This is a genomic window from Devosia psychrophila (assembly GCF_000971275.1).
GTDB lineage: Bacteria > Pseudomonadota > Alphaproteobacteria > Rhizobiales > Devosiaceae > Devosia > Devosia psychrophila.
Genome location: NZ_LAPV01000166.1, coordinates 1 through 56341 on the forward strand (window position 1 = coordinate 1; position 56341 = coordinate 56341).

58 protein-coding genes and 1 tRNA gene (1 of these 59 cut by a window edge) are annotated in these 56341 nt (G+C 61.5%); 34 read left to right on the forward strand and 25 right to left on the reverse strand.

The window, feature by feature from the left end; translation table 11 throughout:
• Nucleotides 1–144 precede the first annotated feature (144 nt).
• Nucleotides 145–1182 (forward strand): aldo/keto reductase, encoded by a 1038-nt coding sequence (locus WH91_RS18660; protein WP_046172528.1) that lies wholly within the window; start codon nt 145–147, stop codon nt 1180–1182.
• A gap of 60 nt (nt 1183–1242) precedes the next feature.
• Here WH91_RS18660 and WH91_RS18665 read toward each other — a convergent pair whose 3' ends face one another.
• The 3 genes from WH91_RS18665 to WH91_RS18675 form a co-directional block, all read right to left on the reverse strand.
• On the reverse strand, nt 1243–1734 hold the full coding sequence (locus WH91_RS18665; protein ID WP_052952968.1) for an SRPBCC family protein: 492 nt from the start codon (nt 1732–1734) through the stop codon (nt 1243–1245).
• Nucleotides 1734–2093: an ArsR/SmtB family transcription factor gene (locus WH91_RS18670; RefSeq protein WP_046172529.1), complete on the reverse strand. Its 360-nt coding sequence runs from the start codon at nt 2091–2093 to the stop codon at nt 1734–1736. Before WH91_RS18670 ends, WH91_RS18665 begins: the two co-directional genes overlap by 1 nt.
• Nucleotides 2094–2177: 84 nt before the next feature.
• Nucleotides 2178–3089: a LysR substrate-binding domain-containing protein gene (locus WH91_RS18675; RefSeq protein ID WP_046172530.1), complete on the reverse strand. Its 912-nt coding sequence runs from the start codon at nt 3087–3089 to the stop codon at nt 2178–2180.
• A 104-nt stretch (nt 3090–3193) separates the two neighbouring features.
• On the opposite strand from WH91_RS18675, the gene WH91_RS24765 reads away from it, so the two are divergent.
• Both WH91_RS24765 and WH91_RS18680 read left to right on the forward strand, forming a co-directional pair.
• The gene (locus tag WH91_RS24765) at nt 3194–3340 is read left to right on the forward strand and encodes a hypothetical protein (protein ID WP_158409606.1); all 147 of its coding nucleotides are present in this window, start codon (nt 3194–3196) and stop codon (nt 3338–3340) included.
• 61 nt (nt 3341–3401) lie between these two features.
• Nucleotides 3402–3902: a hypothetical protein gene (locus WH91_RS18680; RefSeq protein WP_046172531.1), complete on the forward strand. Its 501-nt coding sequence runs from the start codon at nt 3402–3404 to the stop codon at nt 3900–3902.
• Nucleotides 3903–4023: 121 nt separating this feature from the next.
• Here WH91_RS18680 and WH91_RS18685 read toward each other — a convergent pair whose 3' ends face one another.
• Nucleotides 4024–4944, reverse strand: coding sequence for an extensin-like domain-containing protein (locus tag WH91_RS18685; RefSeq protein ID WP_052952969.1), 921 nt, complete (start codon nt 4942–4944; stop codon nt 4024–4026).
• Between the two features lie 101 nt (nt 4945–5045).
• On the opposite strand from WH91_RS18685, the gene lepA reads away from it, so the two are divergent.
• Together lepA and WH91_RS18695 are read left to right on the forward strand one after the other, a co-directional pair.
• Nucleotides 5046–6851 carry a translation elongation factor 4 gene (lepA, locus tag WH91_RS18690; RefSeq protein ID WP_046172532.1) on the forward strand — a complete coding sequence of 602 codons (1806 nt, stop codon included), beginning with the start codon at nt 5046–5048 and terminating at the stop codon, nt 6849–6851.
• Nucleotides 6852–6874: 23 nt separating this feature from the next.
• Nucleotides 6875–7567, forward strand: a complete 693-nt coding sequence (locus WH91_RS18695) for a hypothetical protein (RefSeq protein ID WP_046172533.1) — start codon at nt 6875–6877, stop codon at nt 7565–7567.
• A gap of 2 nt (nt 7568–7569) precedes the next feature.
• Here the strand turns inward: WH91_RS18695 and WH91_RS18700 are convergent, their stop codons facing one another.
• The 3 genes from WH91_RS18700 to WH91_RS18710 form a co-directional block, all read right to left on the reverse strand.
• Nucleotides 7570–8481, reverse strand: coding sequence for an HNH endonuclease (locus WH91_RS18700; protein ID WP_046172534.1), 912 nt, complete (start codon nt 8479–8481; stop codon nt 7570–7572).
• Between the two features lie 62 nt (nt 8482–8543).
• Entirely contained in the window at nt 8544–9671 is a 1128-nt protein-coding gene (locus WH91_RS18705) for a DUF2235 domain-containing protein (protein ID WP_074797201.1), read from the reverse strand.
• A gap of 126 nt (nt 9672–9797) precedes the next feature.
• Nucleotides 9798–9986, reverse strand: coding sequence for a hypothetical protein (locus tag WH91_RS18710; RefSeq protein ID WP_046172606.1), 189 nt, complete (start codon nt 9984–9986; stop codon nt 9798–9800).
• 552 nt (nt 9987–10538) lie between these two features.
• Here WH91_RS18710 and WH91_RS23725 point away from each other — a divergent pair.
• The 13 genes from WH91_RS23725 to WH91_RS18770 all read left to right on the forward strand — a co-directional run bounded on the left by WH91_RS23725 (nt 10539) and on the right by WH91_RS18770 (nt 24368).
• Nucleotides 10539–11033, forward strand: a complete 495-nt coding sequence (locus tag WH91_RS23725; protein WP_158409607.1) for an ImmA/IrrE family metallo-endopeptidase — start codon at nt 10539–10541, stop codon at nt 11031–11033.
• A 93-nt stretch (nt 11034–11126) separates the two neighbouring features.
• Nucleotides 11127–11384, forward strand: coding sequence for a hypothetical protein (locus WH91_RS18715; RefSeq protein ID WP_046172535.1), 258 nt, complete (start codon nt 11127–11129; stop codon nt 11382–11384).
• A gap of 101 nt (nt 11385–11485) precedes the next feature.
• Nucleotides 11486–11959, forward strand: a complete 474-nt coding sequence (locus WH91_RS18720) for a hypothetical protein (protein WP_046172536.1) — start codon at nt 11486–11488, stop codon at nt 11957–11959.
• Between the two features lie 444 nt (nt 11960–12403).
• On the forward strand, nt 12404–12628 hold the full coding sequence (locus WH91_RS18725; protein WP_046172537.1) for a hypothetical protein: 225 nt from the start codon (nt 12404–12406) through the stop codon (nt 12626–12628).
• A 31-nt stretch (nt 12629–12659) separates the two neighbouring features.
• Nucleotides 12660–13124, forward strand: a complete 465-nt coding sequence (locus WH91_RS18730) for a glutathione peroxidase (protein ID WP_046172538.1) — start codon at nt 12660–12662, stop codon at nt 13122–13124.
• Nucleotides 13125–13234: 110 nt separating this feature from the next.
• Nucleotides 13235–13882, forward strand: coding sequence for a DUF1236 domain-containing protein (locus WH91_RS22800; protein ID WP_052952971.1), 648 nt, complete (start codon nt 13235–13237; stop codon nt 13880–13882).
• An 83-nt stretch (nt 13883–13965) separates the two neighbouring features.
• The gene (locus WH91_RS18740; protein WP_046172539.1) at nt 13966–14430 is read left to right on the forward strand and encodes a Crp/Fnr family transcriptional regulator; all 465 of its coding nucleotides are present in this window, start codon (nt 13966–13968) and stop codon (nt 14428–14430) included.
• 3 nt (nt 14431–14433) lie between these two features.
• The gene (locus WH91_RS18745) at nt 14434–14724 is read left to right on the forward strand and encodes an Rdx family protein (RefSeq protein WP_046172540.1); all 291 of its coding nucleotides are present in this window, start codon (nt 14434–14436) and stop codon (nt 14722–14724) included.
• Nucleotides 14725–14778: 54 nt separating this feature from the next.
• Complete coding sequence (locus WH91_RS22805) at nt 14779–15438, forward strand: glycosyltransferase family protein (RefSeq protein ID WP_052952972.1); 660 nt, start codon at nt 14779–14781, stop codon at nt 15436–15438.
• Nucleotides 15435–18446: a double-strand break repair protein AddB gene (addB, locus tag WH91_RS18755; protein WP_046172541.1), complete on the forward strand. Its 3012-nt coding sequence runs from the start codon at nt 15435–15437 to the stop codon at nt 18444–18446. The genes WH91_RS22805 and addB overlap by 4 nt, the downstream gene beginning before the upstream one ends.
• Nucleotides 18443–21877: a double-strand break repair helicase AddA gene (gene addA / locus WH91_RS18760; protein WP_046172542.1), complete on the forward strand. Its 3435-nt coding sequence runs from the start codon at nt 18443–18445 to the stop codon at nt 21875–21877. The genes addB and addA overlap by 4 nt, the downstream gene beginning before the upstream one ends.
• A 78-nt stretch (nt 21878–21955) precedes the next feature.
• A complete protein-coding gene (gene trxA, locus WH91_RS18765) occupies nt 21956–22279 on the forward strand; it encodes a thioredoxin (protein ID WP_046172543.1) in 324 nt (107 codons plus the stop codon).
• Nucleotides 22280–22697: 418 nt separating this feature from the next.
• Entirely contained in the window at nt 22698–24368 is a 1671-nt protein-coding gene (locus WH91_RS18770) for a glycoside hydrolase family 3 protein (RefSeq protein WP_046172544.1), read from the forward strand.
• Here the strand turns inward: WH91_RS18770 and WH91_RS18775 are convergent.
• The 13 genes from WH91_RS18775 to aroA all read right to left on the reverse strand — a co-directional run bounded on the left by WH91_RS18775 (nt 24365) and on the right by aroA (nt 38484).
• The gene (locus WH91_RS18775; protein WP_046172545.1) at nt 24365–25657 is read right to left on the reverse strand and encodes a bifunctional folylpolyglutamate synthase/dihydrofolate synthase; all 1293 of its coding nucleotides are present in this window, start codon (nt 25655–25657) and stop codon (nt 24365–24367) included. The genes WH91_RS18770 and WH91_RS18775 overlap by 4 nt on opposite strands.
• 123 nt (nt 25658–25780) lie before the next feature.
• The gene (locus tag WH91_RS25590; protein WP_052952973.1) at nt 25781–28291 is read right to left on the reverse strand and encodes a methyl-accepting chemotaxis protein; all 2511 of its coding nucleotides are present in this window, start codon (nt 28289–28291) and stop codon (nt 25781–25783) included.
• Between the two features lie 98 nt (nt 28292–28389).
• Complete coding sequence (gene accD / locus WH91_RS18785; RefSeq protein ID WP_046172546.1) at nt 28390–29370, reverse strand: acetyl-CoA carboxylase, carboxyltransferase subunit beta; 981 nt, start codon at nt 29368–29370, stop codon at nt 28390–28392.
• A 136-nt stretch (nt 29371–29506) separates the two neighbouring features.
• Complete coding sequence (gene trpA / locus WH91_RS18790; RefSeq protein WP_046172547.1) at nt 29507–30328, reverse strand: tryptophan synthase subunit alpha; 822 nt, start codon at nt 30326–30328, stop codon at nt 29507–29509.
• A 2-nt stretch (nt 30329–30330) separates the two neighbouring features.
• On the reverse strand, nt 30331–31548 hold the full coding sequence (gene trpB, locus WH91_RS18795) for a tryptophan synthase subunit beta (RefSeq protein WP_171910543.1): 1218 nt from the start codon (nt 31546–31548) through the stop codon (nt 30331–30333).
• Between the two features lie 55 nt (nt 31549–31603).
• Nucleotides 31604–32251, reverse strand: coding sequence for a phosphoribosylanthranilate isomerase (locus WH91_RS18800; RefSeq protein WP_046172549.1), 648 nt, complete (start codon nt 32249–32251; stop codon nt 31604–31606).
• Between the two features lie 8 nt (nt 32252–32259).
• Entirely contained in the window at nt 32260–32622 is a 363-nt protein-coding gene (locus WH91_RS18805) for a lipopolysaccharide assembly protein LapA domain-containing protein (protein WP_046172550.1), read from the reverse strand.
• 30 nt (nt 32623–32652) lie between these two features.
• On the reverse strand, nt 32653–32934 hold the full coding sequence (locus WH91_RS18810; protein WP_035099264.1) for an integration host factor subunit beta: 282 nt from the start codon (nt 32932–32934) through the stop codon (nt 32653–32655).
• Nucleotides 32935–32970: 36 nt separating this feature from the next.
• Nucleotides 32971–33909 carry a signal peptide peptidase SppA gene (gene sppA, locus WH91_RS18815; RefSeq protein ID WP_082102272.1) on the reverse strand — a complete coding sequence of 313 codons (939 nt, stop codon included), beginning with the start codon at nt 33907–33909 and terminating at the stop codon, nt 32971–32973.
• Between the two features lie 57 nt (nt 33910–33966).
• Complete coding sequence (locus WH91_RS18820) at nt 33967–34440, reverse strand: GNAT family N-acetyltransferase (protein WP_244542289.1); 474 nt, start codon at nt 34438–34440, stop codon at nt 33967–33969.
• 103 nt (nt 34441–34543) lie between these two features.
• Complete coding sequence (gene rpsA, locus WH91_RS18825; RefSeq protein WP_046172551.1) at nt 34544–36259, reverse strand: 30S ribosomal protein S1; 1716 nt, start codon at nt 36257–36259, stop codon at nt 34544–34546.
• A gap of 198 nt (nt 36260–36457) precedes the next feature.
• Nucleotides 36458–37120, reverse strand: coding sequence for a (d)CMP kinase (locus WH91_RS18830; RefSeq protein ID WP_046172552.1), 663 nt, complete (start codon nt 37118–37120; stop codon nt 36458–36460).
• Nucleotides 37117–38484 (reverse strand): 3-phosphoshikimate 1-carboxyvinyltransferase, encoded by a 1368-nt coding sequence (aroA, locus tag WH91_RS18835; protein ID WP_046172612.1) that lies wholly within the window; start codon nt 38482–38484, stop codon nt 37117–37119. Before aroA ends, WH91_RS18830 begins: the two co-directional genes overlap by 4 nt.
• Before the next feature lie 166 nt (nt 38485–38650).
• On the opposite strand from aroA, the gene WH91_RS18840 reads away from it, so the two are divergent.
• The 5 genes from WH91_RS18840 to WH91_RS18860 all read left to right on the forward strand — a co-directional run bounded on the left by WH91_RS18840 (nt 38651) and on the right by WH91_RS18860 (nt 42440).
• Entirely contained in the window at nt 38651–39055 is a 405-nt protein-coding gene (locus tag WH91_RS18840; RefSeq protein WP_046172553.1) for a TIGR02300 family protein, read from the forward strand.
• Between the two features lie 141 nt (nt 39056–39196).
• A tRNA-Ala gene (locus tag WH91_RS18845) sits at nt 39197–39272 on the forward strand.
• 227 nt (nt 39273–39499) lie between these two features.
• On the forward strand, nt 39500–40639 hold the full coding sequence (locus WH91_RS18850; RefSeq protein ID WP_046172554.1) for a winged helix-turn-helix domain-containing protein: 1140 nt from the start codon (nt 39500–39502) through the stop codon (nt 40637–40639).
• A gap of 87 nt (nt 40640–40726) precedes the next feature.
• Nucleotides 40727–42037, forward strand: coding sequence for a nicotinate phosphoribosyltransferase (pncB, locus tag WH91_RS18855; RefSeq protein ID WP_046172555.1), 1311 nt, complete (start codon nt 40727–40729; stop codon nt 42035–42037).
• Nucleotides 42038–42179: 142 nt separating this feature from the next.
• The gene (locus WH91_RS18860; RefSeq protein WP_046172556.1) at nt 42180–42440 is read left to right on the forward strand and encodes a hypothetical protein; all 261 of its coding nucleotides are present in this window, start codon (nt 42180–42182) and stop codon (nt 42438–42440) included.
• Here WH91_RS18860 and WH91_RS18865 read toward each other — a convergent pair.
• From WH91_RS18865 to tsaB, 4 genes are all read right to left on the reverse strand, one after another.
• Nucleotides 42437–42679 carry a hypothetical protein gene (locus tag WH91_RS18865; protein ID WP_046172557.1) on the reverse strand — a complete coding sequence of 81 codons (243 nt, stop codon included), beginning with the start codon at nt 42677–42679 and terminating at the stop codon, nt 42437–42439. The genes WH91_RS18860 and WH91_RS18865 overlap by 4 nt on opposite strands.
• A 126-nt stretch (nt 42680–42805) precedes the next feature.
• Nucleotides 42806–43195, reverse strand: a complete 390-nt coding sequence (locus tag WH91_RS18870; RefSeq protein WP_046172613.1) for a Fur family transcriptional regulator — start codon at nt 43193–43195, stop codon at nt 42806–42808.
• Nucleotides 43196–43285: 90 nt separating this feature from the next.
• Nucleotides 43286–43765, reverse strand: a complete 480-nt coding sequence (gene rimI / locus WH91_RS18875) for a ribosomal protein S18-alanine N-acetyltransferase (protein ID WP_046172558.1) — start codon at nt 43763–43765, stop codon at nt 43286–43288.
• Nucleotides 43762–44364, reverse strand: a complete 603-nt coding sequence (gene tsaB, locus WH91_RS18880; RefSeq protein WP_052952974.1) for a tRNA (adenosine(37)-N6)-threonylcarbamoyltransferase complex dimerization subunit type 1 TsaB — start codon at nt 44362–44364, stop codon at nt 43762–43764. The genes rimI and tsaB overlap by 4 nt, the downstream gene beginning before the upstream one ends.
• 112 nt (nt 44365–44476) lie before the next feature.
• On the opposite strand from tsaB, the gene lnt reads away from it, so the two are divergent.
• The 5 genes from lnt (at nt 44477) to WH91_RS18900 (ending at nt 48965) form a co-directional block, all read left to right on the forward strand.
• Nucleotides 44477–46093, forward strand: coding sequence for an apolipoprotein N-acyltransferase (lnt, locus tag WH91_RS18885; RefSeq protein WP_046172559.1), 1617 nt, complete (start codon nt 44477–44479; stop codon nt 46091–46093).
• Between the two features lie 153 nt (nt 46094–46246).
• Nucleotides 46247–47503 carry a methionine adenosyltransferase gene (metK, locus tag WH91_RS18890; RefSeq protein WP_046172615.1) on the forward strand — a complete coding sequence of 419 codons (1257 nt, stop codon included), beginning with the start codon at nt 46247–46249 and terminating at the stop codon, nt 47501–47503.
• Nucleotides 47504–47587: 84 nt separating this feature from the next.
• On the forward strand, nt 47588–47749 hold the full coding sequence (locus tag WH91_RS24770; RefSeq protein WP_158409608.1) for a hypothetical protein: 162 nt from the start codon (nt 47588–47590) through the stop codon (nt 47747–47749).
• 6 nt (nt 47750–47755) lie between these two features.
• On the forward strand, nt 47756–48460 hold the full coding sequence (gene trmB / locus WH91_RS18895) for a tRNA (guanosine(46)-N7)-methyltransferase TrmB (RefSeq protein WP_046172560.1): 705 nt from the start codon (nt 47756–47758) through the stop codon (nt 48458–48460).
• 121 nt (nt 48461–48581) lie between these two features.
• A complete protein-coding gene (locus WH91_RS18900) occupies nt 48582–48965 on the forward strand; it encodes a winged helix-turn-helix transcriptional regulator (RefSeq protein WP_046172561.1) in 384 nt (127 codons plus the stop codon).
• A 49-nt stretch (nt 48966–49014) separates the two neighbouring features.
• Here the strand turns inward: WH91_RS18900 and WH91_RS18905 are convergent, their stop codons facing one another.
• The gene (locus WH91_RS18905) at nt 49015–49290 is read right to left on the reverse strand and encodes a hypothetical protein (protein ID WP_046172562.1); all 276 of its coding nucleotides are present in this window, start codon (nt 49288–49290) and stop codon (nt 49015–49017) included.
• A gap of 288 nt (nt 49291–49578) precedes the next feature.
• Between WH91_RS18905 and WH91_RS24775 the strand changes: the two genes are divergently transcribed.
• The 6 genes from WH91_RS24775 to WH91_RS18930 form a co-directional block, all read left to right on the forward strand.
• Entirely contained in the window at nt 49579–49737 is a 159-nt protein-coding gene (locus tag WH91_RS24775; RefSeq protein WP_158409609.1) for a hypothetical protein, read from the forward strand.
• A 120-nt stretch (nt 49738–49857) separates the two neighbouring features.
• Entirely contained in the window at nt 49858–50541 is a 684-nt protein-coding gene (gene rimP / locus WH91_RS18910) for a ribosome maturation factor RimP (protein ID WP_046172563.1), read from the forward strand.
• Entirely contained in the window at nt 50542–52143 is a 1602-nt protein-coding gene (nusA, locus tag WH91_RS18915) for a transcription termination factor NusA (RefSeq protein ID WP_046172564.1), read from the forward strand. It begins immediately after the preceding gene.
• A 23-nt stretch (nt 52144–52166) separates the two neighbouring features.
• Nucleotides 52167–52868, forward strand: a complete 702-nt coding sequence (locus WH91_RS18920) for an RNA-binding protein (RefSeq protein ID WP_074797186.1) — start codon at nt 52167–52169, stop codon at nt 52866–52868.
• Nucleotides 52861–55749, forward strand: a complete 2889-nt coding sequence (gene infB / locus WH91_RS18925; RefSeq protein WP_046172565.1) for a translation initiation factor IF-2 — start codon at nt 52861–52863, stop codon at nt 55747–55749. Before WH91_RS18920 ends, infB begins: the two co-directional genes overlap by 8 nt.
• An 84-nt stretch (nt 55750–55833) precedes the next feature.
• On the forward strand, nt 55834–56341 hold the beginning of the coding sequence (locus WH91_RS18930) for a cryptochrome/photolyase family protein (protein ID WP_046172566.1). Its footprint extends 1043 nt past the window's final position; the window shows 508 of its 1551 coding nt (coding positions 1–508); its start codon is at nt 55834–55836; its stop codon lies beyond the right edge, outside the window.

The window sequence follows — 56341 nt, forward strand, 5'->3', positions numbered from 1 at the left end:
GGCAAATTTATAGATCGCCATCACCTTGTATGGCAGCGGGGTCTGGGGCAGATTGGCGTTCATAGGAGCCGATTTCTCATTCATCGGCCCGCTCATACCATTGCCCGGTCACCGGGACCAATCGAGAAATTGCTGGAGAATACCATGACCTATCGGGCCGATACGGCACGCTATGATACGATGCAATACCGCCGTTCGGGCAAATCGGGGCTGAAGCTGCCGGTGATCAGCCTCGGGCTGTGGCAGAATTTCGGCGGCACCCGGGACTATCCCTCCGCCATGGAAATCCTCGGCCATGCCTTCGACCAGGGCATTACCCATTTCGATCTCGCCAACAATTACGGCCCGCCCGCCGGCTCGTCCGAAGAGCTGTTCGGCCAGATCATGGCCCGCGACTTCCGCCCCTATCGCGATGAGCTGATCATCTCGACCAAGGCTGGCTATACCATGTGGCCCGGCCCCTATGGCGATTTCGGCTCTCGCAAATACCTGCTCGCCAGCCTCGACCAATCGCTGGCCCGCATGGGCCTCGACTATGTCGATATCTTCTATTCGCACCGCTACGATGCCGAGACCCCGCTCGAGGAAACCATGGGCGCGCTGGCCCATGCCGTGCGAAGCGGCAAGGCGATCTATGTAGGCATTTCCAGCTATCCCGAACAAGAGACCCGCGAGGCCTATCGCATCCTGAAAGAAATGGGCGTTGCCACCACCATCCACCAGCCCAGCTATTCGATGATCAATCGCTGGGTCGAAAACGACCATACCATCGACGCCTGTGGCGAACTCGGCATCGGCATGATTGCCTTCTCGCCACTCGCCCAGGGCGTGCTCTCGGGCAAATATAATTCCGGTGGCGTCGGCGGTACACGTGGCGACAATCCCAATGGCACGCTGCGCGCCAGCCACATCGAACCCCGCGTGCTCGCCGCGGTCGACAAGCTCGGCGAAATCGCCCGCAGTCGCGGCCAGACCATGGTGCAACTCGCCCTCAGCTGGGCGCTGCGCCGGCCGGAAATGACCTCGGCACTGATCGGAGTGCGCAATCTCGAACAGCTCAAGGACAATCTGGGCGTGCTCAACAATCTCGATCTGACGCCAGAAGAAATCGCCGCGATCGACGAGGCGACCAAGGACGGCCAGATGGAGCTGCATCCCCGTCCAAGTGGCTGGTTGCGTTAGACACTCCTGTGGGCGGCGAATTAGCGTCGCCCACCTTTTCTCGACTTGACGCTGTGCGGACTAGCCCTGCGCCGCTACCTGATATCTCTGAACCAGCCTTGCAACTGTCTCGGCCCAGCCCTTGTCTATGCCTTTGGACATCCATTCCTTGGCCTCGGCATCGCTCAGCTGATCGGGTAGTTGCACCGTGAAATCCATCCGCGTCCGGCTGCCCGCGGGGATCAGTTCCACCGTGACCAGGGGTCCGACCCCCTCGTCTAGATTGGGCCAGCCACCGCTGGCTCCCCAGGTGAAAACCAGCTTTCTGTTGGCTACGATTTCCCGATAGACGCCGCCGGTCATGTACTGCGTCTTCTCATCGATCACCATGCGTTGTCGCCAGGCGCCACCAACGCGTAGGTCCACCTGCGTCCCGGCATCCGGCGCGGTATCCGGATTGAAGAACCAGTCCAGATGAGCGGGGTCGGTCCATGCCTGAAATACCACTTCAGGCGGGGCGTCGAGCACACGGGTCAGGGTGAAGCCACGTTCGAGTTGATAGGCCGGCGCCATCATTGATCTCCTTCTGTGGTGCTGGTCTTGCGGTCCCGATCCGCCATCATGACCTTGAGCTGCGCCTCCAGCCGGTCAAAGCGTTCGCTGAAGAACTGACGATACTCAGCCAGCCAGCCATCGGCCGCCTCAAGCGGCAGCGCCTCCAGTCGGCAGGAGCGAAACTGTGCCTCGCGCGACTTGCTGACCAGACCGGCTTGTTCCAGCACTTTGACGTGCCGAGATACAGAAGGCAGGGTCATGTGGAACGGGGCCGCCAGCTCATTGATGGTCGCCGGCCCATGGATCAGTCGGGCCAAAATAGCTCGCCTCGTTGGGTCGGCGAGGGCCGCGAATGTTGCGCTGAGTACATCGGTCATGTTTACGTACTTTGATAATTACATGATCAGCTAAATACTTCGTAAACCCATACCCCGTCAACAGCATGAGCTCAAATACGCGACTTACCCCCGGCTTTGGTTCACATAGCCCCGAGCGCTGGCGGGCACTTCCACTTTCAGCCATTCGCGGAATGCCCGTAATTTTCGGCTCTCGCGGCGCCCCTTTGCCACCACCAGCCAATAGCCCTGCGGGCCTTCGACGGGATGCTCGAATGGGCGCACCAGCCGTCCATCGCTGACTGCATCGGCGCTCATCATGTCGGCGGCCATCAGCACCCCTTGCTCGGAAATCGCCGCATCTACCGCCAGGGAAGCGTCCGAATAGGTCGGGCCGGTCAGTTTGATCGTCGGGTCAAGTCCCACCTCGGCGCGCCAGGCGTCCCAGCTGAGCATGGTGGTTTCGTCCTGAATGACCGGCACGTCGGCAAGATTAGCCGGGCTTTTCAGCCGCTTGGCGACTGGCGGGGCACAGACCGGCTGATAGGCGGTGCCGCCGATCAATTCAGAATTGTTGCCAGTCCATGTGCCGTGTCCAAAGCGAATGCCGCAATCCAGGTCAGGCCGGCTCAGGTCGAGCATGGCGGAGGTTACGTTAAGCCGCACCTCGACATCGGGGTGCAGCACGGTGAATTTGTTGATGCGCCAGATCAGCCAGCGCGATGCAAACACACTGCCCACCGTCAGGTTCAGCACGCCCTCGTCGGTGCCTTTCAAGCCGGCCAAACCATCCTGCAGCGAAGCGAAGCCCGATGTCAGTTGTGGCAGCACCGCCTTGAGCGCCGGCAGCGCCCGCAAGCCGGCCGGCGTCCGCTCGAATAGCTCCATGCCCAGCCGCTCTTCGGCGCGTCGCAGATGCTGGCTCACCGCGCCAATGGTGACGCCCAGTTCTTCGGCGGCCGGGGCCAGAGCACCACGGCGCGCCACGATTTCGATGGCACGCAAGGCATTGAGCGGAATGGGAAAGGCTGAAGTCATATACTTTTTCTATAGTGACCGCGCCACCTTGTCCATTGCGACGTCAGCAATAGCGGCGCATATCGGGTATCCAACCTTAACAATGCCGAAAGGAGACCAACAAAATGTCTAATCTTATCCGGATTCTCAACCGTCTCGTTGCGGCCCTGTTTTCCAGTGAGCGCATCCAGCCCGATCCGGAGAACATGTGCCTGCGCGACTGGGCGGATCTGCCGGCGCATCACCCGGTTCGCGACGGCGCGCCGTGCTGAGGCCACAATCGGGCCTTTGAAGGTTGTGGGACAGAAATTCCCGCCCCTCAAGGAGCTCCCGATGATCCGATCCATCGCCGCATTGGCCGTCTTCGCCGTTCTTACCGGGGCCGCCGTCGCCCAGGAAGCCGCGCCAGCAGTACCCGCCGCCACCGATATCGTCGTGGACCCGGCCGCCCAGTTCAATACATCGCCCAAGCAGGCCAATATGCTGACTGGCTTCTATGCTACCCAAGCGGTCATCGAGCTGTGCTCGCTCACTGTCGAGCCGGCGGTGGCTGAGGGCATGGCGGCCGACCGGGCCCGGCTCGAAGCCGCATTGAGCCTCGATATTCCATCCGCCGAGAAGGCCTATACCCAGGTCAAGGCCGACGTTGAAAAGACCACGCCCGATTGCGCCGATGGCAGCACCGACCGCATCAGCGTCGATGCCGTAACCGCGATTTACAAGGCCCAGGCTGCCGCAGTTGGTCCCGCCGCCGCGACACCAGTTGAAGCCGCCACGCCGACAACACCAGCCGAGACTTCGACTCCGGCAGCTCCTGCCACTCCGGCGCAGTAACGCCCCCGATCGTCACCCTCGGGCTTGACCCGAGGGCTCTCCACTTAGCTCTCGATGCAGCAATTACACTCCCCTCGGGTCAAGCCCGAAGGTTACGGCCTGTTCTTGTAACAGCCGATGTCTACTCGCAGATTCGCGTCGTGCAGCTCTTACCATGGCAGGCGAGGTCGAGATGCAGATGGTCGTGATGTTCGGCATTGGCTTCCGGGCCGAGCACGGTCATGAAGCTACCGCAGGCGGCATCATGGGCCAGTCTGAGCAGCCGTCCTTCGGGCGCCGTGGCTTTGGCCCAATCCGCTTGGACGCCGATGCCGCGTCCATCTTCCAGCGTGAACCCGGTGACATCCACCGCATTGGCGAAGCCGTGCTCGGAGGTAAAACCGGCGTCGGCGCTATTGCGGTTGCGACACATGTAGCTGGTGCCGGTATCGACCGAGGCCAGCCGGCTTTCGAGCATGGCTTCGGCGTAGCCATCGACGCTTTCTACCCATTTCGGCAAGGCGCTGGCCATCTGGCAATTGGTGGTCACCGGGCTCGATAGAGGCACCATGCGGCCGCGGCTCATCACAGCCGTCACCGTCAGCGGCGAATGTTCGCCACAAATCCCCTCGCTCAGCGGCGGCGTCATCTCGGCCTCGACCAAGCCCATGATTACCGCCGGGCACGCCACCTGATAGACTCGGTCCGGCTCGGCTTCGACGACCGGCTCAGGTTCAACCACGGGCTCCGGCTCAGGTTCAGGCTTCGCCACCACTTCGGGCGCGACCTCTTCTTGTTCCTCAACCACAGCCGGCTTAGCCTCCGGCGCGGGCGATACCGGGGACGCTACGACCGGCACGTCGGGCAAATCGGGTGGCCGCGGCCGTGGGATCGGCGCGGTTTCCACCGGCTTGGGCGCCGTCCTGGGCGAACTGCGTGGCCGTTCCGCCGGCTTGGTGAACTGGTCCACCATGTCTTGCAGCGGCGCCAGGAAATCCTGCGCCAGGACCGGCGTCGTCAGCAGGAGCGGGGCGATGGCGAGGAGCTTGAAAACTGTGCGCATGCAGCCACAACGCGCCAGCATCACAAAAGGCACGACACACCTGCGGTTAACTTGGCGGAAACCATCTTTGCGACCCCTCATGCTTCTGCTATCAGCCCCCTATGACAACGCCGCTATCCCACATCCGCAATTTCTCCATCGTCGCCCATATCGACCATGGCAAGTCCACTCTGGCCGATCGCCTGATCCAGTCCACTGGAGGGCTCGATCTGCGCGAGATGAAGGAGCAGGTGCTCGACTCGATGGATATCGAGCGCGAGCGCGGCATTACCATCAAGGCACAAACCGTCCGGCTGACCTATAAGGCCAACAACGGCGAGACCTATATTCTCAACCTGATCGACACGCCCGGCCACGTCGACTTCGCCTATGAAGTCTCACGCTCGATGGCCGCCGTCGAGGGCTCATTGCTGGTCGTCGATGCCTCCCAGGGCGTCGAGGCGCAGACCCTCGCCAATGTCTATCACGCGCTCGACGCCAATCACGAGATCGTCCCGGTCCTCAACAAGGTCGACCTGCCCGCCGCCGATATTCCGCGCGTCAAACAGCAGATCGAGGACGTCATCGGCATCGACGCGTCCGAAGCGCTCGAAATCTCCGCCAAGACCGGCATCGGCATCGACACCGTGCTCGAGGCCATCGTGCACCGCCTGCCCGCCCCCAAGGGCGATATCGACCTGCCGCTCAAGGCGCTGCTGGTCGATAGCTGGTACGATACTTATCTGGGCGTCGTCGTCCTCGTCCGCGTCATCGATGGCGTGATGAAGAAGGGCCAGCGCATCCGCATGATGGCCTCGGGCGCCGTCTATGAGCTGGATCGCGTCGCCGTCAACACGCCCAAGCTGGTCGAAGTCAAGGAGCTGGGCCCCGGCGAGCTTGGCGTTTTCACCGCCTCGATCAAGGAAGTGGCCGATACCAATGTCGGCGACACCATCACCGAGGACAAGAAGCCGACGGCCCAGGCGCTGCCCGATTTCCGCCCGGCCCAGCCCGTGGTGTTCTGTGGCTTGTTCCCGGTCGATGCCTCCGATTTCGACGAGCTGCGCGCCGCCATGGGCAAGCTGCGGCTCAACGACGCCAGCTTCAGCTTCGAAATGGAAACTTCGGCTGCCCTGGGTTTTGGTTTCCGCTGCGGGTTCCTGGGCCTGCTGCATCTCGAAATCATCCAGGAACGCCTCAGCCGCGAGTTCGATCTCGACCTGATCGCCACCGCGCCATCGGTGGTCTACGAGATCTCGATGCGCGATGGCTCCACCATGATGCTGCACAATCCGGCCGACCTGCCGGATGTGATGCAGATCGAGGAAATTCGCGAGCCGTGGATCAAGGCGACCATTCTCACCCCCGACGAATATCTCGGCAGCATTCTGAAACTGTGCCAGGATCGCCGCGGCATGCAGACCAATCTTTCCTATGTCGGCAATCGCGCCATGGTGGAATATGACCTGCCGCTCAACGAGGTGGTGTTCGATTTCTACGATCGCCTGAAGTCCATTTCCAAGGGGTATGCGAGCTTTGACTACAAGCTCGACACCCATCGCGTCGGCGACCTGGTCAAGCTGACCATCCTGGTCAATGCCGAACCGGTCGATGCGCTTTCCATGCTGGTGCACCGCACCGTCGCCGAAACGCGCGGCCGCATCATGTGCGAAAAGCTCAAGGAACTGATTCCGCCGCATCTGTTCGTGATCCCGATCCAGGCCGCCATCGGCGGCAAGATCATCGCCCGCGAAACCGTCCGCGCCATGCGCAAGGACGTGACGGCAAAATGCTACGGCGGCGACGCCACCCGCAAGCGCAAGCTGCTCGACAAGCAGAAAAAGGGCAAAGCCAAGATGCGCCAGTATGGCAATGTGAACATCCCGCAAGAGGCGTTCATCAAGGCGCTAAAGATGGGTGATGAGTAGGGCTTTAGCTCAAGGGGTATTTCTTGGATCAGCCGTTAGCCGACGCGTTTGATCTGGAAGCTCATCTCGGCAAAATCGAGCGGATGTCAGCAGAGCTGCGGAAAATCCCGCATACCTATTTTGGTCCGAATGGCTCAAAGGTTCCTGACATTGCTTGGTACGCGCTCGCGGCCATCAATAAAACCGCCTCGTTGACCCATGCATTTTGCACTCTGACACGTGCAAAAAACACACTTGCCGCCTCGTCGCTAATCCGGCTGCAGTTAGATACCGGCCTGCGCATGTTTGGTCTGTCGCTTGTCGATAATGTCGAAGCCGCTGGCGAACGACTGATGAATGACGAGAAATATAGCAAACTAAAGTCACGGCAGGGTGAACCGCTCTCCGACGCGGTTTTGCATCGAAGGCTAAATCAGCATTACCCCGGTCTGACCAAGGCTTATGAGGCCACTTCCGCCTATGTGCATCTATCATCAGCGCACATCAAAACTGGACTATCTGAGCGGCCAGGTACGCCCGTACTGTTCTTCCATCTCAACGGCACAGACGATGCGCGGCCCGACGAGTGGTTCGCTGAGATTGTGGATTCGTTCGATCAAGCGACGAGCCTAACAGCCGAACTGATTGAAGATTTTATGCGGTATCGCTACGCGCCCGCCTTTGGAACCCACCGGCCTGCAGCAGGTGCTGCTCGAGCAGACCCAGACCCATCCTAAGCTCACGCCTTAAAACAATTTTCGCGGTGCCAATTCAAAAACGCGGGATGCGGACGGTCTCGCGCCGCCAGCGGACCAATCATCTTGCCAGTCTTGTTGATCAGGCTTTCAACGCCGTCGCGGTCATTCACCTGCCGCGAGATGATGATGTCGAGATCGTCGTTGAACCCAATCAGCCCACGGTCAAACATCCAATGCGCCGTGCCCGATAGCGCTACGCCATTGTTGATGATGTCCGGCCCATTATGCTCAACCGGACGAATATGCGCCGCCGCCACTTCGGCGCGCCCACCGCCATTGATCAGCTTGAGCCCGGTCACTGCGCAGCGCTCGCCATAGGCGCGCAGCACTACGCGCCGAAACACGCGGTCCCGCACTACCCGCGTCGTCATCGCTGCAACGCGCTCGCGTTCCTGCTCAAAGGCAAAAGGCGCCTGCCCCTCATCAAGCTGGAACGGCATTTCTACTGGCAGGTCCACCGCACCGATACGCGGCAACAGCGGCTGATCATCCGCCAGTCCACGCGTCAGAATGCGATCAAAGTCCTTCGGCGAAATCGGCCGCACCGCCGCCTGCGCCCGCCCCGATACGCGGCCTTGCTCATTCAGCAAGCCAGCCTCGACCAGACCATTGCCATCATCGAACGGCACGGGATTGGGAAATTCGAGATAACTGCCTGGCTCGATTAGCGCTAAATACATATTAGCCACCGTCGGGTCTGGCACGATCTTGGCCACCCGTGCTATCGCGTAATAACCCTTCGACCCCCGAACCTTGACCGGCTCGTAATAGACGATCCAGTCACCGACGGTCGCTAAAGCACGTTGAAGATAGGGCTTGGGGAACTGATACTGGCTGGCAGGACTGTCGTCGTAGACGGAGTCGGCACGATGAATAAAAACGCCGAAGGTCATTTGCCGCGCCTCTGCTGCTTACAGCACCGACAAGGTCTGCAAGCAGCAAGGCTACCGTTGAACTAGTTCTTTGGCCACAGCGCCTTCAAGGTGCCTGGACGATATGGCTTCCAATCTTTTGCTTTGACTTCGTAGGCTAACCGGGTTGCCGCACTGCCCGAGATAAGACTTTTCTGCTGCGGTCCATCACGATCAGCGCGTTGGTAGATTCGTTCTGACCAGCCCGGCTTTTTGCTCTGATTTGACAGAGGGGCTAAGGGGTCGATGTTTGCTTTGTAGGTTTCCATCGCTGACTGATTTAGCGCTAAACCTTCAGCTTTTGCGCCTTCCATGATCCAGATTAGCGCATCGTTTGACAGCCCGCGAATATCGCCACCGCCACCAACAGACCCATGATCGCCCGGAAACCAGATTTGTTGGTACTTGTCGCCGCTAGCGGTGGTCGCGTTCAGCGTTTCTAAATTGCTCCACTTTGTCGGGGCGAAGCTCAATCGATTTTCATCAATCGCCATTGCGTGGCGCGCGGCCCTAACGGTGCTGCTAAGTTCGGTGTCGTGGAACTGATATTTTTTGCCCAGCTGAAAAAATGCGCTTCCCGGCAAGTGCTGGGGTATGCCCAAGGCACCCACTGAATCCCAAACGCCAATGTATCTAACAGTTAGCGGTTGCGCTTTTGAGACCTCAACTGGGTCTGCGCCGTGGTCTATCCTCCACTTTCGATCAGCTTCTTTGATGACTGTCGCAGGCGAATAGGCCATCCGACGCCGTTGCGCTTCGTCGCTGTCGGGGAGTGTGTCTGCATCCTTGTAGAAATCAAAGATTTCTCGGATTTTTCCGGCTTGTGATCGCGGTACGATTGCACATTTGCGAATTAGGCCAGCCAGAGATCGCGCCGTGTATGCGCCGCGTGAAAAACCAAATATGAATACCTCGTCGCCGGGTTCATAATTGAAGATCAAAAACCGGTAGGCGGCTTCGATTTTATCCAGCAATCCCCTACCAAACATGCCTGCGAGCATCGTGCTTACTCGCCCGCCTGTCGTGCCCACGCCTTCATCGTAGTATGTTATCTGGGACACGCCTGATGCGTCGACCGGCAGAACGAATTGTGCACCGATGAGGACGTTTGTGGGATGCTCCGCGGACATACGATTCCACGTTCCGTCGCAAAAAATGACCAAGCGCTTCATCAGTGTGTCCTCGAGATAAAAGGTTTGTCGGGATACTTATTAGCCTGCCGCAACACGGCCCGCATGTACTCTTGGTAGTCGTCATCATCGCACGCCCTTGGGCGGATCTTAGTGATATTCAGGTGTCTAGGAGTTTTTGCTGTCTCGGCCATCAGGTTCCTTTGCCACGCCCTTGAAAGGGCCGGTCGACTGTTTGACTTCCATGAATTGCCCGCTGCGCTCGTCGCGTTTCTGAAACATCCCATTGGAATGCTGAAACTGAGTGCGCGCTGTTACGGCGCCACGACGGTGATCGTTTCCAGTGTTCTTTGCCATTTGTAACTCCTGCTTGCGGTTGTTGATGCCAATTGCTAGATTGCAATTGCCCAACATCAATCACACGACAAGGGAGTAATTGCAAGAGTGAAATTGGAGGTCACATGTCAAATGACCGATTTGATGCTGAGGGCTTCTATGCCGCGCTCGACAGCGAGCGTCAGGCGAGACGCCTTACATGGAAACAGGTCGCAGCACAGGCCGAAGTTGCCGCATCGACCTTGACACGAATGGGACAAGGCCGACGGCCAGATATCGACGGACTTGCCGCACTTGCCTCGTGGGCCGGAATCGATGTCAAAGTATTTTATAGAACTGCGTATTCAGATCAAAGGACAGCAGAACCCCTTACGAAGATAACAGCCCTTCTTCGCGCAGATAAAAACCTTAGTGGGGAAAGCGCTAAGGCATTGGAATCAATGTTAAAATCCGCATACGAACACATGCGAAAGACTAGAGATGTCGAGTAGATTTAGGCGCGGTTTCATAAAGGAAGCAGAAGAATATGCAGTCGAGTTCCGTGAGGAGCTTGGACTTCCCGAGATCGCGCCTATGACTTCACTAGAATTAGCAAGGCACTTGGACATTCCTCTGACCAAATTATCAGAATTATCTGATTTGGATGCTGGAGCCGTAAGCTTACTTTCAAACGCAGGCTCGGCTGCCTTTTCTGCAACGGCACTTTGTGATGGCAGCTATCGTCATATCGTTTTCAACGATTTGGTTCATTCAAATCGTGTCAACTCAAGCATAATGCACGAAATCGCACATGTGGTTCTCGGCCACCCACCCATGCCTCCGCTCACGGAACATGGACACCGCAATGTAGATAAGACACTTGAGCAAGAAGCCGACCACCTAGCCTTCACGCTGCTTGTACCAAAGCGTGCAGCGTTACACGCGTTTGAGAATTTTGGTTCTTTATCTGACGCGGCGCGTCACTACGGTGTCAGCAACTCTTTGCTGACACTACGTTACCGTCTGTGCGACGTGGCGCGGTGGTCAACAAATAGACGCAGGAAGCTTTCCCAGCCGATACAGCAGTAGCTGATTATGTCCCTTCATTATCAATACCCCTTATCGTGATGGAACCCCCGCCCCCGTAATCCTTTCTTCACCATGATCTCCGGGGCGAAGGCTATGAGCACCAGCGAATTGAAGCGTCTGCATCCGCATCAGCGACATCCGCATGATGCGGTTATTGTTACTGTGCGGCGGGCGCTGGGGCGGACTGTGGCCGATGTGGCGGCTGTGGAAGTGATTGCCGATTTTCCGCTGCCGGTGCCGGCGGCGCTGCGGGCAGCCGAGACGATGCGGCAGGAAAACGGGCTCAATCGGATTGCGGTCATTGTCGATGATGGCGACTGGAAGCCGGAATGGGGCCTGCTGGTCGACTGACCGGCTTGCTGGTGACCGGCTCTCTTTTGAGACTATTTCCGGCGAACTAATCCCCGGCTGCTGGCCAAGACTTATTATCTCCTGTGAGACAGGAGACGCCGATGCCGCGCAAATTCCCCGCCGTGACCCATGCCCTCGCCGCGCGCCACGAGGCGTTGTGGCTGAGGCTAAACGCCCTGCATGCCCAGATCGCGCCGATTGCCGCGCGGCGCCCGCTGAGCCTGGTGTCGGCCTATAGCATCACAATCGCCGAGGGCCTGCTGCGCGAGGCCATGCCTTTTCTCGGCACTGACGAGCGCCTGCCGGTCGCGGCGGAGGATCATGGCGGGCTGGTGACGCAGCTCGGTCAGGCGCTGGCGCAGCTGGAGCATTGGGAAAGCCGCAATGCGGGCTGGCGCCATGACCTCAACGCCTATGTCTGGCTGGTGGCGGGAGACGCGATCTTGCCGGTGCGCCGGCTGCGGCCCAAGCTGGTCACTCCCGTTGCAGAGCGGCTCGATCCCAAGCGGGAGGCCTATGTGGCCGATCTGCGCGCCAAGGTAGCCAAGCGGATCGAACAGTTCCGCAACCGCTAGCCCGCGATTCAAGCAACGCGTTTACCCCGTCACAAAAACTTATCCCCGCCGCCTGAACCGGCGGCATAATTGGCCCATCTTTCCGGGATGCGGGCGGTACTGCAGCGACCAGTAGCCGGAAGATCGCCGGGAGGGAGAGGGTCGCGCCTCGCCCTGGGCTGCGCGGAGGTGACAATCGGGCGGGCGCTACGGCAAACGCTGGGGTCACGATCCGCCTTCCGACAAAGTCCCGGCACTCCGAGACGGCTATCGTCGCACTTCCTATCCCTTACAGCGGCGCAGCCGTCTCGGGGTCCACCTGACCAATCGCACCGGAAGCCTACGTGGCCAGCCGGGGCTTTGGCGCGTCGGAACGGCCAAATAATCCCCCCATTTTTGGTAAAAGGTGTATGAAGGCCCTTTCGGGGCTCGATTGTCTGGTCCTTTTCAGCAGGAGACACCCCCATGCACAAATATCAAGTCGGCCAGGTGCTCGACCTGCTGCCCAATCGGGGCGCTTCCAGCCGCAAGGCCGGCGAATGCAAGATCGTGGCGTTGCTGCCCTATGAGGGCCATGTGATCCAGTATCGCGTGCAATCGACCACCGAGAGCCACCAGCGCATCGTCAGCGAGAACGATCTCAAGCTCGGCGCGGGCGAGCTCTTGCAGCTTGGCACGCGAGAAGATTAACTATCCTCCCATCCTTGGGAGCCGCTATTTTATGACACAGCTGAGTGATTTTACCCTGCCCCTGCTCGACGGCAGCGCGCAAAACCTTGCCGATTATGCCGGCAAGGTGGTTCTGGTGGTCAATACCGCCAGCCAGTGCGGGCTAACGCCGCAATATGGCGGGCTGGAACAGCTGTGGAGCGACTATAAAGAGCAGGGCCTCGTGGTGCTGGGGTTCCCCTGCAACCAGTTCGGCAGCCAGGAGCCGGGCAGTGCCGGCGAAATCGCCGAATACTGCGAGACGCAATATGGCGTCAGCTTCCCGATGTTCGGCAAGATCGAAGTCAACGGCGCCAGCCAGAGCGAACTCTATAGCTGGCTCAAGACGGCCTATCCGGGCGATGTCGAATGGAATTTCGCGAAATTCCTGATCGGCCGCGATGGACAGGTGGCGGCGCGTTTCCCGGCCGATATGCCGCCGGAAAACATGGTTGCGGCAATCGAGCAACAGCTCTAGCCGCGATTTCCTCGGTTGCGGAACTTCGCCTCCCAGCGCCCGTTGTTGGACCACGGGGCGGAATACCGGCGCGGATTTATCCCCGCCGCCGCAAACTGAGGAATAATACCATGAAGAAGATTGTTCTGGCCTCCGTGGCCGCACTGTCCCTTGCCGCCGCTTTTCCAGCTTTTGCCCAGGACAAGGTTGTCGGCGTTGAAACCCAGACCGACAACGAAGCGGCTGGCGCTACCGTCGGCGCAGCGGGCGGCGGAGCCACAGGCGCTGTCATCGGCGGCCTGCTCGGTGGTCCGATCGGCGCGGTGATCGGGGGCTTTGCCGGCGCCACCATCGGTGCCGAAGCGGGCATCGCGACAGCCTCGATCGATTATGTCAGCGCCAATCCGGTTGAGCCGGTGTATTTTGCCGGCAACGCCGATGTCGGCTTCGTGGTCCCCGCCGATGTGACCATCTACCCGATCGAGGGCGATGCGAACTATGGCTATGTCTATGCCAATGACCGCGTCTGGATCGTCAACCTCTCGACCCGCGCCATGGTGCAGTCGCCGGGCTATCTGGTGTCCCAGAGCAACGCCGATTATGCGCTGGCCAATCCTGTGACACCGCTGGAATTCCAGGGTGACGTGGTGGTCGGCCAGGTGCTGCCAAGCGGCGCCGTGGTCAGCACCATTCCCGATTCGCGCTATGGTTATGTCTACTTCGGCGACCGCCCGGCGCTGGTCGATTCCCAGACCAACACGGTGATCTGGGTCCGCTAATATCTCAGCCGCCCGGTTCACCCCGGGCGGCTTTGCTTTGCTCCAGCCCCGCGCTATACCGATCCATCGGGCGGAGGGCGCAGATGGCCGACATTCTGGATTACTGCAAGGGATTGGCCAGAGCCAGTTTCAAGCCCGGTGCGGTGATGCTCCCCGAGGGCGAGCGCCTAGGCCGGCTTTACGTGCTGGTTGAAGGGCAAGTGGAGGTGATCCGCGAACGCACCCAGGTCACCCATGTCGACGAGCCCGGTTCGATCTTCGGCGAAATGGCCGTGCTGCTTGACATGCCGCATTCGGCGACGGTCAAGGCGCTGTCCGCCGTCACCGCCTACGAAATCCCCGATGCGCTGACATTTCTCGATTCTCGCCCGGAATTCTCGCTGCATATCGCCACCATGCTGGCGCGGCGGCTGTATTACACCACGTCCTATCTGGTCGACCTGCGGCAGCAAGCCGCCGGCAAGCGGCAGGATCTCGACCTGGTCGATGAAATTCTCGCGACGCTGGTCGATCCGACCAATGTGCGCAATCCACGCAAGCGGGGCTGAACTTTGGCCGAAACCAAGCCGGTGCTGCGCATCACCTATTGCACCCAGTGCAACTGGCTGCTGCGCTCGGCCTGGATGGCGCAGGAAGTATTGTCGACCTTCAGCCTCGAAATGGGCGAAGTTATCCTCGTGCCCGCAACCGGTGGTATCTTCGAGATCGCTCTTGATGGGGAGGTGATCTGGGAGCGCAAGCGTGACGGGGGTTTTCCGGATGTGAAACAACTCAAGCAAATGGTACGCGACCGGATCGATCCCGAACGCAGCCTCGGCCATACCGATGGGCACAAGGCCTAGGTCAAAGACTGAGTAAAGCTGGACACGCCCGCGCTGCAGCGGTCTTATCCGGCCATGATTGATACCGCGCGATTCCCCGACGTGATGCTGCTGACGGCCGGCAATGAAATGGTTCTGCGGCCGGTCGTCGGCCTACCGCTCATCGAGCGCATTATGGCCAATGCCAAAGCTGAAGGCGCCAAGCGTTTCGTGGCGAATGGCCTGCCGGGTGATCATGGCGTGCTGGCGCATTTCGGCGGCCTGGTCAAAGTCAGCCGCGAAGAAGTTGCGCTGGGCAGCGGCGGCGGGGTCAAGCAGGCGTTGCCGATGCTGCATGCCGATCCGTTTTTCGTGATGGAGACCAACGCCTTCTGGCCTGCCGCCAGCGATGCGCCGTTACAGCGGATGCTGGCACGATATGCGTCACCAGACGATATCGTGCTGCTATGCGTGCATCCGAATATGGCGGTCGGCTTCAATCGTAGCCACGATTTCTGCCTGTCGCCGCAAGGCCTGATTACCCGCGATTATGGCGCGCCGGTGATCTCGGCCGGTGTGGCACTGATCGGCAAAACCCTGTTCGCCGGCGCGCCGGATTGCGCATTCTCGCTGGACCTGTTGATCGACGCGGCGCTGGAGCGCGAAACGCTGCATGGTGTCGTGCTCGATGCGCCATGGTTCCAGATCAAGGACGACGCCGCGCTGGCCGAGGTCGAAAAGCGGCTTGCCCCATGACGGTATTCTCGATTGCGCCGCATGCAAAATTCCTGCGCGTGCTTGCCGAGAAGGTCAGCGACGGCACGCTTCTCGCCGGCGCCAACCAGACGCAGCCGTTCTGGCTCAACGATGTTACCATCGTGGTGCCAACCCGCCGCGCCAAGTTGATGCTGGCCGAGGAATTCACCCGGCTGGGTCATGGCCTGCTGCCCGATATCCGCACCTTTGGCGGCGAGGTGGAAGACGAAGAACCGTTCCTGCCGCCCTTCGATGCGCCGACGCCTCTGCCGGCTGCGAGCGGGTTGAAAAGGCGGCTGGTGCTGTCCAGCCTCGTCAACCAATGGGCCAATTCGCCTGACGGACAGCGCGCCTTTTCCAGTCCACCGACCGCCGGAGAAATCCTCTCCATGGCGGAATCGCTCGGCACGCTGATCGACGACCTGCTCACCGAGGAAAAAGGCGCCTCCGCTATCCGCGCCATCGCCCCCGATATCGAGGCCAATATCGGCGAATACTGGCAGCAGACCCTGACTTTTCTCGACATAGCGCTGAATTTCTGGCCGGTCCGCCTAGAGACCGACAAGCAGGCCGATACCGCCGCGCTGCGAGGTCAAAGGCTCGACCGGCAGGCGCTCGCTGCGCCGCTGTTGTTTGGCGACCGACCGGTCATCGCCGCCGGCTCGACCGGCTCGATTGCCGCCACCGCGCGATTGCTGAAGGCGATCAACGGCTTGCCACGCGGCGCCGTGGTACTGCCGGGGCTCGATTGCAGCATGAGCGCCGCCGATCATGCGGCCCTGCTCGAAGCCGCCAATAGCCCGCACGGCCATCCCCAGTATGGTCTGGCCCGCCTGCTGCGGGTCCTCGGGATTGCCGTGACAGACGTCACCGAACTGGCCGACGCTGACGCTACCCGCACCGTGCTGGTCAACCATGCGCTGGCGCTGACCAAGGATACCGCCCGCTGGGCCGAGCACCGGATGTCGGCCGTGGATCTGGCGCTTGCCAGCCGGGGCCTGTCGATGATCCGGGCGCGCAACGAAGATGAAGAAGCCCGCGCCGTGGCCCTTGCGGCGCGGCAGGCGCTGGAAGAGCGCAAGACCGTCGGCATCGTGACGCCAGACCGTAATCTGGCGCGCCGCATCGCCGCTGAATTGCTCCGCTTCGACGTCGTGGTCGATGACGCGGCCGGCGCGCCGCTGTTCCAGTCGGCGACCGGCCGATTGTTGCGCCAGATACTTGCACTGGCCGGCAGCGATTGCGCGGCGGTGGATCTGGTGTCCCTGCTCCGCAATCAGGCGAGCCGGTTTGGCCTGCCGCGCGGCGACGTCGTGCAACTGACCGATGCGATCGAGCTCGGCCTGCTGCGTGGACAGCGTCCTAATCCGGGTCTGGCTGGGCTCCGCGTTCTGCTCACCGCCAATATCGACAAGCTTGCCAAGCATCCGGCGCGCCGGCTGCAACCCGGTGATGCGCCGGCCATCGAAGCGCTGTTCACCCGCATCGAGACGGCGCTGGCGCCGCTGCGCGCTCTGTTGGCCAAGAAATCCATCAGCGCCAGCGATTTTGCAGCTGCGCTCTGCGCAGCTTTCGATGTCGTTGCCGATGGAGCAGAACTGCCCGGCCGACGAGAGCTGGATGATTGGGCGACGCAAATGGCGGCGCAGCATGGCGAAGGCCATCGTTTCGCGCCAAGTGGTTTGGATGGCGTGCTCGCAGCGCTGATGACGGGCTTCCAGGTCCGCACCCATGGAGAGCGTCGCCATGACATTGCCATCTGGGGCCAGCTCGAAGCGCGTTTGCAGCATCCGGACCTGCTGATCCTGGCGGGTCTCAATGAGGATATCTGGCCCGAGCCGGCCGATCCGGGTCCCTGGCTCAGTCGCGGCATGCGGCTCGCGGCCGGGTTACAGCCGCCGGAACGCCTGCAGGGCCTTGCCGCGCATGACTTTGCGCAGGGCATTGGCAACGCCGAGGTCATCGTCAGCTTTGCCGATCGCGTCGGCTCGAGTCCGGCGATTGCCTCGCGGCTGGTACAGCGGTTGGAGGCCTTCGCCGGGAAAACCACCGCCGAAGGCTGGCAGGCCAAGGGTCAGGTCTGGATCGATCAGGCAAGGCGGCTCGATGCCGTCGAAACTGTGATGGCAGCGCCGAGGCCACTGCCCAATCCGCCCGCAAGCCAGCGGCCTCGCGCCCTATCGGTCACCGAGATCGAGACGCTGATGCGCTCGCCCTATGACATCTATGCCAAGCATGTGCTCAAGCTGCGACCGCTCGATCCGCTGGGCGATGCGCCCGATGCCCGCGAGCGCGGCACCATCATCCACGACATCTTCGCCGCCTTCGTCGAATCCGGCCACTCGGTAATGGCGCCCGACGCTGCCGAACTGCTCGACACCATCGCGCGGGAAAAATTCGCTGGGCTCGAAGCCATTGCCGAGCGGCGCGATATCTGGCTCCGACGCTTTGCAACTGCGGCGCGACAGTTTCTCGACTACGAGCGGGCGCGCGATGTGCTTGTGAAGCAGCGCCATGCCGAAATCGACGGCGAATGGCGGCTGGCGCTGAGCGAGGGCTTCAGGCTCAGCGGCCGTGCCGACCGGGTCGACGAATTGGTGGACGGTACGCTTGAGATAATCGACTTCAAGACTGGCTCTCCCCCTGCCAAGGGCCCCATGCAGGCATTCGAAGTGCCGCAATTGCTGCTCGAGGCGCAGATGGCACATGCCGGAACGCTCAAAGGCATAGCGCCGGCCAGCACGTCGGCGCTGACTTATATCAAGGTCGGCCTCGGGCCTGATGCGTTCATTCCCAAACCATTCATCGCCGCCGAAGGGCACGACATCATGAGCGCCGCCGACGAAATTTCCCGGCGCATGCAAAGCCACATCGAGCATTTCCTGATGCGCGACACGCCGATGCCGTCACGCCTGCTGCCGCTGGCCGGGCAACGCTTTGCCGGCGCCTATGACCATCTGGCGCGTGCAGCTGAATGGACCGCCGTCGATGGCGAGGACGTGCCATGAGCGAACGCGGAGCGCTGCAAGTACCGTCAGACACCAGCCGCAATCAGGCGCGGGCGGCGGACCCGTCATGGTCGATATGGGTTTCGGCCAATGCCGGCTCAGGCAAGACCTATGTTCTCACCCAGCGCGTATTGCGCCTGCTGCTGAGTGGCGTCGAGCCGCAGGCGATTTTGTGCCTCACCTATACCCAGGCTGCCGCTGCCGAAATGCGCCGCCGCGTCGCTCAACGGCTTGGCGAATGGGCGGTGATGGACGAGGCGCTGCTCGATGCCGAATTGACCAAGATCGAGGGCATCAACTATCCGGCCCTGCTGCTGGAACGAGCGCGGACCCTGTTTGCCAAGGCGCTGGAAACCCCCGGCGGGCTCAAGATCGTCACCATCCACGCGTTCTGCGAATCGGTGTTGCACCGATTTCCGCTCGAAGCCCGTGTGCCCTATGACTTTGCCGTCATCGAGGATGATGAGCGCTCCGCCATGCTGCTATCGGCCCGCGAGACGGTGATGGCGCAAGGCATTGGCGCCGAAGGTGCAGTCGAGACGCTGTTCGAGACACTGAGCGACGAGCAGATCCGCACTTCCATTGACGCGGCGCTGGCCGATGGGCGCAAGCTCAAGGCCGTGCTGGCGGATGCCGAGCGCGCCAAGGCCAACCTGCGCCAACTGGTCGGACCCACGCTGACTCTCGCCGAACTCAATGCCGCAATTATCGGCAAGCGGTTGGTCGGACCGGGTGAGATCACCCAGCTGTTCACCATCTGCCCACCCAAGGGCGGCAATCGAAGCCTCGAGGATAAGCTCGCGGCGCTCGACCTCGCCAATCCGTCGCCCGAAGGCTGGATGCGGGCTTTCCTGACGGCCGATGAAACCGTGCCGGCACGCTTCCCGGTCAAGGCGATCACCTCGGCCGATCCGGACCTCGCCGACATGCTGATCGCCGAGGCAGAACGTCTTGCCGCGCTGGCCGAGAGCCGTCTAGCTGTAACACTGATCGCACGCAGCGAGGCTCTGCTCGACATCGTCATGGCGGTGGCCCGGCAATATGAAAACCTCAAGCGGGCCCGCTCGCTGCTGGATTTCGACGATCTGGTGGAAAAACTGGCCGACCTGTTTAGCCACGAATCCGGCGAATGGGTGCGCTACAAGTTGGACTCCGCCGTCGACCACATCCTGGTCGATGAAAGCCAGGATACCAATGGCGAGCAGTGGCGCGTGGTCCAAGCCATTGCCGACGAATATTTCGCCGGCGCCGGTGCGGTGCAGCGACCGCGCTCGCTGTTTGCGGTAGGCGACCAGAAGCAGTCGATCTATTCGTTCCAGGGCGCCGATCCGGCACTGTTCGGCGAGACCGGCCGGCAATATCGCCAGCGCGCCGCGCAGGTCGATGCGCTGTTCGAACCGGTGCCGCTGCGCACCAGCTTCCGCACGCTGCCCGAAGTTCTCGAAGCGGTGGATCTGGTAAGCGCCAATCCGGCGATCCAGTCGGCTTTGCTTGAAACCGAGCCGGTGCATCACGATACCGCCCGCACCATGCTGGGCGGCAGCGTCACGCTGTGGCCGCCGTTGCAGCAGGCCGCCGATGCACCGGCCGGCAGCGAATGGCCGACCACGGCGCTTGAAACCGAGCAGACCGCTCCGCGCCGGGTAGCTGCCCGAATCGCAGGCGAGATCAAGCGATGGATCGCCGCGCGCCGTCCGCTGACCGGGCGAGGCCGCATCATTAGCGCCGATGACGTGCTGATTTTGGTGCAGTCGCGTGGCGCCCTGTTCCAGGAAATCATCCGCGCCCTACGACTTGCCGGACTGCCGACGCCGGGTGCAGACCGGCTCAAGGTCACCGGCCATATCGCCGTGATGGACATGCTGGCCCTGTGCGACGTGCTGCTCAATACCGCCGATGACCTGCAACTGGCCGCCCTGCTCCGCTCGCCACTGTTCGATGTGAGCGAGGACGATCTGCTCGCTGTGGCCCAGCCGCGGCCGAAGGGCGAGACGCTGTGGCAGGCGCTGGCGCAATGCAGCCTGCCCAGTTGCGCTGATGCCTATGCGCGTCTCGCCCGCTGGCGCAGCGAACTCGATTTCGAGCGCCCGTTCGAATTCCTGTCGCAGGTGCTCTATGCCGAGGGCGGGCTGAAACGGTTTCACGCCCGACTGGGCAATGAAGTCGACGACGTGTTCGCCGAATTGCTGTCGCTGGCGCTCGAGCATGAGCAGGGCACGCAACCCTCGTTGCAGGGCTTCGTTTCCGGCATGCGGCAGCGGCAGGGCACCATCAAGCGCGAACTGCCCGAGGCCGGCGGCGGCGTTCGAGTAATGACCGTGCATGGCGCCAAGGGGCTCGAAGCGCCCATCGTGATCCTCGCCGATGCAGCGACCAAGCCACGGCCGCAGATGGTCGGCAAGTCGGTCTATGTAATCGCCGATGCGCCGGGGCCGCTGCTGATCCATGCCAGCGGTCAGGCGGGACATTTGCCCAGCACAATGCCTCTAAAGCAGGTGGTGGATGACAATATCCTCGCTGAATACTGGCGTCGGCTCTATGTAGGCATGACCCGCGCCGAGGATGAGCTTTATGTCACCGGTACGCTGACGCCTGGCTCCGACGCCGGCAAGCAACTGGCGGGAAGTTGGTACGAAGCCATCGAAAGCACCCTTCGCCCACTGGCCGAAAGCCAGCTCGATTCCGACGGCCGCGAGACCGGCCTGATCTATCCGCGCCAGCGCGTGGCGCCTGCCGCGGTGACGCCCAAGACCCCTATGGTCGCTTCGACATTGCAACCGTTGGTGCTGCAGCGGGTACCCGGTCCAGCCCTCGTCGAGGAAGTCTCGCCGTCGAACGCGCGTGGTCACGTCTCGCGCCTGCTATCTCTGGATACCTTGGCTGAACAGGTGCGCGAGGCCGAGACGGCGCGGCGCGAGGGCATCGCACTGCATGCAATGCTGCAGCATCTGGGCGGCATTGATCGCGCGCTATGGACCGACATCGTCCCCAAGGCGCTACTGGCTCTGCTGCCCGATATGCCAGACAACCACGCGGCGATCGGCAGCAAGGCAATCGCCATTCTCGACCGGCCCGAACTGGCAGCTTATTTTGGCGACAACAGCCGGGCCGAGGTGTCGTTTATGCTCGACGCGAAGCGCAACGGGAAAGACATTCGCCTGAACGGGCGCATGGATCGGATGGTCATTGACGAGACCGGTGTAACGGTGATCGACTACAAGTCCGATGCGTCGGTGCCATCAGAGGCGGGCGACGTGCCGGGGAACTATCTAACCCAGCTTGGATTGTATGCACTGGTTGCAGGTCAGCTTTTCCCCGGACGAGACATACGCGCGGCCATACTGTGGACGGAACAAATAGCTTTGAGTTCATTGATGTTTTTGCCTCCAGACATTTTAGCAGCGGCGACAAGGGACTTCACCATGCGGTGAGCGAACTTGCCCCGAGGCTGGACTCTCCCCAGCTTTAGGCGCACAGAGACCGCCGCTTTCAACCCAAAGGCAACAACCATGACTACTCACGTTTCCGACGCCAATTTCGGCGAGGAAGTCCTTAACTCCAAAGAGCCCGTACTCGTGGATTTCTGGGCAGAATGGTGCGGGCCGTGCCGCGCAATCGCACCCGTGCTCGATGAGCTTTCGACTGAGCTGGCCGGCCGGGTCAAGATCGTCAAACTCAACATCGACGAGAATCCCTCGACCACGTCCAAGTATGGCGTCCGCTCGATCCCGACCATGATCCTGTTCAAGGGCGGCGAAGCTGCGGACATGAAGATTGGTGCCGGCACGCCCAAGGCAGGCCTTACCAAGTGGCTTGAGAGCCACGCCGCGTAATTCATGCGACGAGAATTTGAAAACACCGCCGAGGCAACTCGGCGGTTTTTTTATTTGTGCCCGGGACCGCGCCCTGCCTTGGTCCGGCGCGCTGGAACAATCCTGTCCCCGCCCCTCTATTGTCCCGCATAATCTGCCATTTTACCCCACGCGCAGTTTTCCCTCGGGCTTGACCCGAGGGCCACTCTCAACCCGGCAAAGGCGGCCAAAGATCCTCGGGTCAAGCCCGAGGGAGAAGCGGGCGGGTTAGGCGAACTTGGAGATTAACGATCCCAACCAAAGGCAAAGCGTCTCGCAACATCTTCCCTGACAACCGAAACCCTGTGGGCCGATCGGCGCTTCGGCACTCCCACCCACTGCTTTTGCCGCCATCCTCTGCTAGACATGACAAAACAAAAGACTCCCGGAGGACGTCCCCTTGGCCCCCATCGATCTCAGCGCTGCCCCGTTCAATCTCGATGACGAGGCTCTGGCCTGGGTTGCAGCGACGCGCGACGGCCTCAGCCCGCGCGACAAGCTTGCCCAGTTGTTCGTGCTGCTGGCGCGCGGCACGTCGGAAGAGACTGCCGAGACCGTGCGCAGCTTCAAGCCGGGCGGCATTACCCGGATTTATTCCGACGACCTGTTCGCCGAGATCAACCTGGCGCGCGACCTTGGCACGCTGAGTGCCATTCCGCTGCTGGTCAGCGCCGATCTCGAAGGCAGCCGGATGAGCCTGCCGTTCGGCACCGCAGTGCCCAATCCGCTGGGCCTTGCCGCGGTCGATGATGTCGAAGCCACCAGCGCCATTTCGACCATCATGGCGCGCGAAGCCCATGCGGTGGGCCTCAACTGGAGCTTTACCCCCGTCGTCGACATCAATTCGGCCTGGCGCAGCGCCATCGTCGGCACCCGCTCGTATGGCAGCGACATCGACAGAGTGGAACGCCATGCCATGGCACAAATCGAGGCTTTCCAGGCCAATGGCGTCGCCGCCACGGTAAAACACTGGCCCGGCGAGGGCTTCGACGACCGCGACCAGCATCTGGTGACCACGGTCAATCCGCTTTCCATGCCGGATTGGGAGGTCAGTTTCGGCCGCCTCTATCGCAAGGCTATCGAGAATGGCGTGCTGGCTATCATGTCGGCCCATATCGCGCTGCCGGCCTACGTTCGGGCGCTCGATCCAGATGCCGGCGCCGAAGCCTATCGCCCGGCCTCGCTGAGCAGGGCTCTCAACGAGGACCTGCTGCGCCGCGAACTGGGCTTCAACGGCCTGATCGTCTCCGACGCAACGGGGATGGCCGGCTTGGGCGATTGGGGTCCGCGCGATGGAGTTCTGCCCGAGGTGATCATCTCGGGCTGCGACGTCATCCTGTTTTCCAACGATCCCAATGGCGACCTGATGCGGCTGGTCAAGGCCGTCGCCGATGGCCGCCTGAGCCAGGAGCGCGTCGATGAGGCCGTCACGCGAGTGCTGGCCCTCAAGGCCGCCCTTGGCCTCCACAAGGACCGCCCTGAGCCAAGCATCGACGCCGCCCGGCAGGTCGTGGCCACCCAGCAGAACCAGATCATCGCGCAGGGCGTCACCGCGCGGGTGCCGACCCTGGTCAAGGACCTCAGGGGCCTGCTGCCGCTGTCACCGAACAAGACCCGTCGGGTGCTGGTCTATTCGAGTGGCGTCATCATGCCGTTCGTGCCGCACCCGCTGCCGCTTAGCCTGCCCCAACGACTGGAAAGCGAGGGTTTCGAGGTCACGCTGTTCACGCCCGATGCCCCGCCCAATCCCAAGGATTTCGACCTCGTCCTCTATTTGTTTGCCGAGGAAACCCTGCTTACCCGCGGCCGCATCTTCCTCGACTGGAACAAGCTGACCGGCTCGGTATTCGGCGCCATGCACCGCCTGTGGCACGACATGCCGACGCTGATGATCTCGTTCGGTTTTCCCTATTATCTCTATGACGCGCCACGCGTGCCGGCCTATGTCAACGCCTATGGCTCCAGCGAAGCCATGCAGGCGGCGGTACTCGAAGCCATCATGGGCCGCCAGCCCTTCTCAGGCACCAGCCCGGTCGATCCATTCGTCGGTAGCGAGCAGGGGAAATATTAGTCCGGCGGCGTGCCGTTCCGCGCCAGCACATCGCCCGCCAGATAGAGCGAGCCGCAGATCAGCACCCGCGCATCGGGTAATTCGGCGGCGGCCTTGAGCGCCGTCACCACCGAGCGCATCGGGCGCGCTTCAAAGCCCATCTTCCGGGCCTCCCGGGTGATGAAATCGGCGCCGTGGGCGTTGGTCTCGCCGGGAATGGTGAGCGTCAGCACTTCGCTCACCATTCCCTTGAACGGTGCAAGGAAGTCGGCCGGTGCCCGGGTGTTCATCATGCCCATGATCAGCACCCGTGGCGCCTTACGCCGCTGGTTCATCGCCGCCAGCGCCACGGCCAAAGCCGCCGCGCCATGCGCATTATGCCCGCCGTCGAGCCAGAGTTCGGCACCGGCGGGCAGCAGGTCACGCAACTTGCCATGCAGCGGCATCAGCCGCGCCGGCCAAGTGACATTGCGCAGGCCGCGCTCGAAGGCTGCATTGTCGATGGGCAGGCCAAAGTGCCGGCTCGCGGCAATGGCCAGCGCCGCATTTTCGAACTGATGCGTCCCGAGCAATGCTGGCGGCGGCAGGTCGAGCAACCCGTTCTCGTCCTGGAACACCAGCCGCCCGTCCTGGCGCGAGCAGTGGAAATCCTCGCCCTGCCAGACCGGGACTATACTCAGCCGGCGCGCCGCTCGATCGAGCACCGGACGGGCTTCTTCGCGCTGCAGGCCAATCACAGCCTTGCTGCCGCGTTTGAAGATGCCAGCCTTGCTGACGGCGATCTCTGCGACGGTGTTGCCGAGGAAGGCCTGATGGTCGAGATCGATCGGGGTGATGATAGTGCCGAGCGGCTGCCTGATAACATTGGTGGTGTCATAGGTGCCGCCCATGCCGGTTTCGAGCAGCAGATAATCAGCCGGCGTCTCGGCATAGAGCAGCAAGGCCGAGACCGTGGTGATCTCGAAAAAGGTTATCGGCCGCCCGGCATTGACGGTTTCGACATGCTCCAGCGTGGCGTTGAGGCGGCGAGTATCCACCAGCGTGCCGGCCAGGCGAATGCGCTCGTTAAAGCGCACCAGATGCGGCGAATTGTAGACATGTACGCTCTTGCCAGCGGCTTCGAGGAAAGCCCGCAGATAGGCAATGGTCGAGCCCTTGGCATTGGTCCCCGCCACATGGATGGTGGGCGGTAGATGCTCCTGGGGATCGCCCAGTTCAGCCAACAAGGGCATCATGCGGTCAAGGCTGAGATCGATCAGCTTGGGATGCAGCTGCGACAGGCGCTTCAGAATGGCATCGGTACGGGACATTTGGACTCAACCTGCGGCGTGTGCCGATGGGGTAGCGCTGATCGGAGCGCCGCTCAATGCCCCAGCGCTCACTGCGCAGCACCTGCCTCCTTGCGTGACTGCCAAGTCAGCGCAAAGGAACCATCAGAACTCTGCCCAGTCCTTGTCCACCGCCGGTGCAGCATTGCCGCGACGGAGATAGCTCCCGGCAACGGCCTTGAGCTTGTCCTGCATGCCCCGAATGCCCTGGGCCGGCGCCGGCCTGGCAACGGGTCGTGGCGCACCGCGTGCCGACTGCTCGTCGATGGTGAAGATATCGACGATGCGGTCCAGCTCGCTGGCCTGGGCTTCGGTCTGCTCGATGGCGGCATTGGTTTCTTCGACCAGCGCCGCATTGTGCTGGGTCATTTCGTCCATCTGGCGGACGGCGACGTTGACCTCATCGATACCGCTGGCCTGGGCGCGGCTATCGCGCGAAATGGCTTCGAGCGCGGTGGTATTGTCGCGGATGGCGTCGAGCATGCCAGTCAGCTTGGCGGCCGCATCGGCGACAAGGCGCGAGCCGCCCCGAACCTCATTAGCCGATTGCTCGATCAGCACCTTCACATCGGCCGAAGCCGAGGCGGCCGACTGCGCCAGACGGCGAACTTCCACGGCCACGACCGCAAAGCCCTTGCCGGCATCGCCGGCCCGCGCCGCTTCCACCGACGCATTCAGCGCCAGCAGGTTTGTCTGGAAAGCGATATCGTCAATCAGCCCGATGATATTGGAAATCTTGGCCGACGACGCGGTGATCCGATCCATCGCGTCTGTAGCCTGCGCCATCACATGGCCGCCCTCTTCGGCAGCTGCCGAGACCGATTTGGCCTGCACGCTGGCCGCCTCGGCCTTCCTGGCGTTGTCGAGCACGGTACCGGCCAGCTTTTCCATCACCGCCGAGGTTTCCTCGATGGTCGCTGCCTGACGCGTGGTGCGTTCGCTGAGGTCATTGGCGCCGGCGAGGATTTCGCCCGTAGCGGTCTTGAGCGCTCCCGAGGTGGTGCGCAGCTGGCCGAGGATTTCGCCGAGCTTTTCGGCCACGGCGTTGGTATCGGTCTTGAGGCGGGCAAAGGCGCCTTCGTAATCGCCGCGCACCCGCTGGGTCAGGTTGGTATCGGCGAGAGCCGCCAACACGGAGCCGGTTTCCGACAGGCCGCGATCGACGGTCTCGACCAGGGAATTGACCGAGCGGGCCAGCGCATTGAGTTCGGCATCGGCAAATTCGGCATCGACGCGGCGGCTGAAGTCGCCGGCAATGGCGGCATCGACCACATTGCCAAAGGCGCGCTGCAGGCTTTCCATCATGCGGGCCCGCTCGGCCTGGTTGGCAAGCACCTGGGCGGCTTCTGCCTCGGTCATCTGGGCGACCTTCTGGCCGTTCTCGCGGAATACTTCCACGGCACGGGCCATGGCGCCCAGCTCGTCGGTGCGGTCCGCTCCGCGCACTTCCACTTCGAGGTCGCCCTTGGCCAGGGCCTCCATGGTGTCGGTCAGGCGGGTGATCGGCTTGGTGATGGTCCGCGAAAACAGCAGGCCCAGCGCGGCGACCACTGCCAATAGGCCAGCGCCGATAGCGAGCATCATGTTGCGCATGTTGGTGACCGGCGCGAGTACCTCGTCGGTGGCCATGATAGCGACGGCCGCCCAAGGCTGGCCCAAAGTGGTGATGGGTGCGGCCGCGACCAGCATGTCGGTGGCGCGATAGGACGTGGTTTCGCCGTTGGTCGGCGTGCCTGCCAGCGCTGCATCGAGCACCGGCGTGACAAACGCAGTGACCAGGGCGTCATTGTCCGGCGTGAAAGTGGAATCGGAGCGCAGCATTGTATCGGAGCCGACAACCACGACTTCGCCCGATTGTCCCAGGCCCCTGCGGTCGCCGACGACGGCATCGAGCCGCTCCGAGGGTAGCTGCAGCGCCAGAACACCGATCTTGCGGCCCTGGGCGTTGAACACCGGCTTGGCAAAAAAGCTGGCCGGCATGCCTTTGGCGACGTCGTAGGGCGCGAAATCCTCGAACACGATGGTGTCCGGCGTTTCCATCAGAATGGCCTGCTGGAAAGCCTTGCCGAGGGCAGTCGCCGCATAGGGCCCACCTTCGGCGAAACTGGTGCCGAAATCGAGGTCCTTCCTGACCGAATAGACCAGTGCGCCCTTGAGATCGAACAAATAGAGATCGCGATAGCCGCGCACGGCGATCTGGTTGCGGAAGGCCGCATGCGAGCGCGTGTGGGGCACGTCATAGGCGCCGGTAGTGCCTAGAGTTTCGAGCGCCGCCAGATCATCCTTGTTGGGATTGTCATCGACATAGAGCTTGCGCACTTCGGCGGTCGGATCGACCTTGAACTGCAGCCAAGCGCCGCCAAAATCGCGCAGGGCCTGCAACGTAGCCTCCGAGCGCGAGGTAGCGACGAGATCGTCTTCGACCGATTGCAGGAAGGTGGACACCTGGCTGGCACGCTCACTGGCCAGCGTCAGCAGGTTGGTCTGGGCGGAGCTGCGCAGCGCCTGGCTGCCGATGACATAACTGGCCAAACCCACGCCAAGACTAACAAGCAGTGCAGAACCCAGCAGCGCCAATGGCAGCTTGCGGGCAATAGGCATGGAAAATTTGAACATTGGACCTCACCCCGGGCAAACACGTCAGCCTGAATCCTCCGACCGCGTGCATTTGCCGTTAACTTAGGCGAGTTGTCCTTAAATGCGCGTAAAGATGACTACTCGGCGTGTGCGCCAGCCGGTGCAGTGATCAGATCACCGGCATCGTCGCCTTCGGCCGCCGCTGCGGCGTCGCGCAGGCTGGACCGGGCAGTCGTCGGCGCAGTGCTGGTCAGCGCGCCAGAAGCCTCGACCTTGGTCAGGATGGCCGCAAGTGAACCAATGGTCGAGCGCAGGTTGTGGCGATGCACCACCATGTCGACCATGCCATGCTCATAGAGATATTCCGAACGCTGGAAGCCCTTGGGCAACTTTTCGCGAATGGTCTGCTCGATGACGCGCGCGCCGGCAAAGCCGATCATCGCGCCCGGCTCGGCCAGATGCACGTCGCCCAGCATGGCGTAGGAGGCAGTAACGCCACCCGTGGTCGGATTGGTCAGCACCACAAAGAAAGGTAAGCCGGCTTCGCGCAGGCGGAGCACTGCCACGGTGGTGCGCGGCATCTGCATCAGGCTGAGTACGCCTTCCTGCATGCGGGCGCCGCCCGAGGCGACAAACAGCACGAAGGGCGTCTTGCGATTGGCGGCGGTTTCAAGACCGGTGATGATGCCCTGCCCGGCAGCCATGCCGAGCGAGCCACCCATGAAATCGAAATCCTGGATGGCGACGGTAACATCGCGGGTAAACAGCTTGCCGGTGGCGACGATGACGCTGTCATCAAAGCCGGTCTTGGCGCGGTTTTCCTTGAGGCGGTCGGGATAACGCTTCTGGTCGCGGAATTTCAGAGGATCGACCGGCATTGACGCCACCGGCACCAACTCATAGGCGCCATCGTCAAGGAAGGTCTTGAGCCGGTCAGCTGGCTTGATCTTCATGTGGTAGCCCGAATTAGGCACCACCCACTGATTAGCCTCGAGGTCGCGATAGAACACCATCTCGCCGGACTCGGGGTCCTTGACCCAGAGGTTTTCGGCGATGTCCGGCCGCTGTCCGAGGATGGAGCGGATTTTGGGGCGGACGAAGTTATCGATCCAGTTCATGGCGAGCCTCGCGAAGGGACTGGTGCGTCACCTAATGTTCAATTGTGGCGAATGTTATCAGCCCAGAAGCCTGGGGGCAAAGGCGCACGCCACATACCCACAACCATCACCGGCTTCACTCGGATCAAAACGGCGATCAACCCCGTGCGCGTTTGACGCCGCTCGCGAGGTCCGCCACCAGATCACGCACTGCCGCAACGGTTTTCTCCGTGGCCTTGCCATCGACCAGCGTCTTCGCCACAGCATCGACCAACACAGTGCCGACCACGATGCCATCGGCATGCTTGCCGATTTCGGCAGCGTCCTCGGCAGTCTTGATGCCAAAGCCGACAGCGACCGGCAGGTCGGTATGGGTCTTGATGCGCTCGACGGCCTCGCCGACGGCACCGCGCGACTTGATGACGGCGCCGGTGACGCCATTCATCGACACGTAATAGACAAAGCCCGAGGTGTTCTTGAGCACGGCGGGCAGCCGCTTGTCGTCGGTGGTCGGCGTAGTCAGGCGGATAAAATTGAGGCCAGCCTTGAGCGCCGGAATACAAAGCTCATCGTCTTCTTCGGGCGGCAGGTCGACGACGATCAGCCCATCGACACCGGCGTCCAAGGCAGCGGCGATGAACTTGTCCACGCCGAAGATGTAGATAGGGTTGTAATAGCCCATCAGTACGATCGGCGTGGTTTCGTCCTTGCGACGGAAATCCTCCACCATGCCGAGCACGCCGCGCAGCGTCATGCCACCAGCCAGGGCGCGTTGCCCACCAAGCTGGATGGCCACGCCATCGGCCATCGGATCGGAGAACGGCATGCCGAACTCGATGATATCGGAGCCCGCCTGCGGCAAACACTCCATGATCGCCTGGCTAGTGGCCAGATCGGGATCGCCGGCCATGACATAGGTGACGAGAGCCGGGCGGCCGGCAGCCTTACACTCGGCGAAACGCTTATCGATACGCGACATGACTACAGCAGCCCCAGGTATTTGCCGACGGATTCCACGTCCTTGTCGCCGCGCCCTGACAGGCACAGAACGATGGACTGGTCCTTGCCCATGGTGGGCGCGATCTTCATCAGCTGAGCCAGACCGTGAGCCGACTCGAGCGCCGGAATGATGCCTTCCAACCGGGTGCAGAGCTGGAACGCTTCGAGCGCTTCGGTGTCGGTGATGGGCGCGTAGGTGACGCGCTTGCTGTCATGCAGGAATGAATGCTCGGGGCCGACGCCGGGATAGTCGAGACCGGCCGAGATGGAGTGACCCTCAAGGATTTGCCCGGCGTTGTCCTGCAGCAGATAGGTGCGGTTGCCGTGCAGCACGCCGGCGCGTCCGCCGGTCATCGAGGCGGCATGGCCGTTCTCGACGTCGATACCGTGGCCGCCGGCTTCGGCGCCATAAATCTTGACTGATGGATCATCGAGGAAGGCATGGAAAGTGCCGATGGCATTGGAGCCGCCGCCGACGCAGGCGACCACGGCATCAGGCAGCTTGCCCTCGGCCGCCTGGAACTGCTCCTTGAGCTCGATGCCGATTATCGACTGAAAGTCGCGCACCATTTCCGGATAAGGATGCGGGCCGGCCGCCGTTCCGATCAGGTAATATGTGGAATCCACATTGGTGACCCAGTCGCGCAAAGCCTCGTTCATGGCGTCCTTGAGCGTGCCGGCGCCTGCCGTGACGGGCCGCACTTCGGCGCCGAGCATTTTCATGCGCAGCACATTGGGCATCTGGCGTTCGACGTCGGTGGCGCCCATGAAGACGACGCAGGGCAGATCGAACTTGGCGCAGACCGTCGCCGTCGCCACGCCATGCTGGCCGGCGCCGGTCTCGGCAATAACGCGGGTCTTGCCCATGCGCTTGGCCAGCAGGATCTGGCCCAGGCAATTGTTGATCTTGTGGCTGCCAGTATGGTTGAGCTCTTCGCGCTTGAACCAGACCTTGGCGCCGCCCAGATGCTGGGTCAGTCGCTCGGCAAAATACAGCGGGCTGGGGCGGCCAGTATAATGGGTGTTGAGGCTCTTGAGTTCGCTAAGATACTCGGGATCGACCTTGGCGGCGCGATATTCGCGCTCAAGGTCGAGCACCAACGGCATGAGCGTTTCGGCGACGAAACGTCCGCCATAGATCCCGAACCGGCCCTCCTCATCAGGGCCATTGCGCAGGGAATTGATGCCGGTGGTGTCCACTGCTGCTATCCTTCGAATTTCGGCCGCATCCGGCCGATTGACCGAAGGGCTTGGCTTATACGGCTGAACGGGCGTTTCGGATGAATGCCTCGATCAACTGCTTGTCCTTGACGCCGGGTGCGCTTTCGACACCGGACGACACGTCCACCCCATAGGGACGGACAGTCTTGATGGCTTCCGCGACGGTCTGCGGCGTCAGGCCACCGGAAAGCATGAAGGGGATGGACGGGTCAAGCGCCTTGAGCAGTTCCCAGTCGAAGGTCTCACCCAGCCCACCCGGCCGGTCAGCACCCTTGGGGGGTTTTGCGTCGAGCAGAATGCGATCGGCCACGTCTACGAAACTGGCTACATGCGTGACGTCATCGGCAGAACCGATGGGAAGTACCTTCATGATCTCGACGCCGGCGACCGCCCGGATGGCCTCGACACGATGCGGGGTTTCCGGGCCATGCAACTGGATCCAGTCCGGCCCGAGCGCAGCGACCTCGGCGACACAGGAATTGTCTGGATTGACCAAGACAACGCAGGTCTCGATGCGCCCGCGCGCTTCAGAGATCAGCGTGCCAAGCCGTTCAATCGTGACATGGCGCGGAGAGCGCACGAAATGCATGAAGCCCACCATGTCGGCGCCGGCGTCGATCGCCACGTCCAGCATTTCGAGGGTCTTGATGCCGCAAATCTTGATGATCAGGGGATCGGCCATCTTGTCGCTCAGCGCAACTCCAGGAGGTCATCGACTTCGGCCGGCTGGCCGGATGGAGTCTGGCCGTTGTTGCGGCGCAGGTTTTCCAGCTCGCCATTGAGCTGATGCGCCTCTCGGCGCCAGTGTTTTTCGCCGCGCCGGTGCCGGCTCTGGGCAAACCATGTGGCAATGCCACCGAGCAGCACTCCGACCAGCAGCACGACATAGAGCACCACGAAAAGCGGAACGCCATAGCCGGGGACGACGGCGCCTTCGACCGAGACAAAAGGATTAAAATTAATCGCGACAAAATGCCGATTGGCCAAGGCAAAGAGGATCAGGCCCAGGCAAAGCGGGACGAGGATCACCCAACCGACGATTCTATTAGCCATTAGTCTTTCTGTCCGTTGGAGCTTTGCCCCTTACGAGCGGTTGAGCCGCTCGCGGATTTCCTTGCCGGCCTTGAACTGCGGCACATACTTTTCGCCCACATCAACCTGTTCACCGGTGCGCGGGTTCCGTCCGACACGCGCCGGCCGGTTTTTGACCGAAAAGGCGCCAAAGCCGCGCAATTCGACACGATCGCCGCGCGCCATCGCATCGCCGATCTCGTCAAGGATCGCGTTGACGATGTTCTCGATATCACGTTGGAAGAGATGTGGATTTTCCGCCGCGAGCTTCTCGACGAGTTCCGACTTGATCATCCCTGGCTCCAATTGCGGCCGTGATTGCTCCCATGATCAGGAGCGCGAGCCAACCTGCCAAAGCGAAACCAGCCCGTCAAGCGTGATAGGCCCATTGGGAAGACCAAGTGCAGCGCGTGCTTGACCGCCAAGGAAGGTTCCAACCAGATCAAAACCCTGTTCGGGCTCGGGATAGACGGTCACGACGTCGAGATCATCGGGTAGGTCTCGTTCAGCCTGCAGCCAGGCGATGGCCTCAAGTTCGCCGCCAACGGCGTCGATCAGCCCGGTATCGACGCCGATACGGCCGGTGATGATGCGACCATCGGCCAGCGCCAGGGTCGCCGGGCGGGAGAGGCCACGCCGTTCTGCCACCACGTCGACGAACCACTGGAAGCTGTCATCGACCAAAGCGGCAATCGAAGCGCGCGGCGCGCCGTCCATTGGCTCATCGAAGTCGGGTTCAGCCTTGAGCGGGCCGGACGCCACCTTGTCGAAATCGACGCCGATGGTGTCGAGCAGCTTGCCGGCATTGACGTGCTGGTACAATACGCCGATCGAGCCGACGATCGAGAGCCGGCGGGCAAAGATGCGGTCGGTGGCGATAGCAGTCATATAGGCCGCCGAGGCGCCCAGTTCCTTGATCACTGCCACCGTGGGCTTGGCTTCGCGCAGACGGCCCAGCGCCTCATACAGCTCCTCGCCGCCGGCCGTAGTGCCGCCCGGAGAGTTGATGGCGACGATGACAGCTTTGACGGCATCGTCTTCGGCGAGGTCCTCGATGACCTTGAGGCGGTCTGGATCGGTGGCAATGGTGCCGTCGATCACCAAGCGCGCAACGTAGTCGGAGCCCTGGCCCTGCGGCAGGGCAAAGCGGCCCAGGCCAATTATGATGGCGATGGCCAATGCGATAAAGGCCAGAGCGCGCCACAGCCCGCGCGACTTGCGGTAGGTCTCGGCCGCAATGGCGGCATGGGGATTGGGCTGGTCGGTCATTATTGCCTCATGCTCGTTTGTGACAGCGACGTAGTAGCGACCAAGGACTTTGGCAAGTCAGAAGCGGCGCAGCATCAGCTTGGCAGACTGTTCGTAGCTGGCAAGCTTATCGGCCAGTTCGGGAACTGCCACCGCGCGGAAGCCGTGCTTGTACCAGAAAGGCAGCGAACCATTGATGGCGACGAGGCTGACGCTTGGAAAACCGGACAGGCGGGCATGGCGCAGCATGTCGCCGACGATCATGGCGGCGGCGCCGGTTCCACGTGCGGGGTTCAGCAGCGCAAGGTCATGCACGTAATAGGTGTCGGCATCAGACGGGATGGCGCCAAGCAGCGCATTGAGCGCCGGCAGTTGGCCAAAGGTCCAGGGATGGGACAGCACATAGCCTGCGGGCTGGCCGTTCATTTCGAGCAATTGCGTACCGTCGGAATAGAGGCGCTGGCGCTCGGCAAAGACCGCGAGGTCTTCCGGAAAAGCGGGATGCACGGTCGCCGCAATGGCTTCGACCGCCGGCAGGTCAAGCGTGTTCATGGCCCGCCAATGCATCGTTTTTCTCATGTGTTTGTTACAAAGGAAAAGGCCCACGCTGTGAAGCGCGGGCCAGTTCATATTTGGTTCAGAATCCGTTCACCAATTACTTGGTGTCGCGGTCCTTGAGAGCTGCGCCCAGGATGTCGCCCAGCGATGCGCCCGAATCGGACGAACCGTAATTGGCGACAGCTTCCTTCTCTTCGGCGATTTCGAGCGCCTTGATGGAAAGCTGGATGCGGCTGGTCTTGCGATCGTACTGGGTGACGCGTGCGTCGACCTTTTCGCCCTTGCTGAAACGCTCTGGACGCTGATCGTTGCGATCGCGGCTGAGGTCAGCACGACGGATGAAGGCAGTCATTTCGGTGTCCGCGATGCGGACTTCGATGCCGCCTTCGTTGACTTCGACGACCGTGCCGGTCACGACAGCGCCCTTGCGGATGCCACCCTGCTCAGCAGCACCAGCCGGTGCGTCCGACGTGGTTTCGCCAGTCGACAGCTGCTTGATGCCAAGCGAGATGCGTTCCTTTTCGACGTCAACATCGAGGACCTTGGCCGAAACCATGTCACCGCGGTTGTAGTCTTCAAGGGCCACTTCGCCCGACTTCTGCCAATCGAGATCGGACAGGTGAACCATGCCGTCCACATCGCCGTCGAGGCCGATGAACAGACCGAATTCGGTCTTGTTCTTGACTTCGCCTTCAATGGTGGAGCCGACGGGGAACTTCTCGGCGAAGCTTTCCCATGGGTTTGCCAGGGTCTGCTTGAGACCGAGCGAGATGCGACGCTTGTCGGGATCGACCTCGAGCACCACGACTTCGACTTCCTGAGAGGTCGAGACGATCTTGCCGGGGTGGACGTTCTTCTTGGTCCAGCTCATCTCGGAGACGTGGATCAGGCCTTCGATGCCGGGCTCGAGTTCAACAAAAGCACCGTAGTCGGTGATGTTGGTGACACGGCCAGTGAACTTGGCTTCGATCGGATACTTGGCTTCGATGCCATCCCACGGATCTGCCTGCAGCTGCTTCATGCCGAGGCTGATGCGATGGCTTTCGTGGTTGATACGGACGATCTGGACCTTGATGGTCTCGCCGATCGTCAGCACTTCGGATGGGTGGTTCACACGACGCCATGCGATGTCGGTGACATGCAGCAGACCGTCGATGCCGCCGAGATCAACGAACGCACCGTAATCGGTGATGTTCTTGACCACGCCGTCGACAACCTGGCCCTCTTCGAGCTGCTGGACGATTTCCGAACGCTGTTCAGCACGCGACTCTTCGAGGATGGCACGACGCGACACGACGATATTGCCGCGACGCTTGTCCATCTTCAGAATCTGGAACGGCTGCAGCACGTTCATCAGGGGAGCGATATCGCGGATTGGGCGGATATCGACCTGCGAACGCGGCAGGAATGCAATGGCGCCTTCGAGATCGACGGTGAAACCACCCTTGACCTGGTTGAAGATGGTGCCTTCAACGCGCTCATTGTTGTTGTACATGACTTCGAGCTTGACCCAGCTCTCCTCACGACGAGCCTTCTCGCGCGACAGAACGGCTTCACCGGCAGCGTTTTCGACGCGGTCGACATAGACCTCGACGATCGAGCCGACCTTGATGGTGCCGTCACGGCCTGCCTGGCCGAATTCCTTCAGCGCGATACGGCCTTCGGTCTTGAGACCGACGTCGATGATCGCGAGATCCTTCTCGATCGCGACGACGGTGCCCTTGACGACAGCGCCTTCTAGCGGCTCGTTATCGACAAACGAGTCCATCAGCAGCGATTCAAAATCTTCTTTCGTCACAGTTTGCTGTGCCAAATATCTTCTCCGTTGCGCCGGTGGCTGGGGTTGAAGACCGGATTCCCGCCATTTCCAAGGAAATGCCGGCGCGCGAGTGCCCGATCGAAACGATGATTTGCGGTATAAGTCTGCGGGCCTCGCTGGATGATTGCCGGGACCGGACAGTCAAGGATGGATTTGAGTCTTTAGAAGCCGGTCCCTCGAACTGAAAAAGTCTTACAACTTTTTCCGAGGGGCCTCTAACGACCCTGCCTTGCCTGCCATGGTCCCATCGACAATCGCGATGGCTGCGCGGAGTGCGGCTTCTATATCGAGAAGCGTCGTATCGAGCAAGTGCGCGTCGTCGGCTTTGTAGAAGCCACCATTGGGGTTGAGCATGTCGCGCGCATCCCGCTCTTCGATCTGGTGATAAAGCGCGTAGCGGTCCACAGCTTGACCGCGCGCTTCGAACTGGCGGGCGCGGCGCTCCATGCGCGACTTGCTATCGGCCTGAATGAACAGCTTCACATCAGCTTCCGGGGCGATCTTGGTGCCTATATCGCGTCCATCCAGCACCGCTCCGCCTTCTTGAGTGGCGAAATCGCGTTGATAGTCGAACAAGGCCGAGCGCACCGCTCCAATCACCGCGACCTTGCTGGCCAGCGAACCTATCTTTGACGATTGCAGGTATTCCGGCTCGATATCGGCTTCGTCCAATGTCAGTGCTGCGGCGATGGCGCGCTGCTCGAAATCATCCGAGGCCTCATAGGCTTCGACGGCCCGGCCCACGGCCCTGTATAGCAGTCCGGTATCGAGGTAGGGCAGGCCGTAATGCCGGCCGAGCCCGGAGGCCAGCGTTCCCTTGCCCGAGGCGGCGGGGCCATCTACGGCGATGATCATGATCGTTTGGCCTTTACCGTCTCGAAGCGACCGCCGACTGCGGTCATGGCGTCGACGAAGCCAGGGAAGCTCGCTGCGATGGAGCCTATATCGTCGACCGTCACGCGATGCTTGCTGGCGAGGCCGAGCACAAGAAAGCTCATCGCGATGCGGTGATCGGATCGGCTGGTCACCTTGCCGCCGCCATCGACCCTGCCGTCGCCCACAATGGTAAGGCTGGTCTCGCCCTCGGTCACGGTGACCTTATTGGCCGCCAGACCCACGGCGGTGGCCGCGAGGCGATCGCATTCCTGCAAGCGCAGTTCGGCGAGGCCCTCGATCACGGTCTCGCCCTGCGCGAAGGCTGCAGCCATGGCCAGAACAGGGATGTCATCAAGCATGGTACCCGCATGATGGGCGTCGATATGCAGCCCCTTGAGGCGGGACGAACGCACACGCAGGTCAGCGACATGCTCGCCACCGACCATGCGCTGATTGATGAACTGGATATCGCCGCCCATCTCGAGCAGCGTGTCGATCAATCCGGTGCGGGCTGGGTTGACCAGGACGTTTTCGACCACGAGGTCCGAGCCAGGCACGATCAGCGCAGCGACAACCGCATAACCGGCCGAAGAAGGATCTCCCGGTACCACGAGGTGGCGGGGGCGGAGTTCGACGAGGCCGGTAACGGTAATCGTTGTGCTGCCACTCTCGTCGGTGGTGACGGTGATCGCCGCGCCAAAATCGGCCAGCAGCTTCTCGGTGTGGTCGCTGGTGGCGACGGGCTCGACGATGGTACTGGTGCCGGCAATCTGCACCGCGGCCAGCAGCAGCGCCGATTTGATCTGGTCGGAGGGCGCGGCCATCACGTGATAGAACGGCAGCGGCAAAGCCGGGCCGCGGCGCGTCAGCGGCAGGCCGCCTTCGACGGTTTCCTCGACCACCACGCCAATCGGCGCCAGGGCGTCGAGCAAGGCCCGCAGCGGCCGGCGGGTCAGGGTGGGACCACCGGTGAACCGGCCGGCGAAATTATACGGCGCCAACAGACCGAGCAGCAGGCGCAGGCCAGTACCGGAATTGCCGAGGTCCAGGCGAACCTGCGGCGGCATCAGCCCGACCACGCCCAGGCCATGCACGCGCCAGGCTTCGGCATCTGCATCGACGCGCACGCCGAGCTGGCGCAAGGCGGCGGCCGTGGACTGGACATCCTCGGCATCGAGCAGGCCCTCGATGGTGGTGCGGCCCACTGCCAGCGCAGCGATGATCAACGCGCGGTGCGAGATTGCTTTGTCACCAGGCGTCAGGAAGCGACCGGTCAGCGGGCTGGCGCCGTGGCTGGCAAGAGGGGCCGGGAGGACTGGTTTTTCGGTGATCGTCTGGTTCATGAGCGATCCCGGCTTTAGCACGGCCGGATGCGACAAAACCACTACCCGGCGCAACAGGAAGGCTTCTCTCCACGTTTTTGGTTTGACAGGGCCGGTGTTTGTCCATAACCGGACTGACCGAACCAGGGTCCCAAGACCCCCACAATCCTTACGACGAGGAACATCGATGGCTAGTTCCGAACGCGGCACCAAACGTACCGATCCCGAGACGGGCAAGAAGTTCTACGACTTGAACCTGGACCCGATTGTCTCGCCCTATACGGGCAAGAGCTATCCGCGCTCCTATTTCGAGCAGGTGCTGGCTGGTAAGCCTTCGCCGGTCAAGGAGCGCAAGGCTGACGTCGAGGACGAAGAAGAAGTCGAGGAAGAGGTCGAGGATGCAGCGGCACCTGAGACCGTCTCCCTTGAAGACGCCGACGCCGAAGAGTCCGGTGACGAGGAAATTCCCGAGACCGACGATGTCGAGGTAGATGAAGAGCTCGGCGAAGATGAAGCCGACGTGTTCCTCGAAGAGGACGAAGACGAGGACGACGAGCTTGGCTTTGACGTCGGCGGCGACGAAGATCGTTGATTTGACTTAAGTTTTCGGCCGGCTGACCCGTTCAGCCGGCTGAATTAGAAAGTGTCATTTAGGCACTTGCGCCAGTCGGAATCATCCAATAAGTTCCGCCTCGCTTCGGACGGGTTAGCCCTCCCAAGCACCCAATGAAATGGGGCCTTAGCTCAGCTGGGAGAGCGCTTGCATGGCATGCAAGAGGTCAGCGGTTCGATCCCGCTAGGCTCCACCAATTCCTTTATCATTCTTCGCGATGGCGCCGTTTTCAGTTAGCAAACTGTTAACGACGACGTCACGCTTTTGTCCCTTTTAGTGACGCGATGCACAATCTCGCTTTGGTCGCCGTCACTAGCGCGGCGAGCGCAGCCGGATCGAGGGGCTAATTCCGTATTCCTGCCACGGATTGACGCGGCGGTCGCACAGCATTCAAGCTTGGCTTAGCCAGAATTGGAAGTTGTCTTGCCCAAAGCGCCTTTCGTCATCAGCCAGACCCGCGCCCGCCACCTGTGGATCGCGGCGCAGAAGCTCGATAGCGTCGCCCCGTTCGGCGACGGACCCGAGGCGACCCGCGCCGCCATTGCCCATCTGGGCTATGTGCAGATCGACACCATCAATGTCATCGAGCGCTGCCACCACCACATCCTGTGGTCGCGCATTCCGGATTATCGCCGGGCAGATCTCAGGCAGGTCCAGTCGGCAGACAAGTCGGTGTTTGAATACTGGACGCATGCGCTGAGCTACGTGCCGACGACGCACCTGCCATATTTCATCCGGGCGATGAAGCAATATCGCGAAACGCCAAGCCGCTGGTTTGGTTCGGTGACGCCGGACGAGGTCAAGAAGATGCTCAAGCGTCTCAAGACCGAGGGGCCGCTGTCGATCCGCGATATCGGCGATGAAGCCCTGGTGGACAAGAACCACCCCTGGGCCAGCCGCAAGCCGAGCAAGCCGGTGTTGGAGATGATGTTCTATCAGGGTTTTGTGACGGTCGGTGCGCGGCAAGGGATGCTCAAGACCTATGACTTGATGGCGCGACATTTCGAGGCCTTGCCCAAGCCAGCCAGCCACCGGCAAATCCTGACGTACAAGCTGGATCGTGCCCTGCGCAGTCAGTGTATCGTCAGCCTTGATTCGATTTGCCACCGCGATGCCCCGAGCAAGGCTGGGGTGAAAGAGCTCATCGACAGCCGCCTGCGCCGCAAGCTGCTGGTGCCGGTGACCGTGGAAGGCGCCGAGAAAGCACCGCACTGGGTCGAGCCGGCGACGCTGGACACAAGCCCCAGCGAACCTCCGACACTGGTGCATATTCTGTCGCCATTCGATCCTCTGATCATCCAGCGCAAGCGGCTAAAGCTGTTCTTCGGCTACGACCACCTGTTCGAGGCATATCTACCGGCCGAGAAACGAAAGCTGGGCTATTTTGCGCTACCGGTGCTGATGGGCGACCGCGTGGTCGCGGTGCTTGATCTCAAGACGGATCGGCAGGCGGGCAAGCTGCTGGTGCAGAAGGAGACTTGGCTGGAGGACGTGGGCGCCGAGGGACGGGTAGCTGTGGACGAAGCGCTGGGAAGATTCGAACGGTTCCAGTTCGGCGATTGAGTTTCACCGAACGGCTTTCGCTATCGCCGGCTTTCCAGCAAGGGCTTGCCGCGCTAAGAGCTTCGCCGCGAGGTGGAGATAGACCCGATGGCGACTTATACCGATATTGCCCGACGGGTGTATGACCACACCTGGAAGCTCGATCCGATCATCCGCAGCCTGCTTGATACCGATTTTTACAAGCTGCTGATGCTGCAGATGATCTGGGGGCTGTATCCCAAGGTCGACGCCACCTTCTCGCTGATCAATCGGACGAAGTCGGTCATGCCGGCCGAAGAGATCGATATCGACGAGTTGCGCGCCCAACTCGATCATGTCCGCGCGCTGCGTTTTACCAAGAAGGAAATGATCTGGCTGGCTGGCAACAGCTTTTACGGCAGCAAGCAGATTTTCGAGCCAGCCTTCCTCAAGTGGTTGGAGGATTTCCACCTGCCCGACTATAGGCTGGAGAAGCGCGACGGGCAGTTCGTGCTGGAATTTCCGGGGCTATGGCTCGAAACCACGATGTGGGAAATTCCGGCGCTTGCCATCATCAACGAGTTGCGCGGGCGCGCTGCGATGAAGAACTACGGGCCCTTTGCGCTTGACGTGCTGTATGCCCGGGCCAAAGCCAAGATGTGGGAAAAGGTCGAGCGGCTGCAGAAGCTGCCCGACCTCAAGATTTCCGATTTCGGAACACGACGCCGCCATAGTTTCCTGTGGCAGCGCTGGTGCGTCGAGGCGCTGAAGGAAGGCATCGGCGATGCCTTCACCGGCACTTCCAACGTCAAGCTGGCGATGGACAATGACCTCGAGGCGTTGGGCACCAATGCCCATGAATTGCCGATGGTGCTGGCCGCATTGGCGAAGACCGACGACGCCCTTCGCGCGGCGCCCTATCAGGTGTTGCAGGATTGGGAGAGCTACTACGGCGGCAACCTCAAGATCGTGCTGCCCGATGCGTTTGGCACCGATTCGTTTTTGCGCGATGCGCCAGACTGGGTCGCAGACTGGACCGGTTTCCGCCCCGATAGTGCGCCAGCCATCGAAGGCGGCGAGCGCATCATTGCTTGGTGGAAGAGCCGTGGCCGTGACCCCCGCGAGAAACTGCTGATCTTTTCGGACGGGCTCGACGTCGACATGATTGAGGAAGCCTACCTGCATTTCGACGGCAAGGTGCGCATGGCTTTTGGCTGGGGCACTAACCTCACCAACGACTTCGAGGGCTGTGCACCCGATGGCCCCAATCCGCGGCTGGACCCGATATCCATCGTCGCCAAGGTCAGCGAAGCGGACGGATTGCCTGCGGTAAAACTGTCGGATAATCCGGCCAAAGCCACCGGAACACCGCAGGAAATCGCCCGCTATATCGCGGTATTTGGCGATGCTGGCCGGATCGAACATCCGGTCAAGGTCTAACGTATTTTTCCCAGCTTTTGATGGAACCGTAATGCGGCTAAACCATTATGAGTTGTGGAAAACTTGCGCTCCGAAGGTATTTTAACGTTTCGGAAAGCAGCCCGGACCAACGGTTCGGCAGGGGGCTCCGTCAGGGGCCGAAATGACTTTGCAGCTAATCGATATCAGCGTCCGCGACAGGCAGGCGCATCCACGCCTCGCCGGGCGCGTTACCGGTCACGTCCGGGCTGTCTTGTCCGAGACCTTGGGCAGCACCGAGCAAACGCACGACCTGGCTATACCAGTGTGGGCTGACGTTTCGGCAGACGCCAGCGATGCCGACATTGAGATGGCAATGATGCTCAAGGCCGCCGATATCATCGCGCGGCTCAAAGCCAATATCGAGAGGCCCGACGCGGGCTAGCTGTTCTGAAACATTTTGAAAAAGGCGCGCTCAGCCTCAGTCAGGCCGCCTATAGTTTGCCTGGGCGGCAAAGGCGCGTAGCGAAACCGGGCCGGCACATGGCGATATTTGGGCGAGAAGGCATAGTAGCGGGACGCCCGGGCGATGTCGGCATCTGCTGTCCGCCGCTTTTCATCGCGTATGAACCACGTCACCGCCACAATGACGATCACCCAGATAGCCAGCAATTCCCAAGCCATACCGGCCTCCTTGTCGGCAGCCGTGATAGCTAACAAAGACTTAACAACCAAATGGAAGCCGGCGTTATGATTACTCGGTAAAATTGTTGCTATGGGGGGTCGCTACGACGTTCCTGGAACCGAGGATCATTTTTTGTGTTTGTCGGCGCCTTCGATCGGGACGGCGTAGAGTTCGAGCCGGTGATCGACCAGGCGATAGCCGAGGCGCTTGGCGATGACCTCTTGAATGGCCTCGATTTCCTCATTTCGGAACTCGATGACGGCGCCGGAACGGATGTCGATCAGATGGTCATGATGCTCGTCGGGAATCAGCTCGAAGCGGGCGCGTCCGTCTTTGAAGTCATGCTTGGTGACCAGCCCTGCCTCTTCGAACAGGTTGACGGTACGATAGACGGTGGACAGCGAGATGCGGTCATCGACGGTGGAGGCGCGGCGATAGAGTTCTTCGACATCGGGATGATCGTGCGCGGCTTCGATCACCTGGGCAATGACGCGACGCTGGTCGGTCATGCGCATGCCCTTGGCGACGCAGGCTTCTTCTAGCGTCGGGTCAGTCTGGCTTTTGCTCACGCTTGAGCTCCCAACCGGTGCATTCAGATATCGGAGTTATCCAAGATCACGCGCCATGACAAGCGCGGTGGCCTGTGACCCGTCGGCTTTTGCATAGTAGCCCTTTCGGGTGGATATGGTGGCAAAGCCCTCGCGGGTATAGAGTTTGATCGCGGCGGCATTTTCCTCGCTGACCTCAAGGAACATCCGACGCGCTGGCGTGAGCAGCAGATCGTCGAACACGGCCCGCAGCAGGGCCTGACCGATGTGTTTGCCGCGCCATTTGGGATCGACCGCGATGGTCAAGAGCTCCGATTCGTCTTCCACGACGCGGATCAGGGCAAAGCCGGCAATGCGGCGCTTGGCGTCGCAGGCGACGTAGACCGGGGTGTTGGCTTCGGCGAGGAAACGCTCGAACTCGCCCGTGGGCCAGCCGCGATAGAAACCAAGAGAGTGGATGCGCGCCAGGTCTTTGGCATCGGCCATCCTGCCGGGTTCGATATGGAGGCCAGCGGGAGCCATCCAGAGCTTGATCATGCGCCTCGCCTTTCGATCCGTGCCGCGGTTTGCGGCTTGGCATCGGCATCGCGGATGTAGTTCGGCTCGGGCGGATTTTGGACCGGATCGAGCGTCGCGCCATAGGTGGCCAGGGCAGAGATGTCGACGATGTTTGATTCGATCAGTGCGGAGCCGGGCAGGACGAGTGCGCGGGCCTCCTCGATCGGCAGCAGAGCCCCCACAGACAGGGGCGCGGCTGGGCCGGAGAAGGTCTGGAAATAGGCTTCGCCGCGCCGTGCATCGAGCAGGATGGTGGTGGGCCCCGTTGCGGTCAGCGAGAGGGCGACGAGGGTTGAAAGACCAACCACTGGAATGCCGCGTGCCAGGCCGATGCCGCGCGCCGCGGACAGTCCGATACGGAGGCCGGTGAAGGAACCAGGACCGGTCGTCGTTACCACGCGCTGCAGGTCGGCATAGCCGATGTGGTTGCGGGCAAACAGGGTGGCGATGCGCTCGAAGATCAGTTCGGCGTGACCGGTGGCGATCTCGTCTATCGACACATCGACATGCCCGTCGGCGAGCAACAACGTCAGTTGCAGGCGCGGCGCGGCGGTATCGATGGCGAGCGTGATGGTCATGGCTTCGATCTAGCGCCGGGCGGCGCCGGTGTCGAGCCTGCCATCCGCCTTGACGCCCCCTGCCCCGGGAGCGAGCTTGCGGCATGCGTCCTGATTCGCCGAAAGCCCCGATATGACCTGGCTGGCCGAGACTGCCATGCTGAGCCATGGCTGGCGGCGCTTCCTGCTGTTGCTGCTGGCCGGCGCGATTGCCGGCCTGTCGGTGCCACCACTGTTCGTCGTGCCGGCGCTATTCATCGCCTTCCCGGTCTGGGTGTGGTGCCTCGATGGTGCCGAAAAGCAGCGTGGTTGGCGGCGGCTGTTCGGCCCGGCCTTCAGCATCGGCTTCGCCTTTGGCTGGGGCTATTTCACCGTCGCCTTTCACTGGCTTGGCGCGGCTTTTTTTGTCGATGGCGGCTTCATGCTGGTGCTGATGCCCTTCGCCATCCTGGCACTGGCTGCCCTGATTGCCTTTTTCTGGGGCCTGGCAAGCGCGTTGGCGCATCTGTTGTGGTCACACGGACCGTCGCGCATCGTGACGTTGGCAACCTTTGTCACCATCGCCGAATGGGCGCGCGGCCATGTCCTGACCGGCTTTCCGTTCGACCTGCTCGGCTACGCGCTGACGCCCAATGACGAGATGATGCAGATTACCTCGGTCATCGGCATATACGGGCTGACGCTGGTGGCGGCGCTGCTGGCGATGACGCCGGCGCTGATCTGGCCGGCCGATGGGCGCAATCTCAGCCGGAGGCTATTGCCATTCTTCATCGCTATGGCAGTGATCGCCGGCCAGCTCGGCTATGGCCATAATCGGCTGACCGGCACTGTCTCGACCGAGCGCACCGATATCTCGTTCCGCCTGGTGCAGCCGCTGGTCTACGAGCATTCCGATTTCGGCAAAGTCGATCCCGTCGCGCTGATCGACCGCCTGCTGATGCTGAGCGACATGCGCATGGACCCGGCCGACAAGGGACTGGCGGACATCACCCATCTAGTATGGCCCGAATCGTCGCTGCCGTTCTTTCTCGCCACCTATCCCGAAGCGTTGGCGCGGATTGCCCGCCTATTGCCCGAAACCACGACCCTGCTGACCGGCGCGCCGCGACAACAGTATGAGCCGATTGCCAGCGGTGCCGCTGGTCCGCCTCATAATTCCCTGCTCGCCATCGATACCAACGGCGAGATCATCGCCTCCTATGACAAATCCCATCTGGTGCCGTTCGGCGAGTTCATGCCGTTTGGCGAAATCCTGTCCCGGATCGGCATCCGGCAGTTCGTGCCCGGTGCCGCGGGCTGGGCGCATGGTGATGCGCGCCGTCGGCTGATGAGCCTGCCGGCCACGCCGCCGCTGCTCGCCCTGATCTGCTACGAAATCCTGTTTTCGGGCGACCTGGGCGATACCGCGGGGGCGCAGTTCCTGTTCAACATCACCAATGACGCCTGGTTCGATGGCTCGATCGGCCCAGCCCAGCATGCCCACCACGCCCGTGTCCGCGCCGTCGAAGAGGGCATGAGCCTGATCCGCGCCGCCAATACCGGGCTGACTTTTGCCACCGACCCACTGGGCCGCATCACTGCATCCATCCTACCGCAGCAGATGGCCGCGCTCGATGTGCGTCCGCATCAGCGACTGGCCAGCACGGTGTTTGCGCAGGTTCGCCACTGGCCCCTGCTCATCGCACTGATCGCCGGGCTGCTGATTTCCCTGGTCGCAGCACGCGGCGGGCGGCGCCGGAAGCAGCCCTGACCGGTCGGCATTTCGTCGGAAAACCATGCTCCCGATTCCTCATTTGGGATATCAAGCTTTCTTTATATCCCGCTTGACCGGCAGGACTGCCGATGTCACAACCCGTCGTAATAGGCCGTATTGGGCAGCTTTTTCACGTTCAGGGGATTCTCGTTGGCACGGTCTTCTTATCTGTTCACTTCAGAATCTGTTTCCGAAGGACATCCCGACAAGGTCTGTGACCGGATTTCCGACGAGATCGTCGACCTGGTTTTCCGCGAGGCGCAGAAGTCCGGGATGGATCCGTCGAAGGTGCGCATCGCCTGCGAAACGCTGGCTACCACCAACCGCGTGGTGATTGCCGGTGAAGTACGCGTCCCCGAAACGCTGCTGAAGAAGGACAAGGACGGCCAGATCGTGCTGGACGCCGCCGGCTCGCCAGTGGTCAATCCGAGCAAGTTCAAGTCGGCCGCCCGCAAGGCCATTCGCGCCATCGGCTATGAGCAGTCTGGTTTCCACTGGAAGACCGCCAAGATCGACGTGCTGCTGCACGGCCAGTCGGCGGATATCGCGCAGGGCGTGGATGAAGCCGGCAATAAGGATGTGGGCGCTGGCGACCAGGGCATCATGTTCGGCTATGCCAGCCGCGAGACCCCGGAATTGCTGCCCGCGCCGATCTATTACGCGCACAAGATTCTCGAAGTGCTGACGCTAGCGCGCAAAGAGGGCACTGGTCCGGCCAAGGTGCTCGGCCCCGATGCCAAGAGCCAGGTCACCGTGCGTTATGAAGACGGCAAGCCGGTTGGCGTTACGCAGATCGTGCTGTCGACGCAGCATCTCGATGAAACGCTAACCTCGGCCGACGTTCGCACGATCGTCGAGCCCTATATCCGCGAAGCCCTGCCGGAAGGCTGGATCGACGACAACACCGTGTGGCACATCAATCCCACCGGCAAGTTCGTGGTCGGGGGCCCTGATGGCGACGCTGGCCTCACCGGCCGCAAGATCATCGTCGACACCTATGGTGGCGCAGCGCCCCACGGTGGCGGCGCTTTTTCGGGCAAGGATCCGACTAAGGTCGATCGTTCGGCGGCTTATGCCGCGCGCTACCTTGCCAAGAATGTGGTTGCTGCCGGCCTTGCCGATCGCGCCACGATCCAGCTTGCCTATGCCATCGGCGTGGCGCAGCCGCTGTCGATCTATGTCGATCTGCATGGCACGGGCAAGGTTGAAGAGACCGCGGTCGAAGCCGTTCTCGGCAAGGTCATGGACCTCACCCCGCACGGCATCCGCACCCATCTCGATCTGAACAAGCCAATCTATGCCAAGACTTCGGCCTACGGTCATTTTGGCCGCAAGCCCGGCCGCGACGGCTCGTTCTCGTGGGAAAAGACCGATCTGGTCGCCGCCCTCAAGGCCGCATTGAAATAGGTTTCAGATCAACTTTTGGCGTTCGGACTTAGCTACCCGGTCCGGACGCCCCATATCTCCGGAAGCATTGCCGCCGGAGTTTTCATGCCCAACAACGTCTATCGCTTTCGCCGCCTCAAATGGGGTGCACCCAAGCGGTTCGAGGCCACGCCGGGCAGTGCGCGACCTCCCGCCTTTGGCTGGGATACCCTTGCCATCGTCGCCGGTCTCGTGGTCATAGGCACACTTCTGTACTTTCTGATCTAGGCCGTCATGACCGACCACCAGCTTCCCAAGACCCGTTCAGGCGAACCGCGTGCTTTTTTTGGCCGGCGGTCCGGCAAGAAGCTGCATGGCGGGCAGCAGGCGGTGTTTGACGCCACGTTGCCTGATCTTGAGTTCAAGCTTAGCGGCGCGCTCGATCCGCGCAGCCTGTTTCCCAAAGCCGAGAAGATCATCGTCGAAATCGGCTACGGCGGCGGCGAGCATCTGGCGGTCGAAGCAGGTCGGCACCCTGACACAGGCTACATCGGCTGCGAGGTGTTCACCGGTGGCATCGGCAAGATGGTGCAGACCATTGCCGCCGAGAACCTGCGCAATATCAGGCTGTTCACCGATGATGCGTTCAAGCTGCTGGTCGAGCTGCCCGACGCGTCGCTGGACGAGGTTTATCTGCTATATCCCGATCCCTGGCCCAAAACGCGTCATCACAAGCGCCGCTTTGTATCGCCGACCACACTGAACGAACTGGCCCGGGTGATCCGCACGGGAGGGCTGTTCCACTTCGCCACCGATATCGAGGATTATGCGAACTGGACACTAGCCCATATTGTTCGTGAGCCTCAGTTCAGCTTTACGCCGGGAAAACCGGGCAGCTGGCATGAGCCTTACGAGGGTTGGGAGGCGACGCGCTATGAGCAGAAAGCCCGCCGCGAAGGGCGCCTGATCAGTTTCTATTTCAGCTTCCTGCGGCAGTGACTGTGCCGCTTTGGCGAACGCTGAAGTCGTTACCTATGTCAAAGTTTAATACGACCTGGCACTGGTAGTGCCGCAATCGCGCCCCATATCGGACCTTCGACAAGCAGTTCCGGGGTTCGCCATGTCTACTTTGTCCACATCCAGCCAGCACGATTTTCAGGTGTTGACGGTGAAACCCGGCAAGTGGACCCTGACGGTGGTTACCCTGCTGCGCGGCGAGACGCGGCGATTTAACGAGATCAAGCGAGCCGGGGGGATATCGCAAAAGACACTGACAACGACGCTGCGCGAACTCGAGCGAGACGGATTCGTCACCCGCACTATGTTTGCGACCATTCCGCCGCGCGTCGACTATGAATTGACCGAACTTGGTCAGGAGCTGTTGCTGCTGGCCGATAGCTTGCGCAATTTTGCAGATCGCAATGGCGCCATGGTCAGGGCGGCCCGGGAACGTTTCGATGCCCATGGCGGGGAGCCGCCGATACGGATTGTGCAGGCCAGCTAAAGCGGCATACGGGTGCCGCCGGCGAACCGGCGGCACCGTGGCAGGCTATCTAGAGAGTAACCCGCTGCAGCGAACCAGGCGTGTAGAATTGCATTGCCTGAGTGCCGTCTTCGAGGGTCACGTAAGCGCGAACCAGGCCGTTCCAGTCTTCCACCGAACTTGCATCGATGCCGCGCTGCTGCAGCTGGGAAATGATGGAGTTGCTGGTGAAATCACGTGTCGCCTCGGAAGGATTGTCGCCAAAGATGGATTCGGCAAAGGCGGGTGCGGCAGCGCCTGCAAAGGCAGCAACGGCGACGAGTGCGATAACTGTGTTCTTGATCATTTCAGATGTTCCTTTCGTTGAACAACCTGGAAATGATACTGCCCCGACCAATCCTCAAGGGACGATTTCGCGGAATCCACCCCTTGAACTTCAGGTAAACATCCCGAGCGTTTTATAAAGGAAATCAAGGGGTTATAGACCGCCCTAGTTTCCCAGATGCTACCGGGTTTCATTTTTGTGACGCTCCGGCCAGCAAGGGTTTTCGGTTGCTGGAACCGATCTGGAGGGGTGCTTCGGCTGTCGAGGGAAGACCATCCTGCCGACGCGCATGCAGATTTTGAGCGGCAAATGGTCACCCGCAATGGGCGACGCTATCATGTCGAGAAGCTGCCTTATTTTGATTTTGACGAGGATCGGCTGCAAAGGGCCGGCCGCCCGCGCCAGATTGGCGTGTTCCACGACCGAAACGAGGCGCCTCAGGTCGCGAGTTGGTCGGCTCAAGCGTGAAGCCTTGCCACTCCGCAGCAATGGCGCTATATAGGCGCCAACATCTCTAGCATTTGCAGAGTGGGAGCCTCCCCGGCCCCGCTCTTTTTTATTACCGTCTTCTGGAAATTTTGGGGAACGATGAGCTTCGACCTCACCGAACAGCGCTTTATCAAGGAAACGGGCCTCGAAGCCCGGGTTTCCCGTATTGTCGAGCCGGTGGCCAATGGCCTTGGCTTCTCTCTCGTGCGGGTAAAAATCACCCAGGAAAACGGCTGCACGCTGCAGATCATGGCCGAAGACGAGAATGGGCGATTCACCATCGTCAATTGCGAGAAGCTGTCCAAGGATTTGTCGCCGGCGCTTGACGTGGAGGACCCGATCGAGCGCGAATATCATCTGGAAGTCAGCTCCCCCGGTATCGACCGGCCGCTGGTGCGCCGCCGTGACTTTGCCGCCTATATCGGCCATGACGTCAAAATCGAACTCTCGGACATGATCAATGGCCGCAAGCGCTTTCGCGGCTTCATCAAGGCCGTGGACGACGATGCGTTGGTGATCACCCTGCCCGACGCCCCAACCGGCACCGACCCCGACCATCGCCTGCCCTTCATCACCATTGGCGAAGCCAAGCTGGTGATGACCGATGCATTGATGGAAAAGGCCCGGATCGACCAGGAAGCCCACCCCATCGACGACGATGAGACCGAAACGGTCGAATACGCCGAAGCCGACAATGACGACGAAACCTCTCAAGCCGACGACCCTGAGACCGAAACGGTCGAGGATACGGCGGAATCCAATCCTCCCAGGGAGACCAAGTAAATGGCCGTTAGTGCGAACCGCCTCGAGCTGTTGCAGATCGCAGATGCCGTTGCCCGCGAGAAATCGATCGACCGCATGGTCGTGATCGAGGCAATGCAGGACGCCATGGAAAAGGCCGCCAAGGGGCGTTACGGCGCGGAGACCGAGATCAAGGTCGAGATCAATCCTCGTTCGGGCGAAACCCGGATGTGGCGCCTGCTGGAAATCGTCGAGACGGTTGAAGAGACCAGCCGCCAGGTCGATCTAAAGTTTGCCCAGATCAAGTCGCCGGAAGCCAAGGTCGGCGATTTCCTGACCGAGCCGCTGCCGCCGATGGAATTCGGCCGTATCGCTGCGCAGTCCGCCAAGCAGGTCATCGTGCAGAAGGTGCGCGATGCCGAACGCGAGCGCATGTATGACGAATATTTCAACCGCATTGGCGAGATCGTCAACGGCACCGTCAAACGCGTCGAATATGGCAATGTGATCGTCGACCTGGGTCGTGGCGAAGCCATCATCCGCCGCGACGAGCTGATCCCGCGCGAAATGTTCCGCTATGGCGACCGCGTTCGTGCCTATGTGTATGACGTGCGCCGCGAACAGCGCGGTCCTCAGATTTTCCTGTCGCGCACCCATCCGCAGTTCATGGCCAAGCTGTTCATGCAGGAAGTGCCCGAGATCTATGATGGCGTCATCACCATCCGTTCGATCGCCCGCGATCCGGGTTCGCGCGCCAAGATTGCCGTGACCTCCAATGACAGCTCGATCGATCCGGTCGGCGCTTGCGTTGGTATGCGCGGTTCGCGCGTTCAGGCCGTCGTGGCCGAACTGCAGGGCGAAAAGATCGACATCATTCCGTGGACGGACACCATTGCCGACCTCGTAGTGAGTGCTCTGCAGCCGGCCGACGTTGCCAAGGTAGTGCTCGACGAGCAGGCCGAGCGCATCGAAGTCGTGGTGCCAGATGAGCAGCTGTCGCTGGCTATCGGCCGTCGTGGCCAGAATGTGCGTCTTGCCAGCCAGTTGATCGGCTGGGATATCGATATCCTGACCGAGCAGGAAGAAAGCGAACGTCGCCAGAAGGAATTCTCCGAGCGCTCGAGCCTGTTCATGACAGCCCTTGACGTTGACGAGATGGTTGCCCAACTATTGGCCTCCGAAGGGTTCTCCTCGGTCGAAGAACTAGCCTATATCGATGCGAATGAAATCGCTTCGATCGAAGGCTTCGACGAAGAGACCGCTGGCGAAATCCAAAACCGCGCTACCGAATATCTGGCGGCTATCGACCGCGCCCATGACGACGAGCGTAAGGCGCTGGGCGTCGAGGACGAGCTGTACGAAATCGCTGGCCTTACCGCATCCATGCTGGTTGCGCTGGGCAAGGAAGATATCAAGACGGTGGAAGACTTTGCCGGTTGCGCCGCCGATGACCTGATTGGCTGGAGTGAACGCAAGGACGGCGAGACCAAGCGTTTCGAAGGCACTTTCAAGGACTTCCCGGTGAGCCGTGAAGAAGCCGAAGACATGATCATGCAGGCCCGTATCAAGGCCGGCTGGATCAATGCAGAAGACCTGCCACCTGTCGAAGGCGAAAAAGTCGCCGACGAAGAGGCGACGGCTTAAGCCGTTTCGGAGCGAAGGACCAGATGGCCCGGCGCGAGGAAACGACACGGATGTGTGCACTGACACGGGCCGAAAAGCCCGTGGCAGAGCTGATCCGTTTCGTACTGGGGCCGGACGGTGTGCTGGTCCCCGACACCGATGCCAAGGCCGAGGGCCGCGGCGTCTGGATCAGCCTCAACAAGGTCCTCGTGGCCGAGGCCGTCAAAAAGAAGGTCTTTGCCCGCAGCCTCAAGACCGAGGTCAAACTGCCCGAAGACCTGCCCGGCCTGACGCAGACCCGGCTTGAAGGGCGCTACCTCAATGCGCTGGGCATGGCCCGCAAGGCGGGTCAGTTGACCTTTGGCGCCACCAAGGTGCGTGCCCTGATCGACAATGGAAGCCTGATCGCACTGATCACGGCAACCGATGCAGCAGAAGACGGCCGCAGCAAAATGGTCGGCCCGCTCAAAGCGCTGCATTACGCCGCCGAAGAAGAAGGAATTGAAGGCTTCGAAGTGCCCCATTTCGAATTGCTCAACTCAGAGCAAATGGGTTTGGCACTTGGCCTTGAAAATGTGATACATGCTGCCCTCACAAGAGGGGCGGCAGCCCAAGCAGCAGTAGAAAAGGCCCGGAGACTGGCCCTTTATACTGCTAAACCGACGGAAAAGGACACCGACCGCGCCGCGGTTGACGGTGACCTTTTGCCCGAGGCCACCGACGAAAGACGCGAGATACATGGCTGATAACGACGACAAGCGCACCGACGACACTAGCGCGAAGAAGACTCTGACATTGAAGGGCGGCCCAGGCCTGGGCAACCGTCCGGCGATGTCGCGTGGTCCTTCGCGATCGACGGTGGTTGTCGAGAAGCGTACGCGCCTGGTTCCCAAGCCCAATGCTCCGGCAGCGCCGCACCGCCCACAGTCGGCAACGGGTGCCCCACAGGGTCAACGTCCGCCTGCCGGCCGTCCGCCGCAGCAGCAGCGTGCTCCGCTCGGTTTATCGGCTGCAGAAGCAGAGGCCCGCCGCAACGCCCTGGCGCTGGCTGGCGCTCGCGCCGCCGAGGATCAGGAACGCTTTGCCGCTGACGAAGCTCGTCGCGTTGAAGAAGATGCGCGTCGCCGCGAAGTTCGCGAAGAAGCCGAGCGTGCTGAAGAAGCCCGCCGCCAGCTTGAAGCCCCGGAGCCAGAGGTTGCGGCTCCTGCAGCTGAAGCGCCTGTTGCTGCCGCATCCGCTCCGGCCGAAGCCGCCGCGCCGGAAGCTGCGGCCGTCACTGCTGCGCCCGCTACAGAGGCTCCTACTGAAGCTGTAGCGAGCGAGGAAGCCGTCTCGTCTGCGTCACAGCGCAGTGCTGGCCCATCCAGCGTGCGCGTCGTCGCAGGCCGTCCGGGCCAGCCACCGCGTCCGCCACGCGTCGAGCGTCCAAGCAATGCGCGCCCCGAAAGCGAACGCGGCGCCAATGCCCTAATCAAACCCGGCGCAGCCGGTGCACGACCGGGCGCTGCTGGTGCTCGTCCTTCCGGCACCGCGACGCGTCCGGCTGGTGAACGCCGTCCGGCTGGTGCCGGCATGGCGCCGATCGGCAACGTGCCACCCGCTGGTCCCAATGAAGCCGATGGCCGCAAGGTCCGTACCGGTTCGCCGCAGGCTCGTCCGACGACCGAAGCCGAACTGGAAAATGCGCGCCGCGCCTCGCGCGCTGCGCCGGAACGCCCCACCCGCAAGGTCGAAGACGGCAACGCACGTGGCCGCCTGACGGTGACCAATGCCGGCGCCGAGAGCGATCGCGACAAGGGCCCGTCCCTCGCCGCCATGCGCCGTCGTCGCGACAAGAAGATGGGCCGCAACCAGCAGGAAGCGCCAAAGCTCATCCGCGAAGTCATCATTCCAGAAGCCATTACGGTCGCCGAACTGGCGAACCGCATGGCCGAACGTTCGGTGACGGTCATCAAGATGCTGATGGCGCAGGGCACCATGGCCACAATCAATGATGTGGTTGATGCCGATACTGCCGAGCTGATCGCTCGCGAACTCGGCCACACGGTCAAGCGCGTCAGCGATGCCGACGTCGAAGAAGGTCTCTATGATCTTCCTGCCGACGACAAGGCCGAGGACCTGACCAACCGTGCGCCGGTCGTGACCATCATGGGTCACGTCGATCACGGCAAGACCTCGCTGCTCGATGCGATCCGCGAAGCCAATGTCGTGTCTGGCGAAGCCGGTGGCATCACCCAGCACATCGGCGCCTATCAGGTTGTCAAGAACGGCACCAAGATCACCTTCCTCGATACCCCGGGCCACGAGGCGTTCACCGCCATGCGTGCCCGCGGTGCCCAGGCGACCGATATCGCGGTCCTCGTGGTGGCGGCCGATGACGGCGTGATGCCGCAGACCATCGAATCCATCAAGCATGCCAAGGCAGCCGGTGTTCCGATCATCGTGGCCATCAACAAGATGGACAAGCCTGAAGCCAACCCGACCCGCGTTCGCACCGAGCTCCTGCAGCATGAAGTGTTCGTGGAATCGATGGGCGGCGACGTGCTCGACGTGGAAGTTTCGGCCAAGACCCGCGATGGTCTGGACAAGCTGCTCGAAACCATCCTGCTGCAGGCCGAAGTGCTCGAACTGCGCGTGGCCCAGGATGGCCGTGCCGAGGGTCTGGTCATCGAAGCCAAGCTCGATCGCGGCCGCGGTGCGGTGGCGACGGTTCTGGTACAGCGCGGCACTCTGGCGATCGGCGACATTGTCGTCGCCGGTACCGAATTTGCCCGCGTTCGTGCACTGATCAACGACAAGGGCGAGCAGGTCAAGGAAGCCGGTCCATCGGTTCCCGTCGAAGTGCTCGGCTTTACCGGCGTGCCGAATGCCGGCGATCGTTTCTCGGTCGTCGAGTCCGAAGCGCGGGCCCGCGAAGTCACCGAGTATCGTCAGCGCGCCATTCGTGAAAAGACGGCCGGCGGCGGCGCTACCAGCCTCGAGCAGATGATGAATCAGCTCAAGGTTGCCGGCATCGCAAAGTTCCCGCTGATCATCAAGGGCGACGTGCAGGGTTCGGTTGAAGCCATCGTGGCCTCGCTCAACAAGCTGTCGACCGACGAAGTGTCGGCGCAGCTGCTGATGAGCGCCGTGGGTGGCATCACCGAAAGCGACGTGACCCTGGCTTCGGCATCGAACGCCATCGTCATCGGCTTTAACGTGCGTGCCAATAAGCAGGCAACCGAGCTGGCCACCCGCGATGGCATCGAAATCCGCTACTACAACATCATCTACGATCTCGTGGATGATGTGAAGAATGCCATGAGCGGTCTGCTGAAGCCCGAACGTCGCGAGACCTTCATCGGCAATGCCCAGATCCTCGAAGTGTTCTCGATCACCAAGGTCGGCAAGGTTGCCGGCTGCCGGATCACCGAAGGCATGGTGGAACGTGGCTCGGGCGTGCGTCTTATCCGTGACAACGTGGTCATCCACGAAGGCAAGCTCAAGACGCTCAAGCGCTTCAAGGACGAAGTCAAGGAAGTGCAGACCGGCCAGGAATGCGGCATGGCCTTCGAGAATTACGAAGACATGCGCGCCGGCGACGTCATCGAATGCTTCCGTGTCGAGACTGTCCAGCGCACGCTGTAAGGCGTCATGCAATAATTTGAGAAACGGGCGTCCAATCGGGCGCCCGTTTCGTTTGAGCCGTAGCCTCACCTATCCGGAGACAGCATGGATCTCGTGGTTATCCTTGGCGACCAGCTGACGCTAGACGTGACCGCGCTGCGGGCAAGCACGCCTGAAACTGCCGTCGTACTGATGGCGGAGGTAGGAACCGAGACCAGCTACGCCTGGCATCACAAGCAAAAGCTGGTGCTGGTGCTCTCGGCGATGCGGCATTTTGCTGACGAACTGCGTCAACATGGCTGGATGGTCGACTACGTCACTCTGCCCAATCCCAACAACACCCAAAGCCTTGATGGCGAGGTTTTACGCGCTGTGGGTCGGCATACGGTCGAGCGCATCGTCACCACCGAGGCCGCCGAGTGGCGCGTCCGTGCCATGCAGCGCGGATGGGCGGAACTGACTGGGCTCAGTGTCGAGATTGAGCAAGACGATCGCTTCATCGCCAGCCACGCAACGTTCGATGGCTGGGCCGATGGTCGGCGCGAGTGGACCATGGAGTTCTTTTATCGGGAGATGCGCCGGAAAACCGGGCTGCTGCTCGATGGCGGCCGAC

Excerpts from the sequence above, each read along its gene's own strand:
- WH91_RS18660 (WP_046172528.1), top strand. The coding sequence starts at position 145 with ATGACCTATCGGGCCGATACGGCACGCTATGATACGATGCAATACCGC.
- WH91_RS18665 (WP_052952968.1), bottom strand. The coding sequence starts at position 1,734 with ATGGCGCCGGCCTATCAACTCGAACGTGGCTTCACCCTGACCCGTGTG.
- WH91_RS18670 (WP_046172529.1), bottom strand. The coding sequence starts at position 2,093 with ATGACCGATGTACTCAGCGCAACATTCGCGGCCCTCGCCGACCCAACG.
- WH91_RS18675 (WP_046172530.1), bottom strand. The coding sequence starts at position 3,089 with ATGACTTCAGCCTTTCCCATTCCGCTCAATGCCTTGCGTGCCATCGAA.
- WH91_RS24765 (WP_158409606.1), top strand. The coding sequence starts at position 3,194 with ATGTCTAATCTTATCCGGATTCTCAACCGTCTCGTTGCGGCCCTGTTT.
- WH91_RS18680 (WP_046172531.1), top strand. The coding sequence starts at position 3,402 with ATGATCCGATCCATCGCCGCATTGGCCGTCTTCGCCGTTCTTACCGGG.
- WH91_RS18685 (WP_052952969.1), bottom strand. The coding sequence starts at position 4,944 with ATGCGCACAGTTTTCAAGCTCCTCGCCATCGCCCCGCTCCTGCTGACG.
- lepA (WP_046172532.1), top strand. The coding sequence starts at position 5,046 with ATGACAACGCCGCTATCCCACATCCGCAATTTCTCCATCGTCGCCCAT.
- WH91_RS18700 (WP_046172534.1), bottom strand. The coding sequence starts at position 8,481 with ATGACCTTCGGCGTTTTTATTCATCGTGCCGACTCCGTCTACGACGAC.
- WH91_RS18705 (WP_074797201.1), bottom strand. The coding sequence starts at position 9,671 with ATGAAGCGCTTGGTCATTTTTTGCGACGGAACGTGGAATCGTATGTCC.
- WH91_RS18710 (WP_046172606.1), bottom strand. The coding sequence starts at position 9,986 with ATGGCAAAGAACACTGGAAACGATCACCGTCGTGGCGCCGTAACAGCG.
- WH91_RS23725 (WP_158409607.1), top strand. The coding sequence starts at position 10,539 with ATGACTTCACTAGAATTAGCAAGGCACTTGGACATTCCTCTGACCAAA.
- WH91_RS18715 (WP_046172535.1), top strand. The coding sequence starts at position 11,127 with ATGAGCACCAGCGAATTGAAGCGTCTGCATCCGCATCAGCGACATCCG.
- WH91_RS18720 (WP_046172536.1), top strand. The coding sequence starts at position 11,486 with ATGCCGCGCAAATTCCCCGCCGTGACCCATGCCCTCGCCGCGCGCCAC.
- WH91_RS18725 (WP_046172537.1), top strand. The coding sequence starts at position 12,404 with ATGCACAAATATCAAGTCGGCCAGGTGCTCGACCTGCTGCCCAATCGG.
- WH91_RS18730 (WP_046172538.1), top strand. The coding sequence starts at position 12,660 with ATGACACAGCTGAGTGATTTTACCCTGCCCCTGCTCGACGGCAGCGCG.
- WH91_RS22800 (WP_052952971.1), top strand. The coding sequence starts at position 13,235 with ATGAAGAAGATTGTTCTGGCCTCCGTGGCCGCACTGTCCCTTGCCGCC.
- WH91_RS18740 (WP_046172539.1), top strand. The coding sequence starts at position 13,966 with ATGGCCGACATTCTGGATTACTGCAAGGGATTGGCCAGAGCCAGTTTC.
- WH91_RS22805 (WP_052952972.1), top strand. The coding sequence starts at position 14,779 with ATGATTGATACCGCGCGATTCCCCGACGTGATGCTGCTGACGGCCGGC.
- addB (WP_046172541.1), top strand. The coding sequence starts at position 15,435 with ATGACGGTATTCTCGATTGCGCCGCATGCAAAATTCCTGCGCGTGCTT.
- addA (WP_046172542.1), top strand. The coding sequence starts at position 18,443 with ATGAGCGAACGCGGAGCGCTGCAAGTACCGTCAGACACCAGCCGCAAT.
- trxA (WP_046172543.1), top strand. The coding sequence starts at position 21,956 with ATGACTACTCACGTTTCCGACGCCAATTTCGGCGAGGAAGTCCTTAAC.
- WH91_RS18775 (WP_046172545.1), bottom strand. The coding sequence starts at position 25,657 with ATGTCCCGTACCGATGCCATTCTGAAGCGCCTGTCGCAGCTGCATCCC.
- WH91_RS25590 (WP_052952973.1), bottom strand. The coding sequence starts at position 28,291 with ATGTTCAAATTTTCCATGCCTATTGCCCGCAAGCTGCCATTGGCGCTG.
- accD (WP_046172546.1), bottom strand. The coding sequence starts at position 29,370 with ATGAACTGGATCGATAACTTCGTCCGCCCCAAAATCCGCTCCATCCTC.
- trpA (WP_046172547.1), bottom strand. The coding sequence starts at position 30,328 with ATGTCGCGTATCGATAAGCGTTTCGCCGAGTGTAAGGCTGCCGGCCGC.
- WH91_RS18800 (WP_046172549.1), bottom strand. The coding sequence starts at position 32,251 with ATGGCCGATCCCCTGATCATCAAGATTTGCGGCATCAAGACCCTCGAA.
- WH91_RS18805 (WP_046172550.1), bottom strand. The coding sequence starts at position 32,622 with ATGGCTAATAGAATCGTCGGTTGGGTGATCCTCGTCCCGCTTTGCCTG.
- WH91_RS18810 (WP_035099264.1), bottom strand. The coding sequence starts at position 32,934 with ATGATCAAGTCGGAACTCGTCGAGAAGCTCGCGGCGGAAAATCCACAT.
- sppA (WP_082102272.1), bottom strand. The coding sequence starts at position 33,909 with ATGACCGACCAGCCCAATCCCCATGCCGCCATTGCGGCCGAGACCTAC.
- WH91_RS18820 (WP_244542289.1), bottom strand. The coding sequence starts at position 34,440 with ATGAACACGCTTGACCTGCCGGCGGTCGAAGCCATTGCGGCGACCGTG.
- WH91_RS18830 (WP_046172552.1), bottom strand. The coding sequence starts at position 37,120 with ATGATCATCGCCGTAGATGGCCCCGCCGCCTCGGGCAAGGGAACGCTG.
- aroA (WP_046172612.1), bottom strand. The coding sequence starts at position 38,484 with ATGAACCAGACGATCACCGAAAAACCAGTCCTCCCGGCCCCTCTTGCC.
- WH91_RS18840 (WP_046172553.1), top strand. The coding sequence starts at position 38,651 with ATGGCTAGTTCCGAACGCGGCACCAAACGTACCGATCCCGAGACGGGC.
- pncB (WP_046172555.1), top strand. The coding sequence starts at position 40,727 with ATGGCGACTTATACCGATATTGCCCGACGGGTGTATGACCACACCTGG.
- WH91_RS18860 (WP_046172556.1), top strand. The coding sequence starts at position 42,180 with ATGACTTTGCAGCTAATCGATATCAGCGTCCGCGACAGGCAGGCGCAT.
- WH91_RS18865 (WP_046172557.1), bottom strand. The coding sequence starts at position 42,679 with ATGGCTTGGGAATTGCTGGCTATCTGGGTGATCGTCATTGTGGCGGTG.
- WH91_RS18870 (WP_046172613.1), bottom strand. The coding sequence starts at position 43,195 with ATGCGCATGACCGACCAGCGTCGCGTCATTGCCCAGGTGATCGAAGCC.
- rimI (WP_046172558.1), bottom strand. The coding sequence starts at position 43,765 with ATGATCAAGCTCTGGATGGCTCCCGCTGGCCTCCATATCGAACCCGGC.
- tsaB (WP_052952974.1), bottom strand. The coding sequence starts at position 44,364 with ATGACCATCACGCTCGCCATCGATACCGCCGCGCCGCGCCTGCAACTG.
- lnt (WP_046172559.1), top strand. The coding sequence starts at position 44,477 with ATGACCTGGCTGGCCGAGACTGCCATGCTGAGCCATGGCTGGCGGCGC.
- WH91_RS24770 (WP_158409608.1), top strand. The coding sequence starts at position 47,588 with ATGCCCAACAACGTCTATCGCTTTCGCCGCCTCAAATGGGGTGCACCC.
- trmB (WP_046172560.1), top strand. The coding sequence starts at position 47,756 with ATGACCGACCACCAGCTTCCCAAGACCCGTTCAGGCGAACCGCGTGCT.
- WH91_RS18900 (WP_046172561.1), top strand. The coding sequence starts at position 48,582 with ATGTCTACTTTGTCCACATCCAGCCAGCACGATTTTCAGGTGTTGACG.
- WH91_RS18905 (WP_046172562.1), bottom strand. The coding sequence starts at position 49,290 with ATGATCAAGAACACAGTTATCGCACTCGTCGCCGTTGCTGCCTTTGCA.
- WH91_RS24775 (WP_158409609.1), top strand. The coding sequence starts at position 49,579 with ATGGTCACCCGCAATGGGCGACGCTATCATGTCGAGAAGCTGCCTTAT.
- rimP (WP_046172563.1), top strand. The coding sequence starts at position 49,858 with ATGAGCTTCGACCTCACCGAACAGCGCTTTATCAAGGAAACGGGCCTC.
- nusA (WP_046172564.1), top strand. The coding sequence starts at position 50,542 with ATGGCCGTTAGTGCGAACCGCCTCGAGCTGTTGCAGATCGCAGATGCC.
- WH91_RS18920 (WP_074797186.1), top strand. The coding sequence starts at position 52,167 with ATGGCCCGGCGCGAGGAAACGACACGGATGTGTGCACTGACACGGGCC.
- infB (WP_046172565.1), top strand. The coding sequence starts at position 52,861 with ATGGCTGATAACGACGACAAGCGCACCGACGACACTAGCGCGAAGAAG.